The organism is Microbacterium sp. C23T (assembly GCF_053345975.1).
In genome coordinates this window covers 114,245-170,209 of sequence record NZ_JBKFBD010000004.1, presented here as the reverse complement: position 1 = coordinate 170,209, position 55,965 = coordinate 114,245, and the positions used below count along the sequence as shown (strand labels likewise).

The window sequence follows — 55,965 nt, the reverse complement described above, 5'->3', positions numbered from 1 at the left end:
CACGGCCAGCGCCCGGCGTTCGTATGGCCCGGCGATAGGGATCTCCCAGGTCGGCCTGGGAACGTGGAGGCATCGCGGTGAAGGGGAATCCCGGTCCCCTCCGCGAAACCCCTGCAGGCGATGCGTCGCCCGGGACCACCCCTCGTGCCCGACGCCCGGAGGGCACGAGGGGTGGTCTCACCGACCCGCCCGGAGCCGGCGATCCGCGACACCCCCCCGGACGCGATCGCCGGCTTCTTCGCGTGCACTGTGGATAACTCGGTCGGAGCGTCGACGCCGGCGGCTACCGTGGGGGCGTGCGGACTCGGGTGACGGCGGCGGTGCTCAGCGGTCTGCTCGTCCTCGGGCTTGCGGGGTGCACCACGCCTGGCCCTGCGGAGCCCACACCGACTCCGGCGTTCTCTAGCGACGAAGAGGCGTTCGCTGCGGCCGAGGAGACGTACCGCGCTTATGTGGACGCGTTGAACCAGGTCGATCTGAGCGACCCGGAGACGTTCGAGGCCGTGTACGGCTGGACGACTGGGGAAGCGAACGCAGGTGCGCGGAAGACATTCTCCCAAATGCACGCGGATGGTTGGGCTGTTGACGGTCCGACAACGGTTGCCTTACTGCTCCCGACAGAAGTGCAACCGACCCGGGATGAAGTCGCGCTGGACGTGTGCCTCGACGTCTCAGCAGTGACGGTAGTCGATTCGCAGGGCGCGTCCGTGGTCGCTGACGATCGTCGCGATGTCCAATCAATGCGAATCACAGTCGAGCCAACCAAGACCAGCTCAACTGGCTTCCTGATTGCGCTGATCGACGGGCGCACCGACGGGCCCGAATGCGCAAACTAGCACTGACTGGTGCCGTGATCGTGGGTCTGGTGATCGCAATGATCAGCGGCTCCTCGAGCATCGCCGCTGAGTGTGACGCTGGAGGTTGGACAGGCAACTGCGACGTGTCAAACCAAGAGACTCATGTCGATGTTTCGTTGCGCGATGGGGCGTCAGGCTCGTCTGGGAAGGGTTTTGATCTAGCCGATGGCCAGGAGCGACCGAAGCCAGTAGCCACCGGCGAGCCCGAGGACTGCGGTCCGCTCAACCGGTGCGAGAACTACGTCGTCGCGGGCCCGCCGGACGTGACCCTGGCGGACCTCGCCTCCTTCCGGCCCGCACAGCCGACGCTCGGCGGCGAGCCCGCGGGGTTCGGCGTGGTCGGCATGCCGACGAACCTGCTGGCCTCGGCGTCCGAGCAGCGCATTCCGGGCACGGTGCTCGGCTGGGACGTGACCGTGCGCTTCGTCCCGGTCGCCTACGTGTTCGACAACGGCGACGGCACGACCACGCGGGCGAGCACGGGCGGCGCGTCGTGGACGGCGCTCGGGCAGGGGCAGTTCACCCCGACCGCGACCAGCCACGCGTACCGGGCCCGCGGAACGTATCCGGTGTCGGTGACGGTCGAGTTCGAAGCATCCGTCGATTTCGGAAGCGGCACGTGGCGGACGGTTCCCGGCGTGGTCCGGGCCGAGGCCGCCGGCTACGGTGTCCGGGTCGTCGAGGTGCGCACCGCGCTCGTGGACCGCACCTGCGTCGAGGATCCGACCGGCCCCGGCTGCTGAACCGCTCCGACGAGCGAGCGGCGGGCGCGCTTCGCGAGTCGCACCACGCCGCGCAGCGGCACGCCGACGACGTAGGCCACCGCACCCGAGGCGGACGTGTCACTGCGGCCGAGAGCGACCTTGCGCTCCCACGCGTCGCGCAGCGCGCCGCCCCGGCGCACCACGGACGCGCGCGCCGGAAGCCGCCGAGCCGCCCGCTGCGCGAGCAGCGCGTCGACGTGTGCGGTCCAGTCGTCGGCCTCAGGGGCGTGGAAGTAGTTCTCGTCGAGCCACTCGGGATCCGGATGCCGGAACCGCCGCGCGACGACGTCCTCTTCGCTCGCGAGCAGGTCGGCGTCGGCCAGCGTCTCGTTGATGAGGCGCGGCGAGACGCCGAACGTGTCCACGGCGATGACGGGGATGCCGCGCGCGATCGCCTCGATCGCCGCGGTGGAGCTGACGGTGACGAGCCCCTCGGCCGTGTCGAGAGCGTCGCCCATCGACCCGGTCGAGGTGACGAGGTTCGCCGGCAGCGGCCCGAGCGAGGCGAGCAACTCGGGGTAGCCGTCGAGTTCGGCGTGGGTCTGGTGCTCGCCCGACGCGGCTCGGAGCTTCACCACGACGCGGCGCGACGGATCCGCCTCGGCCGCCCGCACGAGCATGCGCGCGACGCGCAGCCGGTCCTCCCGCTCGGCGGGGACCTTCGCCTGGGTGGCGAACACGAGATCGGTGCCCTCCGCATCCGGGCGGGTGCCGCCGCCGGCCGTCACGGCACAGCGCGCGAACGGCAGCGTCGCGAGGGCGTAGCGGTGGGCGTAGCCGGTCCGAGCCGACAGCGCGCCGAACTCTCGCACCTCGCGGCGCGAGTGCACGACGAACAGGTCGGACTGCAGCCGGTACACGACGGCCTTGCGCGTCGCGGGGATCGAGATGCCCGGAAGCCCGGTCACCACGACCGGCCGCGGCTCGAGCGCCGCGAGGTCGCGCGCGAGCACGCGCACGAGCGGACCGCGCGCTCCGATCACCACGGCGTCCGCCCGCAGCTCGGCGAGCCGGGCCACCAGGCGGGCGTAGGCGATCCGCTCCACGCGGTCCTCCGCCAGCCCGCTCCCGCTGAGCGCGGAGGCGAGCTGGGCGTCGCTGACGACGAGCGGCGTCTCGAGCACCAGGAGCGAGGCATCCCATCGCTCTGAGACCCCGCCGAGGAGGGCGGCCGCCCACTTCACGTAGGAGTCGGTGTCGGCGATCGCGACGACGCGCGGCCGCCCGCCGTCTGACGTGCCCGGACTCACGCGGGAACGCGACGCAGCTTCGCCATGGGCGCGAGCTCGCCGGGGTACACGCGCTTCACACCGTCGCCGAGGGCCGCCTCGATGACGCGGATGTCGCGCACCAGGTGCTGCAGGCCCGCAGGCTCCAGCGAGGCCGCGTGGTCGGAACCCCACATGGTGCGGTCGAGCGTGATGTGCCGCTCCACCGCGACGGCGCCGAGCGCGACGGCCGCGAGCGAGATCTGCAGGCCGCGCTCGTGGCCCGAGTAGCCGACCGGGACGCCCGGGAAACGGTCGCGCAGCGCCGGGATCATGCGGAGGTTGGCCTCCTCCGGCTCCATCGGGTACGTCGAGGTGGCGTGCAGGAGCACGAGGCGGTCGGTGCCGAGGATGTCGATCGCGGCGTCGATCTGCTCGATCGTCGACATGCCGGTCGACAGGATGATCGGCTTGCCGGTGTCACGCAGCGCCTCGAGCAGCTCGACATCGGTGAGCGATGCGGACGCGACCTTGTGCGCGACGACGCCCAGGTCCTCGAGGAAGGCCACGCTCGGCACGTCCCACGGCGACGCGAACCACTCGAGGCCGCGCAGCAGCGCGTGGTCGGAGATCTCGATGTACTCCTCGCGGTCGAACTCGACGCGGCGACGGTAGTCGAGGTACGTCATGCGGCCCCACGGGGTGTCGCGCGGCATGTCGCGCATGTGCTCGGGCGTCGCGATCTCGGGCGTGCGCTTCTGGAACTTGACCGCGTCCGCGCCGGCGTCGGCGGCCACGTCGATGAGACGCTTCGCGAGGTCGACGTCGCCGTTGTGGTTCAGTCCGATCTCGGCGATGACGTACGCGGGGCGTCCGCCCCCGACGACGCGGGATCCGATGGTGACGGTCATGAGGCCTCCTGTGGTGCTGTGGGGTGATCGGATGCTGAGGCTCGCACCGGCGCGACGGCCGGCCGGAGCGCGTCGGCGACGGCCGTCGCCGACCTGCCGGTGAGCACGCGCTCGGCGAGATCGCGGACGGCGCCGGCGCCGCCGGGGCGGTCGAGCACGACGCGCGCGGTGGAGAGGACGAGGGGGTGCGCCTCGGGGACCGCGACGGGCCAGCCGACGAGTTCGAGGCACCGCAGATCGTTCACGTCGTTCCCGAGGTACGCGATCCGCGACAGCGGGATGCCCTGCTGGTCGGCCCACTCGCGCAGCACCGCCGCCTTATCGGACGCCGCCTGTCGCACGTCCACGCCGAGCTTGCGGGCGCGGGCGCTCACGACGGGGTTCGATTCGGTCGAGAGGATGAGGAACGGGATGCCGGCGGCTCGCAGCATCCCGACGCCCATGCCGTCGGATCGGCTCACGGTGACGGATTCGACGCCGTTCTGGTCGACGTGCACGGTGTCGTCGGTGTGCACGCCGTCGAAGTCGGTCACGACGGCGTCGACGGGGATCGCACCCGCGTGGGCGCCGAACGCGTCGCGGTCGACGAGGGGCGCGAGCGTGCGCGCGAGCTCCAGCTCGTCGAGCGTGTCGATCTCGATCGCGGTCCGCGGCGCGACCTCGGCGATGCCGACGCTGCCGAAGAAGCGGTGGTTCGCCGCGCGGAAGCCCGCCGCCCGCATCACGTAGAAGGCGCCGGTCTCGAGGTAGTGCGGTTCGCGGTCCTGGCGACGCGGGCGCACGTCGATCTCGTGGTTGACCGGCTCGGCCGCGCTGCCGATGCCCTTCTCCCAGAGGAAGCCGTACGTCTCCACGGCCGAGAAGACGCTGTCGCGGCGGCGCGAGCGCACGAGCTGCACGGCCGCGGTGAGCGCGTCGACGTCGATGAAGGGCGAGGTGGCCTGCAGGAACGCGAGGACGCCGACGTCGACCTTGCGGGTCTCCAGGGTCTCGAGGGCGTGGACGAGGGCGCTCTCGCTGCTCGCGAGGTCGCCGGAGAGGTCGGCCGGGCGCTCGACGACCTGGGCACCCCACTCGGCTGCGACGGCCGCGATGTCGGCGTCGTCGGTCGTCACGACGACCCGGTCGATCGCCGGGCAGCGCCGCGCCGCCTCGACCGCGCGAGCGATCAGCGGCACGCCGCCGACGCGCTGCAGGTTCTTGCGCGGGACGCCCTTCGAGCCCCCGCGCGCGGGGATGATGGCGACGGCCTCGCTCATGCCGCCGCCGTCCGGGCCGAGCGCCGGGCGCGTCCGGTGTGCACGGTCGTTCCTGTGCCTGCGAGCACCAGCGGGAGCGTCGTCGTGGTGCTCGACGGCAGCGTGTGCACGTCGAGCGCGCCACGGGCGCCGGCGAGCACGAGCTCGACGGGCAGTCCGGTCTCGTGGATCCGCAGATCAGGCACGGTCGAGACGGCGTCCAGCTGCTCCGCCGACTCGCGACGGTGCGGGAGGTACACCGCGCCGCCGGCTGCGGCTTCCCGCACCCACCGCACATAGTCGAGCAGCAGCATCCGTCCGTCGACCGGGAGTGCGCTGCCGAGCACCACGCGACGGCCGAGTTCCGGCGCCGCGGGCGCGCTCTGACGCGTCCACGAGAAGTCGTGGCGGCGGATGCCGAACCCGTGGTCGGCGAGCGCGTCGAGGCGGTCGGCGCCGAGGTCGAATGCCGTGAACATCTCCGCGCGGCGCGCGAGGGCGCGGCGGTGCACGAGCTCGGCCGCGAAGGGAGCGACGACCGTGGTCAGTCCGCGCTCTTCGATGTTCGGGCGGGTGTACGGGCGGCGACCGAGCAGCGTGTCGGCGTAGGCGATCGCGTGGGCGCCGTCATCGAGGAAGGTGATGCGATGCGGCCGCAGCACCGACGCGGCGAGGCGGAACTGGCCCGAGAAGCCGTCGCCGACGAGCCAGTGGCCGTGTCGGGCGAGCAGGCTCCACGGGATCCCGAGGTAGGGCTCGAGCTCGCCGAAGCGCGCGCCGCGCGACAGCAGCTCGTCGGCGGTGGCCGAGATCTGCGGCGTCAGGCGTCCGGCGACGGGAACGGTCGTGCGGTGGGCGGCCGCCCACTCCGCGGCGCCGACGAGCTGCAGCGGCGACTCGACCCACGCCAGCACATCCTCGCGACCCATGGGGCGCCTCCTCCCGGCCGGCCCTCACGATCGGGCTCAGCGCTATCTCCCCACGGTGGGCGCCGGATGTGAACGCGATGGGTCCTGCCGTGCGACCGTGGCCGGTCCGGCAGGTGAACGGAGGGTGGCGTGGGACGGGCTCGCGGCGACCGCGGGGCACATCATCGGAGGTGTTGCGCGACACGCCGTTGCCGCGGCGAAGCCCGAGGCGTGTCGCACAGGATCTCCGATTCAGTGCACGCAGCGCGCACGTACGGGCGTCGGCGGCACGTGCCAGGATGAACGCGTGACCGACCGCCTCATGCTGCTCGACTCCGCGTCCCTGTACTTCCGCGCGTTCTACGGGGTGCCCGACACCGTGCGCGCTCCGGACGGCACCCCCGTCAACGCCGTCCGCGGGTTCCTCGACATCATCACGCGGCTCGTCACGACGTACCGCCCCACGCACCTCGTCGCGTGCTGGGACGACGACTGGCGACCGCAGTGGCGCGTCGACCTCATCCCGACCTACAAGACGCATCGCGTCGCGGAGGTCGTCGCGGGCGGACCCGACGTCGAAGAGGTTCCCGATCCCCTCGAGGTGCAGGTTCCCGTCATCCGCGAGGCGCTCGACACCCTCGGGATCCGCATCGTCGGCGCCACCGCCCACGAGGCCGACGACGTCATCGGCACCCTCGCCTCCACCGCGACCATGCCGGTCGACATCGTCACCGGCGACCGCGACCTCTTCCAGCTGGTCGACGACGAGCGCGATGTCCGCGTCGTCTACACCGCGCGCGGCATGAGCAACCTCGAGGTGCTCACCGATGCGTCCGTGGTCACCAAGTACGGCGTCCTTCCTTCGCAGTACGCCGACTTCGCCACGCTCCGCGGCGACTCGTCCGACGGTCTGCCCGGCGTCGCGGGCATCGGCGAGAAGACCGCGGCCGGGCTCCTCGCGACCCACGGCGATCTCGCCGGGATCGTGGCCGCGGCCGAGGCCGGCGAGGGCATGTCCGCGGGCGTGCGCTCGAAGGTGCTCGCGGGCCTCCCCTATCTCGCCGTCGCGCCGCAGGTCGTGGCCGTCGTGCGCGACCTCCCGCTGGACGTGCCCGACCCCCGCCTGCGACCGCTCACCGAGCAGGGGAAGACGGATGCCGCATCCCTCGCCGAGCAGTGGGCGCTGGGCGCGTCGATGAACCGCATCATCGACGCCCTCGACACCGTCTGATCCCTTCCCGCGCGGCCGCCCCGTACTCCCGTGGGAGTACGGGCGGGGCTCCCGCGGTCAGATTCCTCACAGAGGGGCGCGGCGTACGATCGTGCGCATGCCCGGGCCCGTGCGTGACGATTCGAGTATGAGCCGTCACCGGCTGCGTGCCCCCGGCGCCGACGAGATCGGCCCGCGCTTCCGCCCGCCGGCGGCCGTCGTGCTCCTCGTACCGGTCTTCGTCTCGCTCCTGGTTCAGGTGCCCGGCACCATCGTGCTGTCGTGGTGGCAGCACGTGCCCGTCGCCGCGGCGGCGACGAGCCTGACGCTGGCCGCAGCATCCGCTCTCGTCCTCCTCGCGGCGCGTCGACTGCCCGGGCCCACCGTCGCGGCCGTGGCCGCGCTGAGCGCCGTCGACCTGCTGATCGCGCCCGTGGGCGGGCCGCCACCCGTCGCCCTGATCTTCGCGATCGTCGGCGCCGTCGTTCGAGGTGCACGCGTGTGGGCACTCGTGTCGGTCGGCGTGGCTTGGCTCGGCGTCGTCGTCGGCGCGGATTTCGTGGGCGTCCAGTGGCATCCCGCGCGCATCGCCTTCGCCACGGTGGGCCTCGCGCTGTGCTTCATCGTCGGCGAAGGCATCCGGGCGCGGATCCGCGGCGCCGAGGAGCGCCGCACGCAGCTCGTCGCTCGCCGTCGCGCGGCCGAGCAGGAGGAGCGCACGCGCATCGCCCGAGAGCTGCACGACGTGCTCGCGCATTCGCTGAGCCAGATCGCCGTGCAGTCCGGCGTGGGGCTGCATCTCTTCGACCGCGAGCCGGAGCGCGCACGGGAGGCGCTCGCGAACATCCGCAGTCTCAGCGCGACGGGCCTCGACGAGGTGCGCGGCGTGCTCGCATTCCTGCGCGGCGACGAGATCGGCGCACCCGACACCGCGCCGCTCACGCCGCAGCCGCAGCTCGCGCAGCTGCCGAGCCTCGTCGCCGGCCGCACCGGGCTGGGCCTCAGCGTCGCCCTCGACGACCGCCTCGCGGGCGACACGCCGCCGAGCGCGGTGCAGACGACGGCCTACCGCATCGCCCAGGAGGCGCTGACGAACGTGGTGCGCCATTCCGCCGCCTCGCACGCCACGGTGACGGTCGAGCACGACTCCGACGACCTCGTCCTCACGGTCGCGGACGACGGCGCCGGCATCCCCGCGACCGCGTCCGAGCGCGGGGGCCTGCGCGGCATGCGTGAGCGGGCCGAGCTCGCGGGCGGCGCCCTGACCGTCGACAGCGGCACGCGGGGCACCGCTGTGGTCGCGCGTCTTCCCTGGCGGGGCGCGGCATGATCCGCGTCGCTCTCGCCGACGACCACCAGCTCGTGCGGGCCGGGTTCCGGGCGCTCCTGGACTCGGAGCCCGATATCGAGGTCGTGGCGGAAGCCTCCGGCGGCCAGGAGCTGCTGCGCGCACTCCGCGCGGCAGACGTCGACGTCGCGCTCGTCGACATCCGCATGCCGGACGGCGACGGACTGTGGGCCGCCGAGCAGATCGCCGCCGACCCCGACCTGGCCGGTGTGCGGGTCGTGATCGTGACCACCTTCGAGCTCGACGAGTACGTGATCCGCGCGGTGCTCGCCGGCGCCAGCGGGTTCCTCGTGAAGGACACCGAGCCCGCCGACCTCATCCGCGCGGTCCGCGCCGTGGCCGCCGGCGACGCGCTCCTGTCCCCCGGCGTCACCCGCACGCTGCTCGATCGGGCCGCGTCGGGCCTGCGTGCGGTGCCCGATCCCCAGCTCCTCGAGACCCTCACCGACCGCGAGGTCGACGTCCTGCGCCTCGTCGCAGAGGGACTCACGAACAACGAGATCGGCGCCCGCCTGCACCTGTCGCCGCTCACCGCGAAGACGCACGTGTCGCGCATCATGCAGAAGCTCTACGCGCGCGATCGCGTGCGACTCGTGATCATCGCGTACGAATCCGGGCTGGTCGGCTCACAGCCCGGGTGACCGCGGCCTGCGGTACTCCGCCGAGAGCAGTCGAGATCACTCCGGCGGTCGGATTCACGGATGCCGCCACCCGCGTTGACTCGAGGCATCCGGCCGCCCTTCCCGGCGCAGCCGGTTCCGAGAGAGGAATCCGCATGTCCACTGCACTCGCCACGGGGATCGTGGCCACTCACTTCGTCGGCCCGTCGGGGTTCGGCTGGTGGTTCCTGCTGATCCCGCTGTTCTGGATCGCCCTGTTCGCGATCCTCTTCGCGATCTTCGGCCGCCGGTGGCGTCGTGCGGCCGCGGAGAACGGCTCCGGGCCGTATGGCCGCAACCCCGCCCGTCAGGCCGAGACGACGCTCGCGGAGCGATTCGCGAAGGGCGACATCGACGAGACCGAGTACCGCGCACGCCTCGAGGTGCTTCGCGCGAACGCGGCGCAGTGATCTCCCGGACGCGACTGCGGCCCTGGATCCGTCACCGGGGAATCAGGCGCCGCGGTCGCGTCCGGTCCACGCGCGCAGCTTGTCCAGCGGCCACGTCGTGACGATGCGCTCAGGCGGCACGCCGATGCGCTCGGCTCGCTCGGCGCCGTAGTCCAGCAGGGAGAGCTGACCGGGCGCATGGGCGTCCGAATCGATCGAGAAGAGGCATCCGATCTTCAGCGCCAGCGCCATCAGCTCGTCCGGAGGGTCCTGCCGCTCCGGACGGGAGTTGATCTCGACCGCGACGCCATGGGCCTCGCAGGCCTCGAACACGGCCCGCGCGTCGAAGGTCGAGGGCGGCCGCGTTCCGCGCGATCCCTCGACGAGGCGCCCCGTGGCATGTCCGAGCACGTCGATGTGCGGGTTCGAGACGGCCGCGACCAGACGCCGGGTCATCGGCCCGCGCTCCATGCGGAGCTTGGAGTGGGCGGACGCGACCACGACGTCGAGTTCGGCGAGGAGGTCGGGCTGCTGATCGAGGGCGCCGTCTTCGAGGATGTCGACCTCGATGCCCGAGAGCAGGGTGAACCCGTCGCTGCTCATGCCCGCGACGACCTCGAGCTGGGAGCGCAGGCGCTCGGGCGACAGCCCGTTCGCGACGCGCAGCCGCGGCGAATGATCCGTGAGGGCGAGGTACTCGTGGCCGAGTGCTCTCGCCGCGTCGACCATGAGGTCGATGGAGGTGAGACCGTCGGACCAATCGCTGTGCGAGTGCAGGTCGCCCCGGAGCAGCGGCCGCAGGGACGACGTGCGCTGCACGCCGGCGCGCTCGCGCAGGTCGACGAGGTATCCCGGCACCTCGTCTGCCAGCGCCTGCTGGATCACGGCGAAGGTGGAGTCGCCGATCCCCTTGCGGCGGCGCAGGGAGGCGGTATCCCGCAGTTCCGGGTCGCTCAGGCCCTCGATCGCGTCGGCCGCCGCACGGAACGCCTTCGACTTGTACCGCGATGAACGCTCACGCTCGAGGAGCGTGGCGATCTCGGTCAGTGCGTCGTAGGGGTTCACGTGCGGCGGGACGAAGGATCAGGCGATGTTCGAGCGCCGGATCACCACCGGAACGCTCGCCAGCCGGTGGATGGCCCAGCCGAACAGGATCGCGAGCACGCCCATGCCGGCCGCGAACAGCGCGACACCGTAGGCGACGACCGAGGTGAAGAGGGAGGCGCGCAGGAACGACGCCTGCATCACGGTGGCCCGCACCGGGTCGTCCTGGTCGAGCTCGGCGTACGTCTTGCCGCCCGACGCCTCGAGGGCGTGGGTGTTGATGATGTCGGCCTGCACGTAGGCCGTGAAGGGGCCGGTGACCTGCTGGCCCTGGAACGCTGCGGCGTCGTCGGGGATGGTGATGTTCTCGGCCGTGAGCTGGGTCGTCACGCCGATCCACGCGATGATGCCGACGACGATCAGCAGGATGCCGCCGATGATCCCGATGATGCCGACCGCCTTCACGAGGCCGACCTTCTTCTCGGGGGGCTCGATCACGTCGGTGGTGCGGGGCTCTTCCTCGCTCATGCGTCCTCCTCGGATGCGGTCGTTGAGCCACACGCTAGCGGCGCCGCACGGCGAGGCGGAAGAGCGCGCGCCGGAGAAAACCGGGCGGGGCGCCGGCTCAGGAGGCGAGTGCGCGCGTCGCCTCGACCCAGCGGTCCAACGTGGCCGTCGCCGCGCCGGTGTCGATCGCGGCGGCGGCGTCGTCACGGGCCTCGGCGAGGCGCTCGAGGATCGGTCGCTGCACCTGCGCGGCGTCGCGGAACAGGCGGTAGGCGACCATGCCCGCGGCCGCGTTGAGCAGCACGATGTCGCGCACCGCGCCCTCCTCGCCGCCGAGCACGCGCCGCACCACGCCGGCGTTGTGGGCCGGATCGCCGCCCAGCAGGTCGTCGATGTCGGCGAGCGGGATGCCGAGGTCGCGCGGGTCCAGGTCGTGCTCGTGGATGTCGCCGCGACTGACCTCCCACAGCCGGCTGTGACCGGTCGTCGTGAGCTCGTCGAGGCCGTCGTCGCCACGGAACACCAGCGCCGTCGCGCCGCGCGTGCGGAACACGCCGGTGATGAGCGGCACCCGGTCGAGATGGGCGACGCCGACGGCGTTCGCCTCGGCACGCGCCGGGTTGCACAGCGGCCCGAGGAAGTTGAAGACGGTGGGGACGCCGAGCTCGCTCCGCGTCGCCGCCGCGTTCTTGAACCCGGGGTGGAACGCGCCCGCGAACGCGAAGGTGATGCCGGTGCGGGAGAGCGTCTCGGCCACGGCGTCCGGCGACAGGGCCAGGTCGACACCGAGAGCGCCCAGCACGTCGGACGAACCCGAGGACGAGCTGGCCGCCTTGTTGCCGTGCTTGACGACGGGGATCCCGGATGCTGCGGCCACGAGCGCCGACATCGTCGACACGTTGACGGTTCCGAAGCGGTCGCCACCGGTTCCCACGATGTCGAGGACCGCGGCGTCGACGGGAAGCGGGAGCGCGGCCTCGAGGATCGCGTCGCGGAAGCCGACGATCTCGTCCACCGTCTCGCCCTTGGCACGCAGCGCGACGAGGAAACCCGCCAGCTGCGAGGGGGTGGCGGTGCCCGACATGATCTGCCGCATCGCCCACGTCGACTCCGAGACGCTGAGGTCGCGCCGCTCGAGCAGCGTGGTGAGGATTCCCGGCCAGGTGTACAGCTCCGCCATAACCGAGAAGCCTAGCCGGGCTCGGGAATCGGAACCGTTTCGTGACACGGCGTCCCGGGCGCGGCGATTCTGCGTCTTCACCACGGGTTCACGGCGAAGTCGCAGGGTCCTCTTAGGCTCCCCTAAGTTCCGGAGCAGGCGAAGACATGCCCTCCGATGCGAAAATCGCGGCTTCGAATCGGCCATAATGGGGAGCGTGACGACCTCCACAGCGACCTACTCCCAGGCCATGCGGTCCGTCAAGCGGCCGGATCCGGTCGCTGTCGGAACCATCGTGTGGCTCGGCAGCGAGGTGATGTTCTTCGCGGGCCTCTTCGCGATCTACTTCACCCTGCGCAACACCTCGCCCGAACTGTGGGCCCAGGAGACGCAGCTGCTGAACATCCCGTACGCGACCGTCAACACGATCATCCTCGTGCTGTCCTCGGTCACGTGCCAGATGGGCGTGTTCGCCGCAGAGCGCTTCCAGCCCTATTCGACGAAGAAGCGTGGCTGGCTCGGCTGGGGCATGGTCGAGTGGTTCTGGCTGACCTTCGCGCTCGGCGCGATCTTCGTTTCGGGCCAGGTGTGGGAGTACGCCCAGCTCGTCGCCGAGGGCATGCCGATCAACGCGAACTCCTACGCGTCGGCCTTCTACCTCACCACCGGCTTCCACGCCCTCCACGTGACGGGCGGCCTCATCGCCTTCCTCCTCGTCATCGGGCGCGCGTACGCCGTCAAGAACTTCGGGCGCAAAGAGATGACGTCCTCGATCGTCGTGTCGTACTACTGGCACTTCGTCGACGTCGTCTGGATCGCCCTCTTCCTCGTCATCTACTTCCTCAAGTGAGAGCGGAGCTGAAACCCGACATGGCACGACAGACCACGCGCCGCTCGAACGGCCGCCGCAGCCCCTGGGCCGCAGCCGCACTGATCGGCATCGGCCTGCTCATCACGGGCGGCGTCTACGCCGGGGCATCTGCCGCGATGGCGGCCACCACCCCGGAGACCGTCACGAACTCGGCGCTCACCGTCGAGGACGGCAAGAAGCTGTTCCAGGCCAACTGCGCCACGTGCCACGGCCTGGACGTGCAGGGCACCGAGGACGGCCCGTCGCTCTACGGCGTCGGCGAGCTCGCCGTGCACTTCCAGATGAGCACCGGCCGTATGCCGCTGCAGATGCAGGGCCCGCAGGCCCCGCAGAAGCCCGCGCAGTTCACCGAGGAGCAGATCACCGCGATCGGCGCCTACATCCAGTCGATCGCGCCCGGCCCGACCTACCCCGAGGAAGAAGTCCTCGACGGCGGCGGCAGCGCGTCCGAGGGTGGCGAGCTCTTCCGCATCAACTGCGCCATGTGCCACAACGTCGCCGGCGCCGGCGGTGCGCTGACCGAGGGCAAGTACGCCCCGAACCTGCACACCACCACCCCGCTGAACATGTATGCGGCGATGGTCACGGGTCCGCAGAACATGCCGGTGTTCAACGACATGACGCTGACCACCGAAGAGAAGCGTGACATCATCACCTACCTGCTGTACCTGCAGGACAACGAGTCTGCGGGCGGATTCACGCTCGGCTCGCTCGGCCCCGTCTCGGAGGGCCTCTTCATCTGGATCTTCGGCATCGGCTCGCTGATCGCCATCACCGTGTGGATCACGGCGAAGTCCAACTGATCGACGAACGACACACGTAAGACTTGACGAGGAGCAGCATGGCCCACGAGGACGACCCGCTAGAGCACGAGAGGGCTTCCTGGAAGCCCTCCCCCGGGCTCGCTGTGGCGGTCACCGACCCGGTGCACAACCCTGGCCTCCCCCCGCACCGCGAGCGGATGACCGACCAGGATCCCGCTTCGATGAAGCGCGCGGTCCGGGGTATCTACACGCTCTTCTACCTGTCGATCGCCGGCAGCATCTGGGCGATCGCCGCCTACATGCTCTTCCCGATCGAGAGCGGGCGGATCGTCGACATCCGCAACAACAACCTCTTCATCGGACTCGGCATCGCCTTCGCGCTGCTGGCCATCGGCGTGGGCGCGATCCACTGGTCGAAGGCCGTCATGTCCGACAGGGAGTTCGTCGAGCCCCGCCACGCGACGCGCGGCCGCGACACGACGCGTGAGGCTGCCATCAAGGCCTTCGCCGACGCCGACGCCGAGTCGGGCTTCGGCCGCCGTGCGATGGTCCGCAACTCGCTGATCGCCGCGCTCGTGGCATCGGTCGTGCCCGGCGTCGTGCTCTTCCGCGGCCTTGCGCCGTTCAACTCGCCGGAGAAGCCGCACGCCGGTGACCCCGTGTACCTCCTCGAGCACACCATGTGGAAGGAGGGCATGCGCCTGGCTCACGACCCGTCGGGCGAGCCCATCAAGGCGGCCGACCTCACCCTCGGCTCCGCGGTGCACGTCATCCCCGAGGCACTCGCCGAGGTCTCGCACAGCGAGGGTTACCTCGATGAGAAGGCCAAGGCGATCGTCCTGCTGGTACGCCTGCTTCCGGAGCAGCTCACCGAGTCGGAAGAGCGCAAGGAGTGGTCGTACAACGGCATCGTCGCGTACTCCAAGGTGTGCACCCACGTCGGCTGCCCCGTCGCACTGTACGAGCAGCAGACCCATCACCTGCTGTGCCCGTGCCACCAGTCGCAGTTCGACGTGACCGACCACGCGAAGGTCATCTTCGGCCCGGCGGCCCGTCCGCTGCCGCAGCTGCCCATCACCGTCGACGACGAGGGCTACCTCGTCGCCCGCAGCGACTTCCTCGAACCCGTCGGCCCGAGCTTCTGGGAGCGTCATTGAGCACCTCAACCGTCACTGAGCAGCCTGCGGCTCCGGCGGCTCCCGTCTCACGGAACGGTGACCGCCCGCTCGGCGGGCGCTTCATCGGCGCCACCGCGAACTACATCGACGAGCGCACGAGCCTGTCGGGCTTCGTCAAGGAGCTCGGCCGCAAGATCTTCCCCGACCACTGGTCGTTCATGCTGGGCGAGATCGCCCTCTGGGCGTTCGTCGTCGTGCTCCTCTCGGGCACGTTCCTGACGTTCTTCTTCCAGGCGTCGATGGTCGAGACCCACTACAACGGCGCCTACCTGCCGATGCGCGGCATCGAGATGTCGGCCGCCATGGCGTCGACGCTCGAGATCTCGTTCGACCTGCGCGGCGGTCTCCTCGTCCGCCAGATGCACCACTGGGCCGCCCTGGTGTTCGTCGCGGGCATCGGCGTGCACATGCTGCGCGTGTTCTTCACCGGCGCGTTCCGCAAGCCGCGCGAGCTCAACTGGGTGATCGGCTTCATCCTGTTCATCCTCGCGATGGCCGAGGGCTTCACCGGCTATTCCCTCCCCGACGACGTGCTGTCGGGCAACGGCCTCCGCATCATCGACGGCCTGGTCAAGGGCATCCCGATCATCGGAACCTGGACCTCGTTCCTGCTGTTCGGCGGCGAGTTCCCGGGTGACGCGATCGTCGGCCGCCTCTACACGCTGCACATCCTGCTGCTGCCCGCGATCCTCGTCGGCCTGCTGGTGCTCCACCTCATGCTGATGGTGATCAACAAGCACACGCAGTTCGCCGGCGCCGGACGCACGAACAGCGTCGTGGTCGGCTACCCGATGATGCCGGTCTACATGTCGAAGATGGGCGGGTTCCTGTTCATCACGTTCGGCGTGATCGTGCTCGTCGCCTCGCTGTTCACGATCAACCCGATCTGGAACTACGGCCCGTACGACCCGTCCCCCGTCTCGGCCGGTACCCAGCCGGACTGGTACATCGGCTTCGCCGACGGCATGCTGCGCCTGATCCCGCCGGGCTGGGAGATCGTGTTCCTCGACCGCACGTGGTCGTTCAACATCATCGTGCCGCTGGTGGTCATCGGCATCTTCATCGTGCTCGTCCTGATCTACCCGTTCATCGAGGCGTGGGTCACCGGCGACAAGCGCGAGCACCACATCGCCCAGCGTCCGCGCAACTCGGCCACCCGCACCGCCATCGGTGCCGCCGGAGTCATGTTCTATGCCGTCATGTGGGCCGCGGCATCCTCCGACATCATCGCCACGCACTTCTGGCTGACGATGGAGGGCGTGATCCACACGCTCCAGGCGCTGCTGATCCTGGGCCCGGTGATCGCGTACTTCGTCACCAAGCGCATCTGCATCGCGCTGCAGAAGAAGGATCGCGAGATCTCGCTGCACGGCTACGAGTCGGGTCGCATCGTCCGCCTCCCCGGTGGCGAGTACATCGAGGTCCACCAGCCCGTCGACGACTACGAGCGCTTCAAGCTGGCCGACTTCGACACCTACGAGCCGCTCGTGGTGCGTCCGAACGCCAAGGGTCAGATCCCGTGGCACGAGAACCTCCGCGCGTCCATCTCGCGCTGGTTCTTCGAGGACCGCCTCACCCCCGTCACGCAGGCCGAGCTCGACGCGGCGCTGGCTCACCAGCACCACGACCTCGACCACATCGCGGCCGAGGAAGATCTCGAGATCCAGGCGGCTCACGAGCGCGCCGGTGTTCCGGACGCCCCGCACAAGCCGCTCGACGACGGCAGGCACGGCGAGGTGCCGGTGCGCCCCTCGAACGTCATCGTTCCCGAGCCCGAGCCCGGCACGAAGGCTCCGCGCAACCGCGAGAAGGAGTCCGACCAGTAAGGTCGCCGCACTTCGCAGACGGATGCCCCGGCACGATCTCCACGATCGTGCCGGGGCATCCGTCGTCCTGTGCAGCGGCACCTGTGCCGCGCGTCACGGATCGGCAGGAATCGGACGACGTCTGACAGCGCTTCCGACGGTCCCGCCACGGATGCTGACTTAGCGTGGACACATGACAGACGCCCTCTCGTACTTCTCCGCCAAACTCGCCCTCGAGACCGACTCCTCCGACGTGTACGCCGCCCAGAAGGCCGGCGAGCGGTTCGTCCTGGTCGATGTCCGCGGCGACGAGGCGTGGGCGCAGGGACGCATCCGGGGCGCGATCCACATGCCGTACCGCGAGATCGCCGATCGCGCACCGCGCGAGATCGACAGCTCGACGCCCGTCGTCGTCTACTGCTGGAGTCCCGGCTGCAACGCCGGCGCGAAGGGCGCCATCGAGTTCGCCAAGCTCGGCTACCCGGTCAAAGAGATGATCGGCGGCTACGAGTACTGGGTGCGCGAAGGCCAGCCGACCGAGAACGACGAGGGACCACTCCCCCGGGTGTTCGACGCGCAGGTGATGGTCGTCCGCGCGCCCGTCGCAGGCTGAGCGCCCGGCTCAGGCCGACTCGAGCCCTTCCATGAACCGTTCGGCGGCCGCCCCGTAGAACGCCGTCTGCGCGGGCGCGCCGCCGATCTCCTCGGCGGCCAGGACGACGTCGCACACGACCACGGTGACGTTGTCGTAGGAACCGGCTTCCAGAGCCACCGCGACACACGCTTCGACCGCCGTTCCCGCGTGTGGGAACTCCAGAAGAAGGTCTCGGATCTCGTCATCCGGGACATAGTCCGTGAGTCCGTCGCTGCACAGCAGCCACCTGTCGCCGGCCTGCGCATCGTGGGCGGTCACCGTCGCGGCATCGCGTTCAGCCCCGCTCAGCGAGGCGGTGATGATGTTGCGACGGGGGTGGGACGCAGCATCCGTGATCGATACGATTCCGCGGTCGACCAGCGCCTGCACGAGCGAATCGTCCCTGCTCGCCTGCATGAGCTCCCCGTCTCGCAGACGGTACGCCCGCGAGTCGCCGGTGTGGGCCAGCAGAAGCCCGCCGTCGCGGGCAGCGAAGAGCCCGGTGAACGTCGTGGCCATGCCGCTCAGCGACGGATCGCGCTCGACATGGGCACGGAGGTCCCAGTTGGCCGACCGGACCGCGTCGGCGAGCTGCACGGGCTCGAGGCCGTCCAGACGGCCCGCGGCCAGCCGGTGGATGAATGCCGCCGAGGCGAAGTCACCCGCGGGTCCTCCCCCGACGCCGTCTGCCACTGCCGCGCCCCAGGAGGCCGTGAACGCCGCGTCCTGATTGGTCTTGCGGTGCGGGCCGATGTCGGAGCACGCAGCCGCACGCAGAAGCGCACGGGGCCCCGTCACAGACGGGTCCCCGTGCGCATCACGCGATATGCCATGCGGGCCGGCGACGCCGGATCAGCGGGCGAAGTAGCCGCGGTAGTACTCGTAGACCCAGCCGACGATCGCGACGACGAAGACGGCGAGACCGATCGGGAACATCCAGGCGCCGACCGCGAGGCCGATCATGCCGAGAGCAGCCGAGAAGGCCAGGACGATGGGCCACCACGACCACGGACTGAACTCGCCCAGCTCGGGGTCACCGTCGTCGATGTCGGAGGTGAGGACGTCCTCGGGCAGCTCGCCGCCCTGGGCGTTGTGCACGCGGCCGATGTAGAACGCGATCAGCGCACCCATGAGCGCGGTGAACAGCAGCGCGACGCTGCCGACCCACTCGATGCCGTGGTACCACGGCACGTCGGGGTGGGCGATGATGTTCCACCCGGTGTAGACGACGGCTACCGCCAGGAAGAAGATCGCCAGCAGCCACCAGAGTCCGGTGTTCGTGCGCACCTTACTTCACCTCTCCATCGGCAAGGTCGGAGACCGGGGCTTCGGGGGCGTCCTTCGCAGGACCGACGCCGACCGGGATGCCCGCCTCGGGGTGGTTCAGGTCGAACGCGGGCCGCTCGCTGCGGATGCGCGGGATCGACGTGAAGTTGTGACGCGGGGGCGGGCACGAGGTCGCCCACTCGAGCGATGCGCCGTAGCCCCACGGGTCGTTGACGGTCACCTTCGGCGCCTTGCGCGACGTGATCCACACGTTGAACAGGAACGGGATCATCGAGGCGCCGAGGATGATGGCGCCGATCGTCGACACCTGGTTCTGCCAGGTCCAGCCGTCTGCCTCGGAGTAGTCCGCGTAGCGACGGACCATGCCGTCGACGCCCAGCCAGTGCTGGATGAGGAAGGTCATGTGGAAGCCGATGAACAGCATCCAGAAGTGGACGTAGCCGAGGCGCTCGTTGAGCATGCGCCCGGTCCACTTCGGCCACCAGAAGTAGAAGCCGGCGAACATCGCGAACACGACCGTGCCGAAGACGACGTAGTGGAAGTGCGCCACGACGAAGTACGAGTCCGACAGGGCGAAGTCGAGCGGCGGCGACGCGAGGATCACGCCGGTGAGACCACCGAACACGAACGACACCAGGAAGCCGAGCGCGAAGACCATCGGGGTCTCGAAGGTCACCGATCCTCGCCAGAGCGTGCCGATCCAGTTGAAGATCTTCACACCCGTCGGAACCGCGATCAGCATCGTCATCAGGGCGAAGAACGGCAGCAGCACCGCACCGGTGACGTACATGTGGTGGGCCCACACCGCGACCGACAGCGCGGCGATCGCGATCGTCGCGTAGACGAGCGTCTTGTAGCCGAAGATCGGCTTGCGGCTGAAGACCGGGAAGATCTCCGACACGATGCCGAAGAACGGCAGCGCGATGATGTAAACCTCGGGGTGACCGAAGAACCAGAACAGGTGCTGCCAGAGGAGCACGCCGCCGTTGGCCGGGTCGTAGATGTGGGCGCCGAGCACGCGGTCGGCGGCGGCGGCGAGGATGGCGGCGGCGAGCACCGGGAACGCCATCAGCACCAGGATGCTGGTGATCAGCGTGTTCCACGAGAAGATCGGCATGCGCCACATGGTCATGCCGGGCGCGCGCATCGTGATGATCGTCGTGATGAAGTTCACGGCACCGAGGATGGTGCCGAAACCGCTCATGCCGAGGCCGAGCATCCAGAGGTTGCCGCCCACCCCGGGCGAGAACGAGGCGTTCGCGAGCGGCTGATACGCGAACCAGCCGAACGCGGCAGCACCCTGCGGGGTGAGGAAGCCGGAGACGGCGATCGTCGAGCCGAAGAGGAACAGCCAGAAGGCGAAGGCGTTCAGACGCGGGAAGGCGACGTCAGGAGCACCGATCTGCAACGGCAGGATCGCGTTCGCGAAGCCCGCGAACAGCGGCGTCGCGAACATCAGCAGCATGATCGTGCCGTGCATCGTGAACAGCTGGTTGTACTGCTCCTTGGTCGGGATGATCTGCATTCCGGGCTCGAAGAGCTCCGCACGGATGATCAGCGCCATCACTCCACCCAGGAGGAAGAAGATGACGGAGGAGATGAGGTACAGGTACCCGATCGTCTTGTGGTCGGTGGAGGTGATCCACTTGACGATGATGTTGCCCTTCTGCTCGACGCGCGATGCGCTGAGCAGTGCGGCCTGACGCGGCGGCAGGGTGGTGGGGCGACCCTGCGTCGTCTCCTGGAGCGGAAGCGTCGTCGCCATGATCAGTTGTCTCCCTCTTCGGATCCCTCGCCCTGAGCGCCCGTCCCGGGCGCGTTCTGCAGACGGTCGTAGGCGTCGTTGATGTCACCGGTCTGGCCCGCCTCGCGCAGCGTGGCGAGGTAGTCCTCGTACTCGGCTGCGCTGACGACCTTGACGTTGAACAGCATCATCGAGTGGTACTCGCCGCAGAGCTCGGCGCACTTGCCGGCGTACTCGCCCTCGCGGGTCGGCGTGAAGGACCAGTAGTTGTCCCGGCCGATGTACATGTCCTTCTTGTAAAGGAAGTCGATGATCCAGAACGAGTGGATGACGTCACGCGACTGCAGCTTGATCTTGACCGACTCGTTGACCGGGAGGACGAGGGTCGGCAGCTCGCTGATGACGTCGCCGCGCTCATCGGTCTGCGCCTGGACGCCCATGGTCCAGACGGTCTCGTCGTCGCTGGCGCCGTCGTACTGGAAGTCCCACGACCACTGCTTGCCGATGGCCGTGATCGACACGTCGGGCTCGTCGTACTGCGTCTCGAGGATCGCCTGGTCGCGCGCGGTGAAGGCGAAGAAGCCGACCACGAGGATGAGCGGGACGATCGTGTAGAAGATCTCGATCGGCATGTTGTAGCGCAGCTGGACGGGAAGACCCATCTGGCCCTTGCGACGCCGGTAGGCGATCGCCGCCCATCCCATCAGGCCCCACGTGATGACGCCGACGACGAGCAGCACGATCCACGAGTTCACCCAGAGACCAGCGACCATGTCGACGTGGTTGGTGGCCGGCTGGCCGTCTTCGGTGAACCCGGGGAGGAAGCCGTGCAGCTCGGTCGGGGTGCATCCGGCGAGGACTGCAGCCGCTGCGATCCCGAGTGGGAGAACGGCCCAGCGGATACGGCGTTTCGAAGGCACGGTGCACCTTTCCGATCACGAACAGGACTCTCGCCAGTCTAGGGCAACCGCCCAGGCGATTCAGGCCATCCGCTCAGGTTGGATCGTGTCGCAGGGACGGAAAAAGGCGGGCCCGGGCGCTAATCGGAGCGCACCGGACCCGCCGGAAAAGTATCGGATCGTTAGCGATCAGTGGAAGCTGTCGCCGCACGCGCACGACCCGGCCGCGTTGGGGTTGTCGATCGTGAAGCCCTGCTCCGAAATGGTGTCCTTGAAGTCGATCGTGGCGCCGTCGAGGTACGGAACGCTCATGTCGTCGACGATCACCTCGACGCCGTCGAAGTCGACAGTCTTGTCGCCGTCCAGGTAGCGCTCGTCGAAGTAGAGCTGGTAGATCAGGCCGCTGCACCCGCCGGGCTGCACGGCAACGCGCAGGCGCAGGTCGTCGCGTCCCTCCTGGTCGAGCAGGTTCTTGACCTTGCCGGCGGCGGCGTCGGTCAGCAGCACACCGTGTTCGCGGGCGGTCTGCTCGGTCGTCAGTGCGGTGTCGGTCATGGCACTCCTCCGGAAGGGCCGCCCCGGATCGATCATCCACTCAGGCGGCGGGATGCGACGATTCTACGCGTGCCCGCTGGCAGAAGGCTCCGGGACCGGCGTATTCGCGCCGATCCCGGAGCCGACGTGTCACCCCTGCGAGGTACGCGCGTCGAGCTTCTCGAGCAGGAGCGCCTCGGAGAGCACGGCGTTGCGGAACGTGTCGAGGTGCAGCGACTCGTTGGGGCTGTGGGCCTTGGCGTGCGGGTCCTCGACGCCGGTCACGAGGATCTGGGCGCCAGGGAACTCCCGCACGAGATCGGCGATGAACGGGATGGACCCGCCCACGCCGATGTCCACGGACTCGACACCGTAGCCCTCGTGGAGCGCCTCTCGGGCGGCCTCCACGGCCCAGCCCGAGGTGTCGACGAGGAAGGCGTCGCCGTAGTCCTGGTCGGTGAAGGTCAGCTGCGCACCGAACGGCGCGTGCTCGCGGAGGTGAGCCTCGATGGCGGCGTAGGCCTCGCGCGCCGGCTGGCCGGGCGCGATGCGCGCGCTGATCACGACGGAGATCTCGGGGCTCAGCGTGTTCGAGGCGTTCACGACGCTCGGCGCGTCGATGCCCGTCACCGTGATCGACGGCTTGTTCCAGATACGGCTGAGGATCGTGCCGCGGCCGACCGGCGAGACGCCGGCCGGAAGCCCGGCCTCGTCGCGCAGCGTCTCCTCGGTGTACTCGGGCGTCTCGGCATCCCGTTCCTCGAGTCCCGCCACGGCGACGGCGCCGTCCCCGTCCCACAGCGTCGCCAGCAACGTGACGGTCGCCATCATCGCGTCGGGCACCGCTCCCCCGAACATGCCGGAGTGCGAGGCGTGCTCGAGGGTGCGGACGCGGAGGGTGAAGCGCGTGTTGCCGCGCAGCGACACCGTGAGCGCGGGGGTCTTGTCGTCCCAGTTGCCGGAGTCGGCGACGACGATCACGTCGGCGCGCAGCGCGTCGGCGTTGTCGGAGAGGAACTGCGCGAACGACCGCGAGCCCGCTTCCTCCTCCCCCTCGAAGAACAGCGCGACGCCGAGGTCGAAGTCGTCGCCGATTCCCTCCTTGAGCGCGCGCAGCGCCGCCAGGTGGGCCATGACGCCCGCCTTGTCATCGGCGGCACCGCGGCCGTAGAGCCGGCCGCCGCGGACGGTGGGCTCGAACGGCGAGGACTCCCAGAGCGACTCGTCGCCGACCGGCTGCACGTCGTGGTGCGCGTAGAGCAGGATCGTCGGGCGGCCGTTGCGGGCGGCGCGCGTGGCGAGGACGGCGGGGTTGCCCCGCTCCCCCGTCTCGGGGATCACCGCGGTGCGGATCTCCACCGTCTCGAACAGCTCCGTCGCGCGCACGAGCTCGGCGACGGCCTCGGCGCTGCGCTGCACCTGAGCGGGGTCGAACCCGGGGAACGCGACGGACGGGATGCGCACGAGATTGCCGAGATCGGCGAGGGCGGAGGGGATGCCGGAAGCCGCGGCTTCGCGCACAGCATCCTGTCGGGAGAGCTCAGTGGTCATGCGGGTAATCTTAAGTGCACCCCTTCTCCGCACTTCGAGGATCACCCGTGGCCAAGAACACCGACCCCGTGCCGAACGACGCCCCCTCCGAGGGCACCGTCCTGAACGGCACCCCCGCCGGCAAGGGCCGCGCCACGCCCTCGCGGGCCGACCAGGAGGCCGCCCGCAAGCGCCCCCTCGTGCCCGACACCAAGGAGGCGAAGGCACGGGCCAAGGCGGATCTCGCCACCCAGCGCGAGAAGGCCCGCATCGGCATGGCCAACGGCGACCAGCGCTACCTCCCGGCCCGCGACCAGGGTGCGCAGCGCAAGTTCGTGCGCGATTGGGTCGACGCCGGCTGGCACCTGGGCGAGGCGGTCATGCCCGCGATGGTGCTCGTCATCCTCGCGACGTTCCTGCCGATCGCGGCCCTGCAATACTACGCGTTCGTCGGCCTCTGGATCTTCATCTTCTTCGTCATCGGCGACATGGTCCTCACGTCGATCACGGTCAAGCGCGCCGTCAAGAAGAAGTTCGGCGAAGGCAAGGTCGAGAAGGGCCTCGGCTGGTACGCCGCCATGCGCACCGTCCAGATGCGCTTCCTGCGCCTGCCGAAGCCGCAGGTCAAGCGCGGCCAGAAGCCGGCCTGAGCTTCACCAGACCACGGTTGATCTGCCGCGCCCACAGCGGGCCGCGGTAGAGGAAGGCCGTGTATCCCTGCACCAGGGTGGCTCCGGCATCCACCCGCTCCTGCACGTCGGCGGCCGTCTCGACGCCGCCGACCGAGATCACGGCGAACTCGGCGGGAACCGTCTGACGCAGCAGTCGCAGCACCTCGAGCGCGCGCGCCTTCAGCGGCGCACCGGACAGCCCGCCGTCCCCCGCGGCGGCCACCGTCGCCGCGTCGGTCACGAGGCCGTCGCGCGAGATCGTGGTGTTCGTCGCGATGATCCCGGAGAGTCCGGCGTCGACCGCGAGCTGCGCGATCGCGACGATCTCGTCGTCGGGGAGGTCGGGGGCGATCTTCACCAGCAACGGCGTCGCGCCCGCGGCGTCGCGCACGGCGTCCAGCAGCGGACGCAGCGTCTCGACGGCCTGCAGGCCGCGCAGCCCGGGCGTGTTCGGCGACGACACGTTCACCACGAGGTAGTCGGCGAGCGGCGCGAGCAGCGTCGCGCTGCGGACGTAGTCGGCGGTCGCATCCGCGACGTCGACGACCCGGCTCTTGCCGATGTTGACCCCGAGCACCGTGCGGCGCGAGCGCTTGCGGAGCGTGCGCAGGCGCGCGGCCGCGGCCTCGGCGCCGTGGTTGTTGAATCCCATGCGGTTCACGACGGCGCGATCCGGGATGAGCCGGAACAGCCGCGGGCGAGGGTTGCCGTCCTGCGGGATCGCCGTGACGGTGCCGACCTCGACGTGGCCGAACCCGAGGGCGTGCAGTCCTGCCGCCCCCTTCACGTCCTTGTCGAACCCTGCCGCGACGCCGAAGGGCGAGTCGAAGGTGAGCCCCAGCGCGGTCGTCCGCAGCTCGGGTGCAGGCCGGGTGATCGCACGCGCGGCCCACGAGAACGGCGGGACCCCCAGCATCCGTATCACGACCATCGCCGAGTGGTGGGCGGACTCGGGGTCCATGCGCGACAGGACGGTGCGGAAGAGGAGGGGATACATCCCTCCTAGGCTATCCGGTCACTCCGCGGCGGTCGGCGCGCTCTCGTCATGCGCGCGGGCGCGGCCGTGGTCGACGCGCAGCTGCTCGATGGCCGCCTCGAAGTCCTCGAGCGAGTCGAACGCCTGGTAGACGCTCGCGAAGCGGAGGTAGGCGACCTCGTCGAGGTCACGCAGTGGGCCGAGGATCGCGAGACCGATCTCGTTCGCGTCGAGCTGGGAGGCGCCCGTCTGGCGGATGCTCTCCTCGACGGTCTGCGCGAGCACCGCGAGGTCGGCATCGGTCACGGGTCGTCCCTGGCACGCCTTGCGCACGCCGGACATGACCTTCTCGCGGCTGAAGGGCTCGATCACGCCCGAGCGCTTGATGACGTTGAGGCTGGCGGTCTCGATCGTGGTGAAACGGCCCCCGCACTGCGGGCACTGACGACGGCGGCGGATGCTGAGGCCGTCGTCGCTCGTGCGCGAGTCGATGACGCGCGAATCGGCGTGGCGGCAGAACGGGCAGTGCATGGCAGAGACAGCCTACGCCGGGAATCCGGACTCAGTCCTCGAAGCGGGCCGTGATGGCCTCGCCGTGAGCAGGGAGCGCCTCGGCCTCGGCCAGCGTCACGATCGCGTCGTGCACGGCGGCGAGGGCGTCGCGGTCGTACTCGATGACCTGCTGCGGGCGCAGGAACGTGGCGGCGGAGAGCCCCGCGGAGTAGCGGGCCTGTCCCCCGGTGGGCAGTACATGGTTGCTGCCGGCGAGGTAATCGCCCAGGCTCACCGGCGAATCCGCGCCGACGAACACGGCGCCCGCGTGCACGAACTCTTCCGGGCGCGGGTCGGCGAGGTGCAGTTCGAGGTGCTCCGGCGCGTACGCGTTGCTGAACGCCGTCGCCCCGGCGAGGTCGTCGACCAGCACGATGGCCGACTGCGGCCCCGCGAGGGCGGCGGCCACGCGCTCGGCGTGGCGCGTCGCGGCGGCGCGGGGTGCGATCGCCTCGACCACGTCGGCCGCGAGCTGCTCCGACGTGGTGACCAGGACGGCGGACGCCTGCTCGTCGTGCTCGGCCTGGCTGATGAGGTCGACGGCGACCAGGCGCGCGTCGGCGCTGTCGTCCGCGACCACGAGGATCTCGGTCGCGCCGGCCTCGGCATCCGTGCCGACGAGGCCTGCCACGGCGCGCTTGGCGGCCGCGACGAAGTTGTTACCGGGACCGGTGACGACGTCGACCGGCTCGAGGCCGAGCGACGCCACGCCGTGGGCGAGCGCACCGATCGCGCCGGCGCCGCCCATCGCGTAGACCTCGGTCACGTCGAGGAGCTTCGCGGCGCCGAGGATCACGGGGTGCACGCGGCCGCCGAACGCGCGCTGCGGTGGGGAGGCGAGAGCGATCTGTGCCACTCCCGCGACCTGCGCCGGCACGACGTTCATGACGACGCTCGACGGGTAGACGGCCTTGCCGCCCGGGACGTACAGGCCGACGCGGCGCACCGGCTGCCACCGCTGCGTCACCCGGGCGCCGGGACCGAGCTCGGTCACCGTCGGCGCGGGGACTTGGGCGGCGGATGCCTCGCGCACGCGCTCGATCGCCTGCTCGAGCGCGGCGCGCACGGCGGGGTCGAGCGTCTCGAGCGCCTCGTCGAGGTGCGCGGCGGGGACGCGGATGTCGTGCTCGACCACGCCGTCGAAGTTCGACGCCTGCTCGCGGAGGGCGATCTCGCCACGCGCGGCGACGTCGTCCACGATGTGCGCGGCCGTCGCGAGGGCCTCTGAGCGCGCCGCCTCGGCACGGGGAACGGTCGCGAGGAGTTCCGCGGGCGTGAGCGCACGCCCGCGCAGGTCGATCGTCCGGAGCATCCTTCTACGGTATCGCGAGGCGGATCGTATCAGCCGCGCGTGACGCCCGAGACGTCGTGCAGGTAGCCGATGCGCCCGTCCTCGTGACGCACCACGAACACCTCGCCGCGGTCCTCGATGACGAGAGCCCACGCGCTCGGGCCGATGCGGAACACGGGGATGCCGATCTCGTCGACGATGTCGCGCTCCTCGGGCACGAGCGCCCAGAAGGCCTGGTGCTGCGGCGCGGTGGCAGCCGCGGGCTCGACGGTCGAGGAGGGGTTCTCGACGTGTTCGAAGGACTCGCGGGCCTGCACGGGCTCGTTCGGGGCGGCCGGGGCCGGCTCCTCAGCGGGAATGGCCTGCTCGTCGATCGGGATGACGGTCGTGGCGAAGTCGTCGTTCGCCGCTGCCTCGGGCGCAGCGGATTCCATCCGCTCGCCCTCGGGCGCCACCGCGGCGGCGGCGGGCGCGTACGACGTGTCCTCCGGCTCGCCTTCGGGCGCCGCCGAGGCGGCGGGTGCGTACGGCGTGTAGTCGGGCTCTGCTTCGGCGGCCGGCTCGGGGCGCACGGGTGCCGGGCGCGCCACCACGGGTAGCACCGGACGGGCACTGCGGTGCGCCGGAACCTCGGGGCGCCCGCGGAAGTCCTGCGCGAACGGGCCGATGAACGGCGCGGCCACGGTGAGCACGACACCGGCGAGCATGAGGAAGAACTCCACCCACACGACCCAGGAGGCGAGGAAGATCTGCCCCACCGACAGGCGGACGAACGAGTTCCACAGGAGGGTCAGCCACAGCACGGTGGCGACGGAGAAGGCGACGGACGCGAACTGGTCGATGCCGAGCGAGCCGACGCGGCGGATGCCCTGCGGTGACAGACGGCGGAGCACGATGAGGAACACCGCGATCGTAGGCACGCCGATCATGAGAACCCAGTCGATGCCGCTGGTCCAGACGGAGGGGGCGGACTCGAACGGGCCGTAGATCGGGAAGAACGACACGACGAACGCGACGATCCAGGTGCCCGCGAGGGCGACTTCGCGGATGGAGAACGGCCCGACACCGTACTGCGGCGGCTCTTCGGTCGCGACCGCCTCGTCGATGCTGGCGTCCTGCTTCTCGTCCGTCACGATGTTTCCTTCCGGCGAGCTCCCGAGGCCCGCGTCGACCTGATATTACCCACGGCGCATGAGACGCCGATGAGACGGCGCGACGCGCGGCGACCTGCGCCGGCGCACGCGCGCCCTGCTGTCATCCCAGGCACTGCGGCCCGAGAAGTCCCTTGAGCTCGCCGTACAGATCCGGGGTGATCCGCACGGTGTGCGGCACCTCGAACACCTTCGCCACCGTGCCGCTGTGGAGCTTGAGCGACACCTCGGTGTCGCCCGCGTGGCGGTTCAGGGTCTGCAGGAGCTCGCCGACGAGCGCCTCGCTCGCGCGCCGCTCGGGCACGATCAGCACCAGGGTGCTGGATTCGTCCATGCTGCCGAGGTCGGGCGAGAACGCGGACTGCGCGTGGAGGTTCATGCCGTCGTCGCGCCGCGACACGCGGCCGCGCACCACGAGGATCGAGTCCGCCTGCAGCATGTGCTGGAACTCGGTGTAGGTCTTGCCCATGAACATGACCGTGATCTCGCCGTCGAAGTCCTCGACGGTGATCATTCCGTAGGGGTTGCCGCTCTGCTTGGCCACGCGGTGCTGGACGCTCGTGACGAGACCGGCGATCGTCACCTGATCGCCGTCGCCCACGTCCTCCGAGGCCAGCAGGTCGTGAATGCTCGTCGAGGCGTGCTTCGCGAGCGGGATCTCGAGGCCGGCCAGCGGGTGGTCCGACACGTAGAGGCCGAGCATCTCGCGCTCGAAGGCGAGCTTGTCCTTCTTGGTCCACTCCGGCCGCTCGGGCACCTTCGCCGACTGCTGGGGCTCGTCGTCGCCCCACAGCGAGTCGAAGTCGAAGCCGACCTCCCCATTGGCCTCGCGTCGCTTGTCGAGTACGGCCGCCTCCGTCGCGTCCTCGTGGATCTCCATGAGTGCGCGCCGCGTCGACCCCATCGTGTCGAACGCGCCGGCCTTGATGAGCGACTCGACCGTCCGCTTGTTCGCCACGTGCACCGGCACTTTGGAGAGGAAGTCGTGGAAGCTCGAGTAGGTCGCCTCCGCCCGCGCGGCGACGATGCCGTCGACGACGTTCGCGCCGACGTTGCGCACGGCACCGAGGCCGAACCTGATGTCTTCGCCGACGGCCGCGAAGTACCGGATCGATTGCCCGACGTCGGGCGGCAGCACCTTGATGCCCATGCGGCGGCACTCGTTGAGGTACACCGCCATCTTGTCCTTCGAGTCGCCGACGCTGGTGAGGAGGGCGGCCATGTACTCGGCGGGATAGTGGGCCTTCAGGTACGCCGTCCAGTACGAGACGAGTCCGTACGCCGCGGAGTGCGCCTTGTTGAAGGCGTAGTCCGAGAAGGGCAGCAGGATGTCCCACAGCGCCTGGATCGCGGCATCGCCGAAGCCGCGCTCCTTCATTCCGCCCGAGAAGCCCTCGTACTGCTTGTCGAGCTCGGACTTCTTCTTCTTACCCATCGCGCGGCGCAGGATGTCTGCTTGGCCGAGCGAGAAGCCGGCGACCTTCTGCGCGATCGCCATGACCTGCTCCTGATAGATGATCAGGCCGTAGCTGATGTCGAGGATGTCTTTCAGCGGCTCCTCGAGCTCCGGATGGATCGGCGTCACCGGCTGCAGGCCGTTCTTGCGCAGCGCGTAGTTCGTGTGCGAGTTCGCGCCCATGGGACCCGGGCGATACAGCGCGATGACGGCCGACACGTCTTCGAAGTTGTCGGGCTTCATGAGGCGCAGGAGCGATCGCATCGGCCCGCCGTCGAGCTGGAACACGCCGAGCGTGTCGCCGCGGGTCAGCAGATCGTACGCGGGTCGGTCGTCGAGCGCGAGGTGCTCGAGGTCGAGCTCCTCGCCGCGGTTCAGACGGATGTTGTCGAGCGCGTCCGAGATGATCGTGAGGTTGCGCAGCCCCAGGAAGTCCATCTTGATGAGGCCGAGGGTCTCGCACGACGGGTAGTCGAACTGCGTGACGATCTGGCCGTCCTGCTCGCGGCGCATGATCGGGATGATGTCGAGCAGCGGCTCGGACGACATAATCACGCCGGCGGCGTGCACGCCCCACTGCCGCTTGAGGCCCTCGAGTCCGAGCGCGCGGTCGAACACCGTCTTCGCCTCGGGGTCGGTCTCGATCAGCGTGCGGAACTCGACGGCTTCCTTGTAACGCGGATGCTGCGGGTCGAACATGCCGTCCAGCGGCATGTCCTTGCCCATCACCGCCGGGGGCATCGCCTTGGTGAGCCGCTCCCCCATGCTGAACGGGAACCCGAGCACACGGCCCGCGTCCTTCAGGGCCTGCTTCGACTTGATGGTGCCGTACGTGACGATCTGCGCGACGCGCTCGGAGCCGTACTTCGCGGTGACGTAGTCGATCACCTCGCCGCGGCGACGGTCGTCGAAGTCGACGTCGAAGTCGGGCATCGAGACGCGGTCGGGGTTGAGGAAGCGCTCGAAGATGAGGCCGTGCTCGAGCGGGTCGAGGTCGGTGATCTTCATCGAGTAGGCGACCATCGAGCCGGCACCCGAGCCGCGGCCGGGACCCACGCGGATCCCGTTGTCCTTGGCCCAGTTGATGAAGTCGGCGACGACGAGGAAGTACCCCGGGAAGCCCATCTGCAGGATGATCCCGGTCTCGTACTCGGCCTGCTTGCGCACCTTGTCGGGGATGCCGCCCGGGTAGCGGTAGTGCAGGCCGCGCTCGACCTCTTTGATGAGCCAGCTGTCTTCGGTCTCCCCGTCGGGTACCGGGAACCGCGGCATGTAGTTCGCCGCGGTGTTGAACTCGACCTTGCAGCGCTCGGCGATCAGCAGCGTGTTGTCGCATGCCTCGGGGTGGTCGCGGAAGAGCTGCCGCATCTCCTGCGCGGTCTTGATGTAGTAGCCGTCACCGTCGAACTTGAAGCGGTTCGGATCGTCGAGCGTCGACCCGGACTGCACGCAGAGCAGGGCGGCGTGCGCGTCGGCCTCGTGCTGGTGCGTGTAGTGGGAGTCGTTGGTGGCCACCAGCGGGATGCTGAGGTCCTTCGCGAGCCGCAGGAGATCCGTCATGATGCGGCGCTCGATCGAGAGGCCGTGGTCCATGATCTCGGCGAAGTAGTTCTCTTTGCCGTAGATGTCCTGGAATTCGGCGGCCGCCGCGCGGGCCGCGTCGTACTGACCCAACCGCAGCCGCGTCTGGACCTCGCCCGACGGGCAGCCGGTCGTCGCGATGAGTCCCTTACCGTACGTCTGCAGGAGCTCGCGGTCCATGCGCGGCTTGAAGTAGTAGCCCTCCATGCTCGACAGCGAGCTCAGCCGGAACAGGTTGTGCATGCCCTCGGTGGTCTCGCTCCACAGCGTGGTGTGCGTGTAGGCACCGGAGCCGGAGACATCGTCGCTCTTCTGCTCGGGCGTGCCCCACGCCACGCGCGACTTGTCGCTGCGGTGGGTGCCGGGCGTGACATACGCCTCGAGTCCGATGATGGGGTTGATGCCGGCGGCCTGAGCCGCGCGGTAGAACTCGAACGCGGCGAACGTGTTGCCGTGGTCGGTGACGGCGATCGCCGGCATGCCGTACTCGGCCGCCGCCTGCGTCATCGCCCCGATCTTGGCCGCTCCGTCGAGCATCGAGTACTCGCTGTGCACGTGCAGATGGACGAAGGAATCGGATGCCACGCATCGAGTCTAGGTTCGGCCGCCGACACCGGCCGCGGCATCCGTCGTGAGTCGCGCACTCCTGCCACGAGGTCCCTTCACCCTCGACTCGAGGGTGAAGGTCGGGGGCCTCAGAAGTCTTCGTCGAGGGCGTACTGGCGCTGCCACGACTCGGGGCGGGCGATCCCGAGGCCGTACAGGTAGCGGATGAGCTGGCCGTGATGCTGCGTCTCGTGTTCGAGCAGCGCCAGCGCGTAGGTGAGGGATGCCTCGTCTTCGGCGTCGAGCCCCGCGATCCAGTCGTCGACATCCGAAGAGGTCTGCACCAGCGCCGCGCGGAGGGCCGCGGCATCCGTCGTCTCGTTCGCCGTGACGGGGCTCGTGAAGCCCTGCCACTCCCCCGCCTTCGCGGCACGCGGGTAGCTCTCGCGCGCCCCGAGGACGCACCAGAGCTGGTGTCCGACCGTGTCGGAGGGGAGGTCGGCGAGGTGCGAGCCCAGCTGCTCCGCCGAGACCGCGTCGACGAAGTCGAGGTAGAGGGTGTTCGCGCGGGAGAAGCGGCGGCGCAGGAGTTCGTTCACGCGTCCACGCTAGAGGTCGAGACGCATCAGCACGCGGGGAAACCCCGACAGCACCGACTCGGTGTCGGCCGCCTTCACGAAGCCGGCCGACTCGAACAAGCGGCGCGTGCCGACGTACGCCATCGTGAGGTCGACCCTTTCGCCGCCGTTGTCGACCGGGTAGCCCTCGATGGCCGGTGCGCCCCGATCCCGCGCGAAGTCGACGGCGCCGTCGATGAGCGCATGCATGACGCCCTTCTTGCGATGCCCCGGCCGCACGCGGAAGCACCAGAGCGACCACACGTCCTGCTCGTCGACGTGCGGGATCTTGCGGAACGTCGCGAAGTGCGTCCGCGTGCGCGGCGCGACCGCCGCCCAGCCGACGACCTCGTCACCGTCGTAGGCGAGCACGCCGATGGGACCCTCCTCGTCGATGAGTCGCCGCACCCGCTCGCCGCGCTCCGGACCCTTGAGTGCGAGGTTCTCCTTCGACGGGATGCGGTAGCTCAGGCAGAAGCACACGTTGGACGCCGGATTCTTCGGACCCACCATGGTCGCGACGTCGTCGTACACGTCGGCGGGTCTCACCTCGATCGTCATGCCCCACACTCTGCCCGCAGCATCCGACATCGTCCGGGCGGTGCCGATCGGGCGACGGCCCGCCGCATAGGGTGTGAGCATGCCCACCCCGGACTTCATCCTCGAGCTGCGTGAGAAGGTCGGCACGCACCCGCTGCCACTGGTCGGCGTGACGGCCGTGGTCGTCCGCGACGGTCGGGTGCTCCTCGGCCGCCGCAGCGACAACGGTCACCTCACGCCCGTCACCGGCATCGTGGATCCCGGCGAGGAGCCGGCCGACGCCGCCGTGCGCGAGACCCTCGAGGAGGCCGGCGTGGTCTGCCGCGCCGAACGGCTCGCGTGGGTGCACCAGATCCCACGGGTCACGTACGAGAACGGCGACCAGAGCGACTATCTCGACCTCACGTTCCGCTGCGTGTGGGTGTCGGGCGACCCCTACCCCGCCGACGGCGAGATGACCGAGGTCGGCTGGTTCGACCTCGCGGACCTTCCCGACGAGGTCGGCCCCGATATGCGTCGGCGTATCGCGGCGGCGCTCGTCGCGGACGGCGACGCACGGTTCGAGGGCGGGCGCTGATTCCCGACCCCGGCTCAGCCGTCGATGTGGACCAGGTCGAAGCCGCGAGCGCGGAGGTCGTCCACGGCGTCGAGCGCCCCGGGAGAGGTGCCGCCCTCGGGGTGGTTCATGTGCGCGAGCACGATGCCTCCCGCTTCCAGACGCCCGAACTCGTGACGGACGCTCGCCGACGAGAACGTCGCGCCGCCGTCGCCGTTGACTGTGAAGCCGATGGGCGTCTCGCCGAGGTCGCGCACGATCTGCGCCGCGATCTCGTCGTAGTGCGCGGTGCCGGCGCGGAAGAACCGCGGTGCCGCACCGGTGAGCGCGGTGAGCCGTTCATGGTTGCCCCACACTTCGTCGGCCGCAGCCTGCGACGAGGCCGTTCCCGGGATGCCGTAGGCCGCCCGCCCGCTCACCGAGAGAGGCACGTGCGCGGTGCCGTGGTTGCCGAGCACGAACAGCGGGTCGGCGGCGAGCTCGGCGGCCAGCTGCGGGTTGGCGTCGATCCACCGGCTGTTCAGGAACAGGGTCGCCTTGGCTTGACGTGATCGCAGCCCGGCGATCAGCTCCGCGTCGAACGCGGCCCCGCCGCCCCCGCCGCAGGCGTCGAAGGTGAGTGCGGCGCGCGGAGCGCCGCTCGGACTCGTCGGCTGCACGAGCGTCGCCCGAACTCCGGAGACATCCGTCCCCCACTGCGTCGGCACAGCGCCGGCGTAGCGCGCGGCGATGGCGACGCGATCAGGCGCGGGTGTCGGTGTCGGTATGGGCGTCGGTGTCGGTGTGGGCGTCGGTGTCGGTGTGAGCGTCGGTGTCGGATGGACGGCCGGAGCGGCGGTCGGCTGCGGGCGCCCCGACGGCGTACGCCGTGCGATCGCGGCCGTTCGTTCCGGCGCGCAGGCGGCGAGGGCGGACACCCCGGCCACCGCGGCGACGAGCAGCACCGCTCTGCGCCCTACGGCGGAGTTCCCATCCACGCGACGACCCCCGGACACTCTTGTCCGCCACCCCCAGTGGCCGCCTCAGCATAGCGGCAGCAGCGCCGGCGGGCGGAAGGGAAGCGCCGCGCTGGCGCCCGCTCAGTCCCCGCGCAGCACGCGGAGCGCGTGCGCGAGGTCGGCCGGATACTCCGACCTGAACGTGACCCAGTCCCCGGTGGCGGGATGCGCGAACGAGAGCTCGTGGGCGTGCAGCCACTGGCGCGTGAGGCCCAGTCGCGCCGACATCGTCGGGTCGGCGCCGTAGAGCGGATCGCCGACGCAAGGGTGCCGGTGCGCGGCCATGTGCACGCGGATCTGGTGGGTGCGCCCGGTCTCGAGGTGGATCTCGAGCAGCGAGGCGCCCGGGAACGCCTCGAGGGTCTCGTAGTGCGTGACGGAGTCCTTGCCCTCGGGGGTCACCGCGAACTTCCACGAGTGCGACGGATGCCGCCCGATCGGCGCGTCGATGGTGCCGGCGAGCGGGTCGGGATGCCCCTGCACGACGGCGTGATAGATCTTCTCCACCTCGCGCTCCTTGAAGGCGCGCTTGAGTGCGACGTACGCCTGCTCGGTCTTGGCGACGACCATGAGGCCGCTCGTGCCGACATCGAGTCGGTGCACGACCCCCTGACGCTCGGCGGCGCCGGTCGTCGCGATGCGGTAGCCGCCGGCGGCGAGGGCGCCGAGCACCGTCGGACCCTCCCACCCGAGGGAGGGATGCGCCGCGACCCCCGATGGCTTGTCGACCACCACGATGTCGTCGTCGTCGTAGACGATGCCGAGGTCGGGCACCTCCACAGGGATGACCCGCGGCTCCTCCTTCGGCGCCCATGACACGTCGAGCCACGCGCCGCCGCGCAGCTTGTCGGACTTCGCGAGCGTGCGCCCGTCCATCGTCACACCGCCGGCCTCGGCGACCTCCGCGGCGAAGGTGCGCGAGAAGCCGAGCATCTTGGCGAGGGCCGCGTCGACGCGGGCGCCGTCGAGGCCGTCGGGAACGGGAAGGCTGCGGGAGTCCACGTCAGAGCTGGGCGCCGGACTCGGGCCGCTTCGGGTCGTGCCCGGCCTCGTGCTCGGCCTCGTACTCCTCCGCTTCGCGCTCTGCCTCTTCCTCGACCTCGTGCTGCTCGGCCTCGCTCAGCGGGGGCAGGCCGCGCTCGGCGGCCGGGATGCCCGCGTCGGGGTCGGCGACGGGGAACTCATTGCCGAAACCCTCCACGGTGCCGCCGGAGGCGAACTGGTCGCCCTCGGCGCCGAGGAGCGTCTCGTCGTTCTCGGCCTCGTCCTCGTTCTTGCGGCCGTGGTCGCGCGTACCGTCCATGTGAACCCCCACGAGTACCAAGAGTGCGATCGCGATCATGTCGCACACGATGAAGATGTCGGCGACGTTGTAGATCGCCGGGGACATGCCGGGGAAGAACCACATCCACGGCGTGTTGATGAAGTCCACGACGTGCCCGACGCCGAAGCCGGGGTCGCGGAAGAGCCGGTCGGTGAGATTGCCCAGGACGCCGCCGAGGAGGAGTCCGAGGGCCACCGCCCAGAGGCGCGAGCGCACGCGCGTCGCGGCGAGCCACCCGATGACGACGGCGACGACGGCCAGCGCGATCGTGAAGATCCACGTGACCTCCTCGCCGAGCGAGAAGGCGGCGCCGGGGTTGCGGGTCAGGTAGAAGCTCAGGAAGTCGCCGAGGACCTCGACCGGCTCCTGGTAGGGCAGGTTCTCGAGTGCAAGGTACTTCGCCAACTGGTCGGCGGCCAGCACCAGCACCGCGAGAACCGCGATGATGGTGCCGGCCGCCGCCTGACGAAGGGGTGGTCGGCGCGACAAGGCCTAGAGGCCCAGCGCGGAGACCGGCTGAGCGCCGGACGCCGTCGCCGTGGTCTCGAGGTCGCGCAGCTTGCCCTCGATGTAGCTGCGCAGCTGTGCGCGGTAGTCGCGCTCGAAGTTGCGGAGCTCGGAGATGCGGCCCTCGAGCGTGGTGCGCTCGCGCTCGAGCTTCGAGAGCTCCTCGCGACCGCGGGTCTCGGCCTCGGACACGATCGACGCGGCCTGCGACTTGGCGTCGGAGATGAGCTGGTCGCGCTGCGCGATGCCCTCGGCGACGTGCTCGTCGTGCAGGCGCTGCGCCAGCTCGATGATGCCGGCACTCGCTGCGGGAGCTGCGCCACCGACGGCGGGGGCGGGCTCGGCGACAGGCGCCGGGGCGGGCGCAGCGGCAGGCGCGGCAGCACCCGACTCGTACGCCGCCAGCTTGGCCTTCAGCTCCTCGTTCTCGGTGAGAGCCTTGCGCCACTCCACGACGATCTCGTCGAGGAAGTCGTCCACCTCATCCGGGTCGAAACCCTCCTTGAAGCGGACGTGCTGGAACTGCTTGGTGACGACGTCATCGGGGGACAATGCCATGGTGATTCCTCTTTCGAGCGTCTGGTCGCTGGCCGATGTCGGGGCGGCCGCCGGCTGGCGGCCGTTCGTATCAGCAAAGCATAGTCATCGGTTCTGAGAGTGTCGAAGCCGGCGACCGGGTCGGAGTGAGTCGGTTCAGCCCGCGATGGTGCGGGTGATGCTGAGCAGGATGAAGCACAGCAGCATCGTCAGCGCGAACCCGAAGTCGATCGCGATCGCCCCCACGCGCAGCGGCGGGATGAAGCGCCGGAACAGCCTGATCGGCGGGTCGGTGACGGTGTAGATGATCTCCGCGGCGACGAGACCCGCGCCCCGCGGGCGCCACTCCCGGTTGAAGAACGGGATCCAGTCCAGGACCAGCCGCGAGAGCAACACGAAGACATAGAGCAGCAGCGCGAGGTTGAGGATCGCTGCGATGAGTTGGACGACTGCCACGTAGCCAGATTACGGCTGCGCGAACGGAACCGACTCCGGATCCGCCTGCGCGACCGCTCCGTCGCCCGACACGGCGACGTTCTCGGGCGAGAGCAGGAACACCTTGCTGGTGACCCGCTCGATGCGTCCGTAGAGGCCGAGCGACAGGCCGCTCGCGAAGTCGATGAGACGCCGCGCGTCGGCGTCGCTCATCTGCGAGAGGTTGATGATGACGGGGATGCCGTCGCGGAAGTTCTCGGCGATGACCTGGGCATCGCGGTACTGCTTTGGGTGCACCGTGAGGATCTCGTTGATCGCCGCGGGCGTCGGCTGGCGCACGACCGCGGGACGGTGGATCGGCGTCACGGGAGCAGCCGGCTTCTCGACGACCTGCTCGGACTTGCGAGCACGCGGCTGAGGGGCCGGCTCTTCGTAGACCTCTTCCTCGTCGGCGAGGCCGAGGTACACCATGGTCTTCTTGAGCGGGTTCGACATCTGATCCTCCGTAGTGCTCATCTGTTCCGAGGTTAACCGCGTTCTGGTCTGGGTCCGGTGATTGCCGAACCGATGCGCAGGTGTGTCGCGCCGGCCGCGATGGCCTCGGCGAAGTCCGCCGTCATGCCGGCGGAGATCCAATCGGCATCGGGGACGACGCCGCGCACGACGGCCGCGAGGCGGTTCAGCCGCTCGAACGCCGGCGCGGGTGGCTCGTCCAGCGGCGCGACCGCCATCACGCCGCGCACACGCAGCGAGGGCAGCGCGGCGGTGTGGGCGGCGAGGGCCTCGAGGTCGGCGGGGGCGACGCCGCCCCGGCCGGGGTCGTCGGTGAGATTGACCTGCAGCAGCACGTCGAGGACGGCGTCCCCCGGCTCGCCCGCGGCGTCGAGCGCGTCGGCGAGACGGGTGCGGTCGAGTGAATGGACGACGGATGCTGCAGCCCGGATCGCGCGCGCCTTGTTGGTCTGCGCCTGCCCGATGAAGTGCCACCGCAGGCCGGCGAGGTCTCCGACCTCGACCGCCTTGCGGCTGAACTCCTGCTGCCGGTTCTCCCCCACGTCGCGCACGCCGAGCCCGTACAGCTCCTCGACGAGGGACGCGGGGTGGAACTTCGTCACGACGATGCGCGTGAGCTCGGACGGATCGCGGCGCGCCGCGCGCGCAGCATCCGCGATCCGCTCATCGATCGCCGCGAGGCGATCGGCGAGGTCGCCCACTTACTTGAGGAAGTCGGGGATGTCGAGGTCGTCGTCGCCGAAAGCGGTGTCGTAGGACGACTCCGTGACGGCGCCGACTGCGACGGGAACTTGGGGCGTCTGCGTCTCGACGACGTCGCGGTCCTTCGCGGCCTCGTCGGCGGGCGTCACGGGCAGCGCGGGCGTCGAGACGACGCGCGTGGCCGTGATCGGCTCGATGCGGGCCTGCGGCTCGCCGCCGTCGAAGCCCGCCGCGATGACGGTGACGCGCACCTCGTCGCCGAGGGTGTCGTCGATGACCGTGCCGAAGATGATGTTCGCCTCGGGGTGCGCGGCCTCCTTGACCAGCTGCGCCGCATCGTTGATCTCGAAGATGCCGAGGTTCGAGCCGCCCTGGATCGACAGCAGCACACCGTGGGCGCCCTCGATCGAGGCCTCGAGCAGGGGCGATTCGACGGCGAGCTCTGCGGCCTTGATGGCGCGATCCGCCCCCCGCGCCGAGCCGATGCCCATGAGGGCCGACCCTGCCCCCTGCATGACCGACTTGACGTCGGCGAAGTCGAGGTTGATGAGACCGGGCGTCGTGATGAGGTCGGTGATGCCCTGCACACCGGCGAGGAGCACCTGGTCGGCGGTGGCGAACGCCTCGATCATCGAGATGCCGCGGTCGCTGATCTCGAGGAGGCGGTCGTTCGGCACCACGATGAGGGTGTCGACCTCTTCCTTCAGACGTGCGACGCCCGACTCGGCCTGCTGCTGGCGGCGACGGCCCTCGAAGGAGAAGGGCTTCGTCACGACACCGATCGTGAGTGCTCCTATCGACTTCGCGATCTTCGCGACCACCGGAGCGCCGCCGGTGCCGGTGCCGCCACCCTCGCCCGCGGTGACGAAGACCATGTCCGCGCCGCGCAGCGCCTCCTCGATCTCCTCCGCGTGATCCTCGGCGGCACGGCGACCCACCTCGGGGTCGGCGCCTGCGCCGAGCCCTCGGGTCAGCTCGCGCCCGACGTCCAGCTTGACGTCGGCGTCGCTCATGAGCAGCGCCTGGGCATCGGTGTTGATGGCGATGAACTCGACGCCCCGCAGGCCGAGCTCGATCATGCGGTTGACCGCGTTCACTCCGCCGCCGCCGACGCCGACCACCTTGATGACGGCGAGGTAGTTCTGGTTCTGGCTCATGCCGGCCTCCGTAGCCCTGGACCTGTCTAAACCTTCAACCTCTAGTAGAGGTATAAAGAATTGCCCGGTATGCAATTCCTTTGTCACGAAAGTAGGCCGATGCTGCGCGCGCGCTCGGACCGAGTCGGCGTGTCGCGCCATCTGGTACTCGAAGTCGCGTCGGAGGCGGTGGGAGGTCAGCGCACCACGACGACGTCGGGCGACGAGACGTCATAGCTGAACACCTCGGCCGGTGGCCTGGCGGCCATCATCTTCGCGAGGTTGCTCGCCTTCACCGCCGAGTCATCGGCGCTCCCCCACACCACCTGTGTGTTCGTCCCACCGAGCTCGAGCGTGACGTCGTCGGGGGTGGAAGCGGTGACCACTGTCACCTGCGCGCGGATGTCGTCCGGCAGCGACCGCATCACCTGACCGGCCGCGGCGAACGCGTCGGAGTCCACGCCGCCCGTGATCGTGAGCACGGGGGTGCCGGCACTCGGGGTCGCCGTCGTCGACAGCGCGACGCCGGCAGCGTCGACGAGGGTGTAGCCGGCACGCGTCTCGATGAGGCCGATCGGCGTGCGCTCGACGATCCGCACTACGAGCTCGTGCGGCGGGCGGGCCTCGAGGGCGTAGGTCTCGATGAGGGGGAAGGCGACGAGCTCGGCCTTGATGGCGCTCTCATCGACCAGTGGCAGCGGCTTGCCGAGCTGACCCGACAGGGCAGCCGCGACATCGCCCGCGGCGAGCTGCTGGGCCCCGACCACGGAGATCTTCTCCACGCCGAAGAGCGGGCTGTACGCGGCGCCGAGCGTGCCGAGAGCGAGGAGGAGGACGGATGCTGCGGCACCGAACCACACGGCGCGCCGGCGTCGCTGGCGCACGGTGAAGCGACGGATCTCGGCGCGCAGCGCCTTGCGCCGGGCACGGGCGGCCCTCCACACCTCGCGGAAGCCCACCTGCGCAGCATCCGCCCCCTCGTCCGCGCTCGTCGGGTCGAGGTCGGGCTTCGCGTCGGGCAGCGGCGTCGGCGACGTCAGCGGGATGACGGGGGCCGTGGGGTTCTCGTCGAGGGTCGGCTCCGCGGGCTCGCGCTCCGGCACCGGCGCCGGGGCCTCGTCGCGGGCGGGGCGTGCAGCGCGCGCCGGCGCGGCCTTCTCCGCCGTGCCGCGCGAGGCGACCGGCGACTGCGGCAACGGCGACGGGCGACGCATGCGGCTGCTACTCCCCCGCGTCCTCGTGGGCGAGGGCCTCGAGCACCTGCGGGATGATGAGGTAGACGTTGCCGCAGCCGAGCGTGATGACGTAGTCGCCGTCGCGGGCGACCGAGGCCGTGTAGTCCGCGGCCTCCTGCCAGTCGGGAACGTAGTGCACGTGCGACGGGTCGGCGAAGGCGCCGCTCACGAGCTCGCCGGTGACTCCGGGCACCGGGTCCTCCCGGGCGCCGTAGACATCGAGCATGACGGTGTGGTCGGCGTAGGTCTCCAGAACCTCGGCGAACTCGCGGTACATCTCCTGCGTGCGCGAGTAGGTGTGCGGCTGCTGGATCGCGATGAGGCGTCCGTCGCCGACGACCGACCGCGCGGCCGCGAGGGCGGCTGCGACCTCGGTCGGGTGGTGCGCGTAGTCGTCGAAGACGCTGACGCCGCGCTCGACGCCGTGCAGCTCGAAGCGACGGACGGTGCCGGCGAAGCCCTCGACCGCACGGACCGCAGGCTCGAGGTCGTGGCCGAGCGTGAGGAGCACGGCGACGGCGCCGGCGGCGTTGATCGCGTTGTGGGCGCCAGGGACCGGCAGCTGCGCGTCGACGGTGACGCCGTCGCGCGTGATGCGGAACGAGACGGGGCCGTCGGTCACGATGTCGCTCACGCGCACCGTCGCGTCTGCGGCCTCGCCGAAGGTGACGACGTGCGGGTGGGTGAGCTGTGCGGCGACGAGCTGCGCACCCTCGTCGTCGGACGAGATGACGACCGCCTCGCGCGCCTCGTTCGCGAACCGGGCGAACGCGGCGTAGAACGCGTCGCGCGTGCCCCAGTGGTCGAGGTGGTCGGGGTCGACGTTGGTGATGAGCGCGATCGACGTGTCGTAGAGCAGGAACGTGCCGTCGGACTCGTCGGCCTCGATGACGAAGAGCTCGTCCGAGCCGCTTCCGCTCGAGACACCGAGCTGGGCGATGACGCCGCCGTTGACGAACGTCGGCTGCACGCCCAGGTCGCGCAGGGCCGTCACGATCATGCCCGTCGACGTGGTCTTGCCGTGGGCCCCGGCGACCGAGACGAGCCGGCGTCCGCCGATGAGCCAGTACAGCGCCTGCGACCGGTGGATGACGTGGAGCCCCCGCTCTTTGGCGAGCAGGAACTCGGGGTTCTCGGGCCAGATCGCGCCCGTGTGCACGACGGTGTCGACGTCGTCGGCGAGGTTGGATGCGTCGTGCCCGACGTGGACGGTGGCGCCGAGCTCGGAGAGCTCGCGCAGCGCCTTGCTGTCGGCGCGGTCGGATCCCGAGACGCGGATCCCGCGCTCGAGATACATGCGGGCGAGCCCCGACATGCCGGATCCGCCGATTCCGATGAAGTGGGCGGCGGTGATGTCGTCGGGAATGGGAAGACTGAGATCGGGTCTGATCATGACCGGTCAAGTCTAAGTTGGGCGATGGATGCCGCGGCCCCGGCGCGCTGGGGCCGCTCGGCGCGGGAAACCTGCTTTGTGTTGACACATTGATACAGATGGCGACACAATCGGGGACATGGCCGGAGAGTTCGAGATGTCGTTCGAAGCGTTCAATGCCGTCCTGCTCGCGGTGTTCGCCGGAGTGCCGATCGTGATGCTGTTCGTCGTCCGCCGCGACTCCTGGGGCACCACTGTGGTCTACCGGATGTCGGTGCGCGCGAAGCTCCCGATCGAGTCGTGGGACATGTGGCGCAGCATCCGCGATCGGTCGCGGGCACTGGTCGGCGCGAACATGTGGGGCCTGCTGGTGAGCGTCGCCCTTATGGCGGCCCTGCTCGCCTGGACGCCCCTCGGGTCGTCGCCGTTCGCCCTGTGGATCCTGACGCTCACGCTCGTCATCGGCGTCCTCGGCGTCGCGTCGGCGATCGTCGGCGTTCGCGAGCGCCTCTTCTCGCCGGCGCCGACGGCCGTGCGTATCGCGCGTCCTTCGGCACTGGCGACCCGCGACTACCTTCCGGCGTGGGCGACACAACTTCCGCGGTGGCTGCTCGCGGCAGGAGCTGTCGGCGGCGCGGTCGTCACCGCGGTCTCGCTCGCCGGTGCGATCTCCCCCACCACCGCCGTGACGACGGTCGTCGCTCTGGCCTTCGCACTGGTCGTCGCCGTCGTCTGCCGCGCGGCCGAGCGGAGCGTGCTGGCGCAGCCCCAGCCGGCGACGAACACGCTCGAGCTCGGCTGGGACGACCTCTTCCGTGCGGACGCGCTGGGCGCGTTGCGGATGAGCGCGGCGATGGCGGCGTGGCTCCCGCTAGGGCTCGCGATGTGCGCCCTGTTCCTCGCCGCACTCGGCTTCGCCGACCCCGGTGTCTCGCGCGTGCTGCAGACGTTCCCCTGGTTCGGCATCCCGTTCATCCAGGTCGCCTACATCCTCGCCTCGGGGAGGCTGCCCGCGCCGCTGTATCCGGAGTATCTTCGCGGTGCGCCCGAACCCGCGCCCGCGTCCACGGGAGGAGCACCCGCATGATCGTCATCGACCCGTCCTCCGCCGTCCCGCCGTTCGAGCAGCTGCGCACCGGCCTCGTCGACGCGGTCGCATCCGGCGAGCTCGCCGCGGGCGCCCGACTGCCCACGGTGCGCCGCCTCGCCGAGGACCTGGGAGTCGCGCCCGGCACGGTCGCCCGCGCGTACCGCGAGCTCGAGGCATCCGGGATCATCGAGACGCGGGGCCGCAACGGCACGTTCGTCGCTTTCGACGCCGACCCCGCCCGCCAGCAGCTGCAGCGCGCCGCCGCGGCGTTCGCCGCACAGGTGCGCGACCTGCATCTCGACGCCGAGGAGGCCCTCGCCATCGTCACCGCCGCGCTGCGGTCCCCCGGTGCGCCCGCGGGAGCCTGATCACAGCTTCGTGCTGTCGCACTCCCCCAGCTGCGTCATCGACAGGGCGTCGGGGCACTCGTCGAGCCACCAGCCTTCGCCGTAGCGATCCTTCGTCATGTCGGTGTAGATCTCCCAGCCGCCGCCCGGAAGGACGCGGTAGTACGCCGTGAACGGGTCGCCCTCCGTGGTCGGTCGGGTCACCGCCAGCTCCGCGCCGGCGAGCGTCGCCTCCTCGAGGCACGCGATGTCGCCGGTCGGGATCTCCTCGCCCTGAGCGAGTTCCACGGCGCCGCACGACGGCAGCTCCTCGCGATCGAGGAACGCTGCCGGGGTCGGGCCGCCCTTCGGCTCGCCCGGACCGAAGGTGACGCAGCCGCTCAGCGCGAGCGCGCTGATGCCCGCCAACAGCACCGCCGTGGCCCACTTCGTCGCACCCGCCATCGGTCCCCCGGTCCCCTGCGGTCGTGAGTGAGATCGTCTCAGGCGCGCAGCGCGTCGTCGATCATCGCGACGACGTTCTCGGTTCCGGTACGGGTGCCGACGGATGCTGCCGCCGCCGCCATCGCCGCGCGGCGGGTCCCGTCGGTCAGGAGCGGCACGACCTCCGACCGCAAGCGGTCACCCGTGAACTCGGCATCCGGGATCAGGATCGCCGCGCCCGCACGGACCGCGGAGGCGGCGTTCAGCGCCTGCTCGCCGTTGCCCACGGCGTAGGGAACGTAGGCGGTCGGGATGCCCAGAGCGCTGATCTCGCTCACGGTGGCCGAGCCGGCGCGCGACACGATGAAGTCGGCCAGGGCGAACGCGAGGTCCATGCGGTCGACGTAGCGGCGCACGGCGTACCCGGGCGCCTCGGGATCGACGAGCTCGGAGCGCTCGCCGGTGACGTGGAGCAGCTGCCACCCGGCGTCGACGACCGCGCGCCAGCCCTCGTCGTGACCTTCGCCGAAGGCGGCGTTCAGGCGCTGGGCGCCGAGCGAGCCGCCGAAGACCAGGAGCACCGGCTTCGCCGGATCGAGCCCGAAGTACGCGGCGGCCTCATCGCGGAGGGCGCCGCGGTCGAGCGCCACGATCTCGCGACGCAGCGGCATTCCCACGACCTGCGAGCGCTTGAGCGGAGTCCCCTCGAACGCCACGCCCACACCGGCCGCCCTGCGGGCGCCGAGCACGTTCGCGAGTCCCGGGCGGGCGTTGGCCTCGTGCACGACGAACGGCACGTTCTCGCGACGCGCCGCGACGTACGCCGGGGCCGACGCGTAGCCGCCGAAGCCGACGAGGACGTCGACGCCGCGCCGCGCGATGTGCGCCCGCACCTGCGAGATCGCCCGCGGGAAGCGCGCCGGGAACGCGGCGGCCGCCTTGTTCGGGCGCCGAGGGAACGGCACCTTGTCGACGAACAGCAGCTCGTAGCCGCGCTCGGGCACGAGCCGCGCTTCGAGGCCTTCACGGGTGCCGAGCACCAGCACCTCGGCCTCGGGGTCGCGGGCGCGCAGTGCGTCGGCGACAGCCAGGAGCGGGTTGACGTGTCCGGCGGTGCCGCCGCCGGCAAGGAGGTACGTCGTCACTCCCCGAGCCTATCCGGCCCCGCGCGACCGCCCCGACTCTCAGCGGACGGCGTGGAGCTTCGCACGCTCGCGCGCCGCGCGTGCCGAGGCGATCGCGGCCTCCCGACGCGCGACGGAGGCCGGCAGCGACCGCGCGAACGCGAGCAGCACGCCGCACGCCAGCAGCACCGACAGCAGCGAGGTGCCGCCCTGCGACATGAACGGCAGCGGCACGCCGAGCACCGGGAACACGCGCAGCACGACGCCGATGTTGATGAGTGCCTGCCCGACGATCCACACGGTGATGCCGCCGGCGGCGATGCGCACGAACGGGTCGTCGGTCTTGCGGATGACGTGGAACGCGCCCACCGCGAACAGGGCGAAGAGCGCCAGCACGACCGCGCAGCCGATGAGGCCGAGCTCCTCGCCGACGATCGCGAAGATGTAGTCGTTCGCGGCGGCGGGGAGCCAGTCGTACTTCTCACGCGAGTTGCCGAGGCCGAGACCGAAGACCCCGCCGCTCGCGAGGCCCCAGATCCCGTGCAGCGGCTGGTAGCAGTCGTTGAAGTAGTCGTCGAGGCAGTTCGGGTTGAGGAAGCTCATGAACCGGCGCATGCGGTCGGGGCTCGTCACGGCGAGGAACGCCACCGCGCCGGCCGCGGCGATCGCGGGCAGGACGAAGATGCGCAGCTTGACGCCCGAGAAGAACAGCGCGCCCAGCACGATGAGCACGAGGATCATCGCCGTGCCGAGGTCGTCGCCGGCGAGCACTGTCGCGATCGCGAGGCCCGCCACGGGAACGAGCGGGATGAACACGTGCTGCCACTTCGTGAGCAGCGTGCGCTTGCGGAAGAGGACGTACGCCACCCACAGCGCCAGACCGAGCTTCAGGAACTCCGACGGCTGCGCCTGGAAACCCGCGATCGTGATCCAGTTGCGGTTTCCGTCGGCTCCGTGGCCCAGGGGCGTGAACACCAGGAGCTGGAACGCGACGCCGAAGATGAGGGCGGGCCACGCCATCTTCTTCCAGAACGTCACCGGCAGGCGGCTCGCGATGAACATCAACGGGATGCCGATCACCGCGAACACGACCTGCTTGAGCACCATCTCCCACGGCGCCTCGCCGGCCGCCGTCGCCGTCGCGGAGGTCGCCGAGAGCACCATGACCAGCCCGAAGACCGTCAGGAGCAGCGTCGTCGAGGCGATGAGCAGGAACTCGCTCGGCACCGGGGCGAACACCCGGCCGAGCGACACGCGCGCGGCGAGGCCGCGTCGTGCGGGCTTGTCAGCCTCGGTCTTCGGCGTCGCCGAGGTCGTCGGGGCGGGGCGCGTCGTCCGGGCCCGCGGCGGCTGCGTCGTGGTCACCCGGGTCCTCCGTTCCGATCCGATCCCTCACCGCCGCAGCGAATCTGCGTCCGCGGTCCGCGTAGGACGCGAACTGGTCGAAGGATGCAGCAGCGGGAGCGAGAAGAACAACGTCCCCGTCACGCGCCACCCCTGCCGCCAGTTCGACGACCTGCGCCATGACCACTTCAGTCTCATCGGCGTCCACCTCGAACACGGGCACCGTCGGCGCGTGTCGCTCGAACGCGGCGACCACGGCGGCGCGGTCGAGGCCGATCACGATCGCGGCCTTCGCGGTCGCTCCGCGTCCGGCGACGAGCTCGGAGATGTCGACGCCCTTGAGCAGTCCCCCGACGACCCACACGGCGCCGGGGTACGCCGCGAGCGACGACGCCGCGGCGTGGGGGTTGGTGGCCTTGGAGTCGTCGACCCACGTGACGCCCTCGTGGCGCGCGACGACCTCGATGCGGTGCGGGTCCAGGCGGAAGCCGCGCAGCGCCTCCCGGATCGCGGTGGGCGCGACGTCCAGCGACCGTGCGAGCGCCGCGGCGGCCAGGATGTTCGCGACGATGTGCGGCGCCGCGAGCCCGAGGGAGGCGAGCTCCTCGACCGTCGTGAGCTCCAGGGCGCTCTTGTGCCGGTCCTCGAGGAACGCGCGGTCGACGACGATCCCCTCGACGACGCCGAGGTCGCTCGGGCCCGGAACGCCCAGGTCGAAGCCGATGGCGCGGGCCCCCTCGACGACCTCGGCATCCTCGACCATCGCCTGGGTCGCGGCATCCGCCTTGTTGTAGACGCAGGCGACGCGGGTGTTGTCGTACACGTGCGCCTTGGCGGCGCGGTACTCGTCGAACGAGCCGTGCCACTCGAGGTGGTCGTCGGCGAGGTTGAGGCACACGGCCGCGTGCGGTGACAGCGGGTCGGGCGAGTCCTGCAGCCCGAGGTACCAGAGCTGATGGCTCGACAGCTCGACCACGAGCGCGTCGAACCCTTCGGGGTCGCGCACCGCGTCGAGCACGGGCGTGCCGATGTTGCCGACCGGCGCGGCGCGCAGACCGCCGGCGACGAGCATCGTCGCCGTGAGTCGCGTGGTCGTGGTCTTGCCGTTGGTGCCGGTGATGAGGATCCAGTCGGCGGGCGTGCCGTCGGCCCTGACCACCTTGTCGCGCACGCGCCACGCGAGCTCGACGTCGCCCCACAGCTCGATGTCGTTCTCCCGCGCCCACGAGATGAGCGGATGCCTCGGCGCGAAGCCCGGCGACGCCACGACGACCTCGGGCGCGAACTCGACGAGGTCGGCGGGAACCGACTCCAGCGACCCGGTCCAGAGGCGTGCGCCGATGACGGGCAGGAGGCGCGCGTACTCCTCGTCGGCCTTCTCGGTCACGACGAGAACGTCCGCGCCGAGCTCGGTGAGGGTGTCGGCGACGGAGAAGCCGGTGACCGACAGGCCGAGCACGGCGACCCGCAGGCCCTTCCAATCGGCGTTCCAGCTGGTGAGGGTGCGCAGGCGTTCCGAGGTCATGAGCGAGAGAGCCATTCGACGTAGAAGAATCCGACGCCCGACACCGCCAGGAGGCCGGCGATGATCCACATGCGCACGACGATCGTGACCTCCGACCAGCCCCGCAGCTCGAGGTGGTGGTGGAACGGGCTCATGAGGAACAGCCGTTTACCGCGCGTGATCTTGAAGTAGAGGCGCTGCAGGATCACCGAGCCGGGGCCGATGATGAAGACGCCGGCGACCAGCACGGCGAGCAGCTCGGTGCGGGTGAGGATCGCCATCGCGGCGATGACGCCGCCGATCGCCATCGATCCCACGTCGCCCATGAAGACCTTGGCCTTGGGGGCGTTCCACCAGAGGAACCCGACGAGCGCGCCGACGAAGGACGCCGAGATGATCGCGAGGTCGAACGGGTCGCGCGTCGGGTAGCACGCGGCCTTCGCCGCCGCCGAGAGGGCGTCGCCGCCCCAGCACGCCTGGTTGAACTGCCAGAACGCGATGAGGCTGTAGGCGCCGACGACGAAGATCGCCGCGCCCGCGGCCATGCCGTCGAGGCCGTCGGTCACGTTCGTGCTGTTGGAGAAGGCGACGCCGATGAACGTGATCCACGCGAGGTACAGGATCCAGCCGATGATGAGCCCGAGGGTCATGAAGCCAAGCGCCGGCACGTCACGGAACACCGAGATGTACGGCGACGCGGGCGTCTGGTCGAACTGGTTGGGGAAGTTCAGCGCGACGATGCCGAACGGCACTGTGACCGCGACCTGACCGGCGACCTTGCGCCAGCCGCTCAGGCCCATGAACTTCTGCTGACGCACCTTCATGTAGTCGTCGATGAAGCCGACCGCGCCGAGGCCGACCATCATCCAGATGACGAGCAGGCCCGAGACGGTCGGCGGGTTGTTGCCGACGTAGCACCCGACCAGGTAGCCGACGATCGTGCCGACGATGAAGATCGTGCCGCCCATCGTGGGCGTGCCGCGCTTGGTCTGGTGGTTGGGGTTGCGGATGTCTTCCGGCGTCCGGATCACCTGGCCCCAGCCCCACTTGCGGAAGAGCCGCAGGAACACAGGGGTGAGGAAGAGGGTGAATGCCAGCGAGATCGCCGCCGCGGTAAGGAGTGATCTCACGAGAACGATTCTCCCAGACGATCGCCGAGGAACCGGAGCCCGGCGGAGTTCGACGACTTCACGAGCACGCGATCGCCGTCGCGCAGCTCGCCCTGCAGGTACTCGAACGCCTCGTCGGCGGTCGAGAAGAAGACCGCCTCGTTGTCCCACGAGCCCTGCGCGACGGCCTCGAGGAACATGCGGCGCGCCGGGTCGCCCACGACGACGATGCGCTGGATGCCGAGCCTCACGGCGAGCAGGCCGACCCGGTCGTGCTCCTCCTCGGCGTACTCGCCGAGCTCGCTCATCGCGCCCAGCACGGCGACGGTGCGCTCATCGGGGCCGGTGATCTGCGCGAGCGTGCGCAGGGCGGCGGCCATCGAGTCGGGGCTCGCGTTGTAGGCGTCGTTGATGATCCGCACGCGATCCGATCCGAGAGGCTGCATGCGCCACCGCTCGGCGATCTCGACGGTCTCCAGGCGCGCGACGGCGTCGGCGAGCGAGACGCCCAGGGTCGTGGCCGCGGCGATCGCGGCCAGCGCGTTCATGACGTGGTGCTCGCCCAGCACCCGCAGGCGCAGCGGCAGCGAGACGCCGTCGGCGGTCACGGTGAACGAGGTGCCGGATGCCGTGACCACGACGTCGTCGGCACGCACTTCGGTGGCGGCAGGCCCGCGGCCGAACCAGCGCACCGAGGCGCCCTGCTCGGCGGCGATCGGCGCCATCGCGGCGACGCGCGCGTCGTCGGCGTTCAGCACCGCCACTCCGCCGGCGCTCAGCGCGCGCACGAGCTCCGACTTCGCGTGGAAGGTCGCCTCGATCCCGCCGAAACCGCCGGCGTGCGCCATGCCGACCATCAGCACGACGCCGACATCGGGGTCGACGAGTCCCGCGAGGCGGGCGATCTCCCCCGGCGCGCTCGCGCCGAACTCGCTGACGAGGTACTTCGTGGTGCCGGTGACGCGCAGCATCGTGAGCGGTGCGCCGACCTCGTTGTTGAACGACGCCTTCGGAGAGACGGTCTCGCCCTCTCCCTCCAGGATGCGGGCGAGCAGGTTCTTCGTCGTGGTCTTGCCGTTGGACCCGGTGATGCCGACGACGCGCAGGTCGCCAGCATCCCGAACCGTCTTCACGACCTCGCGCGCGAGGGCCGCGATGGCCTCGACGACGTCGGCCACGACGATCTGGGACACGGATGCCTCGACCCGCCGCTCGACGAGGGCCAGGGCGGCGCCGTTCTCGACGGCTGCGCCGACGAACAGGTGCCCGTCGGTCTCTTCGCCGGGCTTGGCGACGAAGACGCCGCCGGGCTCGATGAGGCGGGAGTCGGTGTCGACGGCCCCCGACACGACGGTGTCGAGGGTGTCGCCGTTCTCGAGGTGCACTTCGCCCGAAACGGCATGGGCGATCTGGGCGATGTTGAGCGCGATCATGTGGGGAACTCCGGAAGCTCGGGACACTACCCGAACTTGGGCAGCAGCTCCGGCGACGTCGTCGAGGGCATGACGCGGTAGGTCTTGAGAACCTGGGTCATGGCCTTCTGGAACGCGGTCGCGTTGGCCGCAGACGATGTTACCTTCGTCGGCTCGTCGAGCGTGACGACGACCACGTATTCGGGGTCGTCGGCGGGGGCGAATCCGACCATCGTCGTGTAGTACACGCCGGCCTTGTAGTTGCCCTGGCCGTCGCTCTTCTCACCGGTGCCCGTCTTGCCGCCGAGGCGGTAGCCGGGGATGGCGACCGTCTTGGCGTATGGGGCCTGCAGGAACACGTTCTCGAGCATCTCGCGCATCTCGGCGGAAGTGCCCTCGCTGATGACCCGCTCGGGCTCCGCCACCTCGGGCTCGACGACGGTGCCGTCGGCCTTCGTGCACGACTCGATGATCTGCAGCGGCATCTTGACGCCGCCGTTCACGATCGCGCCGTACGCGCGGGCGAGCTCGGGCATGGTCGTCGTGACGCCCTGACCGAACGAGGTGTTGAGGGTGGTCTGCGCGCCCCACTGGTCCGCGGGGTAGATGAGACCCTGCCCCTCGCCGGGATACCCGGAGGCCGTGCTGTCGCCGATCCCGAACCGCTTGAAGTAGTCGTAGCGCGTCTGCTTGTCGACCTTCTGGCTGAACTTCGAGATGCCCGCGTTCGAGGAGTCGATGAGCACGCCGGTGAGGGTGTAGGTGTTCGCCGGGTGCTGGAACGAGTCGCGCACGCGCGCGCCCCCGTCGAAGTTCTCGAGGCTCGAGGCGACGACGGTGGAGTTCGGCGTCTGCCCCCCGGCGTCGATGACCGTCGCCGCTGTCAGGCCCTTGAAGGTGGACCCCGGCTCGAACGTGCCGAGGAAGATGCTGCTCGTGCGGTCCTTCACCTCGGCGGCCTCGAAGTCGTTGGGGTCGACGGTCGGATACTCGGCGGCCGCGCGGACCTTGCCGGTCTTGACCTCGTAGACGAGGATCGCGCCGCGCTGCGCGGCCATCGTCTGCGTCTGCTCGGCGATGAGCTGCTGCATGTACCACTGCAGATCGCGGTCGATCGTCAGCTGCAGCGTGCCGCCGTCCGTCGCGGGTGTCTCCTGCTGGGTGCCCGGGATGACGACGCCGTCCTTGCCTTTCTCGTACGTCCGCGTGCCGTCGGTCGCGGCGAGGCAGGCGTTCTGCGACTGCTCGAGGCTCTCGAGCGGCGTCCCGTCGGAGCCGACGAAGCCGATGAGATTGCCGGCGACCGCACCGTCGGGGTATGTGCGCGCCGGGTGCGAGACGCACGCGATGTAGGGCGTCTTGAGGTCGGCGAGGGCGCGGAACTGCTCGGTCGAGACCCCCTTCTTGAGCACCGCGTACTGCGAGTTCGGGTCCTCCGCGAGAGCGGTGCCGACGATCGCGCGGACCTCTTCCGGCGTCTGGCCCGTGATCTCGGCCACGTCGTTCGACACGTCCGCCCAGAGCCGGTCGTCCGACTTCTTCTCGAGCACCTGCTCGTCGATCTGGGTGATGAGCAGCGGCGACAGCTGGCAGTCGTAGCGGAGGATGCTGCCCGCCAGGGTCTGCCCGTTCGTGTCGACGATCGAACCGCGCGTGCCGTAGAGCGTCTGCTGGCCCGCGAAGGCGACGTCGAGCGAGTCCTTGATGTGGTCGTCGGCGTTCACGACCTGGATGTCGACGAGCCGGACGATGAATCCTGCCAGCACTGCCAGGACGACGGCGAGGGCCACCACGGTGCGGCGGCGGGGGCTTCTCGTGCTTCGTGTCGTCATCTGCGTCTCGTGCTCTGCGCCTCGTGCAGTGGGGCGTCTCGATCGGTTCTCGGCTCGGCGTCGTCGCTTCAGTGTGTGCTCGGGGTGGGCAATCCGTCCGTGAGCGGGGGCGGAGTGTTGCCGACTCCGCCGTCGGGCGTCTCGTCGACCTGGACCGGCAGCCCGTCGATCGTGGCGTCGGGCACGGTCACCAGAGGTGTGTTGGTGATGAGCGCGTTGGGCACGGATCCGCGGCCGATCGCGTCGACCGACGACGTGCCCATGGCGACCTCGGACGGACCGAGGATCGCTCCGTCGCTCAGCCGCAGATAGCTGGGCGCCTCGTTGATGACCATGCCGAGGGCCGCGGCGTTCGCCGCCAGGTACTGCGGCGAGCTGAGCCCCGCGACGTCGTCGTAGAGGATCTGCTTCTCGTACGTGAGGTCGCGCTGCTCCTTCGTCAGGGCGGCGATCTCGTACGTCCCCTGCGTCGTCATGATCGACAGCGACATCTGGGCGGCGCCGATGAGGAATGCCCCCAGCACCGCGACGATGCCGTAGAAGAGCTTCGGGCGACGCCGGCGCGCCGGCGCATCGAGCACCCGCAGGCGGCGGCGCGGGGCATCCGTCCTCTCCGGAGCGACGGTCCTCCCGAGACGAGTGGTCACGGCGTTCGCGATCGTGCTCATGAGGCACCCTCCGCGTGCTCGGGCCTCACGCGCTCAGCGGCTCGGAGGCGCACCGGCGTCGCGCGCGGATTGACCGCGCGCTCCTCGTCGGTGGCGAGCTCGGCACCTTTGACGAGCAGTCGGAACTTGGGCGCGTGCTCCGGCAGCTCGACGGGCAGGCCCTTGGGCGCGGTCGACGCCGAAGCCTCGGCGAACGCGCGCTTGATGAGGCGATCCTCGAGGGACTGGTACGACAGCACGACGATGCGGCCGCCGACCGGCACGATGCCGAGGGCCGAGGGCACGGCGCGCTCGAGCACGGACAGCTCGCGGTTGACCTCGATGCGCAGCGCCTGGAACACGCGCTTGGCAGGGTGTCCCGTGCGCTGCACGGCGGCCGGCGTCGCCGCCTGCAGGATCTCGACCAGCCGGCCGGACCGATCGATCGGCGCCTCGGCACGTGCGGCGATGATCGCGCGGGCATAGCGGCCGGCGAGCTTCTCCTCGCCGTAGCGCTCGAAGATGCGCCGCAGATCGCCTTCGCCGTAGGTGGCGAGGATGTCGGCCGCCGTCGTGCCCGCCGACTGGTCCATGCGCATGTCGAGCGGTGCATCCTGTGCGTACGCGAAGCCGCGGCCTGGGACGTCGAGCTGCAGCGACGAGACGCCCAGATCGAACAGGATGCCGTCAGCTGCCGCGAACCCGCTGGCTGTCACCGCATCCTCGATGCCGTCGTAGACGGTGTGCACGAGGTGCACGCGGTCGCCGAAGGGTGCGAGACGCTCCCCCGCGATGCGGAGGGCGTCGGTGTCGCGGTCGAGGCCGACGAGCTGAAGCTTCGGGAAGCGCTGCAGGAAGGCCTCGGAATGCCCGCCCATGCCGAGCGTGGCATCGACGAAGACGGCGCCGTCGCGCTCGAGCGCGGGAGCCAGCAGCTCGATGCAGCGCTCCAGCATGACCGGGGTGTGGATGTCGCGCAGGTTCATGGTCACCTGGCAGTCCTGGTCCCCAGGCCCTGATCCCCATCCGCTCCGACCTGGCACCGGGGAAGTGGCGACAGGGCACGAGCAGCTGGGAGTCACGGCCGAGGGCTCAGAACAGGCCCGGAATCACCTCCTGCTCCAGCTCGGCGTAGCTCTCTTCGTTGGCCTCGGCGTAGGTGTTCCACGCCGTGGCGTCCCAGATCTCGGCATGAGCGCCTACGCCGGTGACGACGAGGTCGCGCTCCAAGCCGGCGTATGCGCGCAGCGGAGGGGGGATCGTGATGCGGTTCTGACTGTCGGGCTTCTCGGCGCTCGCGCCGGAGAGGAACATGCGCAGGAAGTCGCGCGCCTGCTTGTTCGCAAGAGGCGCCTCGCGGATGCGGTCGTGCACCCGTTCGAACTCCTTCTCGCTGAACACGTACAGGCAGCGATCCTGTCCGCGCGTCACGACGACACCCCCACCAAGGTCGTCGCGGAACTTCGCCGGGAGGATGACGCGCCCTTTGTCATCGAGCTTGGGTGTGTGCGTGCCCAAAAGCATCGGTACATCACACCCCCTTCGTCCGGCCCCCCGGGTTGTGCGCCACTTTACTCCACTCTCCTCCACTTCGCTACCGATTTGTGATCTGGCGCTTCCCCGCTCCCCTCCCGAGGGCATGTAGGGACGGTGCGAGGGCAACAAAAAAGCACCGACCCGAAGGTCGGTGCTTCTCGTGCCGGTTCAGGCGGCGGGGACGCTCAGCGCTCCTCCTGCCGCTTGTCCCAGCGGTCGTTCATGCGGTCCATGAACGAAGAGCTGTTCTGGGGTTTGGCCGGTCGGTCGGGCTCGACGCGCATCTTGCCGGGACCACGGCCCGGCGTGACGGCGAGGAGCACCCCGCCCAGCATCACGACGAATCCGATGACGCCGACGACGATCAACTGCTGCGATACCCCGACGATGAGACCGCCGAGTCCGAGCAGCACGAGGATCGTGCCGTAGACGATGTTGCGATAGCTCAGAGTGCGTCCGTCGCGGGGCGCGCTGACGACATCCGCGTCGTTGCGCATGAGATGGCGTTCCATCTCGTCCAGCAGGCGCTGCTCCTGTTCGGAGAGTGGCATGCTTCCCCCTCTGTACTTCGGTGGCTCGATTGTACGCGTGCCGTTCCTCACTAGGCTAGGCCCGTGTCCGCCCCTGTTGAGCCGATCGAAGCCATTTCCCAGCGAGTGGACATGTTCATCTCGGCTCAACGCGGGAGTGTGGCAGACGCGGGCCCCGAAGCGGCGCGATTCGTCGCCGCAGGGGCGGCTGCCGTCACCGGCGGAAAGCGCCTTCGCGGACGCTTCTGCCTCTCCGGGTGGAGGGCAGTGGAGGAAGCCACGGGTCCCGCCGGCGCGCCGCCCGCCGCGGTCATCGCCGCGGCCGCCGCCCTCGAGGTGTTCCACGCGGCGGCCCTCGTGCACGACGACCTCATCGACAACTCCGACACGCGCCGCGGCCGCCCGTCGGCGCATCGCGCCCTGGAGGCCGGGCACCGCGGCTCGGGCTGGCTCGGCGATGCCGATGCCTTCGGCCGCTCGGGCGCGATCCTGCTCGGCGATCTGCTCGTCGCGTGGAGCGACGACCTCCTCGAGGAGGGCCTCGCCGAGACCTCCGCCGAACGGGCTGCGGCCGCGCGGGGCCAGTACGCGCTGATGCGCCGCGAGGTCACGCTCGGGCAGTTCCTCGACGTCGCCGAGGAGTCCGCGTTCGCGAGCGAGCCCGACGACCGTCACGCCGAGCGGGCGCTGCGCGTGGCGTCCTTCAAATCCGCGCGCTACAGCGTGCAGCAGCCGCTCGCGATCGGCGCGGCGCTCGCGGGAGCGGATGCTGCGCAAGCAGCCGCCCTCGCCGCGTTCGGGCATCCGCTCGGGATGGCGTTCCAGCTGCGCGACGACGTGCTCGGCGTGTTCGGCGACGAGGCCGCCACCGGCAAGCCGTCGGGCGACGACCTGCGCGAGGGCAAGCGCACCGTCCTCATCGC

At 70.1% G+C, this 55,965-nt stretch carries 56 protein-coding genes and 1 pseudogene (1 of these 57 running past the window's edge); 16 read left to right on the top strand and 41 right to left on the bottom strand.

The window, feature by feature from the left end; genetic code table 11:
* The first annotated feature begins 296 nt into the window (after positions 1-296).
* Positions 297-836 (top strand): hypothetical protein, encoded by a 540-nt coding sequence (locus tag ACLBXX_RS03790; RefSeq protein WP_447656886.1) that lies wholly within the window; start codon positions 297-299, stop codon positions 834-836.
* A gap of 284 nt (positions 837-1,120) precedes the next feature.
* A complete protein-coding gene (locus tag ACLBXX_RS03785) occupies positions 1,121-1,600 on the top strand; it encodes a hypothetical protein (protein WP_447656885.1) in 480 nt (159 codons plus the stop codon).
* Here ACLBXX_RS03785 and ACLBXX_RS03780 read toward each other — a convergent pair.
* The 4 genes from ACLBXX_RS03780 to ACLBXX_RS03765 are packed head-to-tail and all read right to left on the bottom strand — an operon-like array spanning position 1,519 to position 5,907.
* Positions 1,519-2,871 (bottom strand): DUF6716 putative glycosyltransferase, encoded by a 1,353-nt coding sequence (locus tag ACLBXX_RS03780; RefSeq protein ID WP_447656884.1) that lies wholly within the window; start codon positions 2,869-2,871, stop codon positions 1,519-1,521. The two genes, ACLBXX_RS03785 and ACLBXX_RS03780, sit on opposite strands and share 82 nt — an antisense overlap.
* Positions 2,868-3,740 (bottom strand): N-acetylneuraminate synthase family protein, encoded by an 873-nt coding sequence (locus tag ACLBXX_RS03775; RefSeq protein WP_447656883.1) that lies wholly within the window; start codon positions 3,738-3,740, stop codon positions 2,868-2,870. Before ACLBXX_RS03775 ends, ACLBXX_RS03780 begins: the two co-directional genes overlap by 4 nt.
* Positions 3,737-4,999, bottom strand: a complete 1,263-nt coding sequence (locus tag ACLBXX_RS03770) for a cytidylyltransferase domain-containing protein (protein WP_447656882.1) — start codon at positions 4,997-4,999, stop codon at positions 3,737-3,739. Before ACLBXX_RS03770 ends, ACLBXX_RS03775 begins: the two co-directional genes overlap by 4 nt.
* Positions 4,996-5,907, bottom strand: coding sequence for a hypothetical protein (locus tag ACLBXX_RS03765; RefSeq protein ID WP_447656881.1), 912 nt, complete (start codon positions 5,905-5,907; stop codon positions 4,996-4,998). Before ACLBXX_RS03765 ends, ACLBXX_RS03770 begins: the two co-directional genes overlap by 4 nt.
* Positions 5,908-6,193: 286 nt before the next feature.
* Between ACLBXX_RS03765 and ACLBXX_RS03760 the strand changes: the two genes are divergently transcribed.
* From ACLBXX_RS03760 to ACLBXX_RS03745, 4 genes are all read left to right on the top strand, one after another.
* The gene (locus tag ACLBXX_RS03760; RefSeq protein ID WP_447656880.1) at positions 6,194-7,117 is read left to right on the top strand and encodes a 5'-3' exonuclease; all 924 of its coding nucleotides are present in this window, start codon (positions 6,194-6,196) and stop codon (positions 7,115-7,117) included.
* A gap of 127 nt (positions 7,118-7,244) precedes the next feature.
* Positions 7,245-8,426, top strand: a complete 1,182-nt coding sequence (locus ACLBXX_RS03755) for a sensor histidine kinase (protein WP_447656879.1) — start codon at positions 7,245-7,247, stop codon at positions 8,424-8,426.
* Complete coding sequence (locus tag ACLBXX_RS03750; protein WP_447656878.1) at positions 8,423-9,085, top strand: response regulator; 663 nt, start codon at positions 8,423-8,425, stop codon at positions 9,083-9,085. Before ACLBXX_RS03755 ends, ACLBXX_RS03750 begins: the two co-directional genes overlap by 4 nt.
* Before the next feature lie 134 nt (positions 9,086-9,219).
* The gene (locus ACLBXX_RS03745; RefSeq protein ID WP_447656877.1) at positions 9,220-9,513 is read left to right on the top strand and encodes an SHOCT domain-containing protein; all 294 of its coding nucleotides are present in this window, start codon (positions 9,220-9,222) and stop codon (positions 9,511-9,513) included.
* A gap of 42 nt (positions 9,514-9,555) precedes the next feature.
* Here the strand turns inward: ACLBXX_RS03745 and ACLBXX_RS03740 are convergent, their stop codons facing one another.
* The 3 genes from ACLBXX_RS03740 to trpD all read right to left on the bottom strand — a co-directional run bounded on the left by ACLBXX_RS03740 (position 9,556) and on the right by trpD (position 12,223).
* Complete coding sequence (locus ACLBXX_RS03740; RefSeq protein ID WP_447656876.1) at positions 9,556-10,557, bottom strand: PHP domain-containing protein; 1,002 nt, start codon at positions 10,555-10,557, stop codon at positions 9,556-9,558.
* 18 nt (positions 10,558-10,575) lie between these two features.
* A complete protein-coding gene (locus tag ACLBXX_RS03735; RefSeq protein ID WP_387138282.1) occupies positions 10,576-11,064 on the bottom strand; it encodes an aromatic ring-opening dioxygenase LigA in 489 nt (162 codons plus the stop codon).
* A gap of 97 nt (positions 11,065-11,161) precedes the next feature.
* Positions 11,162-12,223 (bottom strand): anthranilate phosphoribosyltransferase, encoded by a 1,062-nt coding sequence (gene trpD / locus ACLBXX_RS03730; RefSeq protein WP_387138285.1) that lies wholly within the window; start codon positions 12,221-12,223, stop codon positions 11,162-11,164.
* A gap of 187 nt (positions 12,224-12,410) precedes the next feature.
* On the opposite strand from trpD, the gene ctaE reads away from it, so the two are divergent.
* From ctaE to ACLBXX_RS03705, 5 genes are all read left to right on the top strand, one after another.
* Complete coding sequence (gene ctaE / locus ACLBXX_RS03725) at positions 12,411-13,052, top strand: aa3-type cytochrome oxidase subunit III (protein ID WP_310290379.1); 642 nt, start codon at positions 12,411-12,413, stop codon at positions 13,050-13,052.
* Positions 13,053-13,072: 20 nt separating this feature from the next.
* Positions 13,073-13,876 carry a cytochrome bc1 complex diheme cytochrome c subunit gene (qcrC, locus tag ACLBXX_RS03720; RefSeq protein ID WP_310290377.1) on the top strand — a complete coding sequence of 268 codons (804 nt, stop codon included), beginning with the start codon at positions 13,073-13,075 and terminating at the stop codon, positions 13,874-13,876.
* Between the two features lie 38 nt (positions 13,877-13,914).
* Entirely contained in the window at positions 13,915-14,994 is a 1,080-nt protein-coding gene (qcrA, locus tag ACLBXX_RS03715) for a cytochrome bc1 complex Rieske iron-sulfur subunit (protein WP_447656875.1), read from the top strand.
* Positions 14,991-16,841, top strand: a complete 1,851-nt coding sequence (gene qcrB / locus ACLBXX_RS03710; protein WP_447656874.1) for a cytochrome bc1 complex cytochrome b subunit — start codon at positions 14,991-14,993, stop codon at positions 16,839-16,841. Before qcrA ends, qcrB begins: the two co-directional genes overlap by 4 nt.
* A gap of 172 nt (positions 16,842-17,013) precedes the next feature.
* Positions 17,014-17,433: a rhodanese-like domain-containing protein gene (locus tag ACLBXX_RS03705; RefSeq protein ID WP_447656873.1), complete on the top strand. Its 420-nt coding sequence runs from the start codon at positions 17,014-17,016 to the stop codon at positions 17,431-17,433.
* Between the two features lie 9 nt (positions 17,434-17,442).
* Here the strand turns inward: ACLBXX_RS03705 and ACLBXX_RS03700 are convergent, their stop codons facing one another.
* The 6 genes from ACLBXX_RS03700 to ACLBXX_RS03675 form a co-directional block, all read right to left on the bottom strand.
* On the bottom strand, positions 17,443-18,252 hold the full coding sequence (locus tag ACLBXX_RS03700; protein WP_447656872.1) for a PP2C family protein-serine/threonine phosphatase: 810 nt from the start codon (positions 18,250-18,252) through the stop codon (positions 17,443-17,445).
* 54 nt (positions 18,253-18,306) lie between these two features.
* The gene (locus tag ACLBXX_RS03695; protein ID WP_375872292.1) at positions 18,307-18,741 is read right to left on the bottom strand and encodes a cytochrome c oxidase subunit 4; all 435 of its coding nucleotides are present in this window, start codon (positions 18,739-18,741) and stop codon (positions 18,307-18,309) included.
* Between the two features lies 1 nt (position 18,742).
* Positions 18,743-20,506, bottom strand: coding sequence for an aa3-type cytochrome oxidase subunit I (gene ctaD, locus ACLBXX_RS03690; protein WP_045298929.1), 1,764 nt, complete (start codon positions 20,504-20,506; stop codon positions 18,743-18,745).
* A gap of 2 nt (positions 20,507-20,508) precedes the next feature.
* The gene (gene ctaC, locus ACLBXX_RS03685; protein ID WP_045298931.1) at positions 20,509-21,405 is read right to left on the bottom strand and encodes an aa3-type cytochrome oxidase subunit II; all 897 of its coding nucleotides are present in this window, start codon (positions 21,403-21,405) and stop codon (positions 20,509-20,511) included.
* 168 nt (positions 21,406-21,573) lie between these two features.
* A complete protein-coding gene (gene erpA / locus ACLBXX_RS03680) occupies positions 21,574-21,939 on the bottom strand; it encodes an iron-sulfur cluster insertion protein ErpA (RefSeq protein WP_310290364.1) in 366 nt (121 codons plus the stop codon).
* Between the two features lie 129 nt (positions 21,940-22,068).
* Positions 22,069-23,469, bottom strand: a complete 1,401-nt coding sequence (locus ACLBXX_RS03675; RefSeq protein ID WP_447656871.1) for a M20/M25/M40 family metallo-hydrolase — start codon at positions 23,467-23,469, stop codon at positions 22,069-22,071.
* A gap of 47 nt (positions 23,470-23,516) precedes the next feature.
* Between ACLBXX_RS03675 and ACLBXX_RS03670 the strand changes: the two genes are divergently transcribed.
* Positions 23,517-24,098 (top strand): DUF3043 domain-containing protein, encoded by a 582-nt coding sequence (locus tag ACLBXX_RS03670; protein ID WP_447656870.1) that lies wholly within the window; start codon positions 23,517-23,519, stop codon positions 24,096-24,098.
* Here the strand turns inward: ACLBXX_RS03670 and ACLBXX_RS03665 are convergent.
* The 7 genes from ACLBXX_RS03665 to ACLBXX_RS03635 form a co-directional block, all read right to left on the bottom strand.
* Positions 24,073-25,116, bottom strand: coding sequence for a quinone-dependent dihydroorotate dehydrogenase (locus ACLBXX_RS03665; protein ID WP_447656869.1), 1,044 nt, complete (start codon positions 25,114-25,116; stop codon positions 24,073-24,075). The two genes, ACLBXX_RS03670 and ACLBXX_RS03665, sit on opposite strands and share 26 nt — an antisense overlap.
* Positions 25,117-25,134: 18 nt before the next feature.
* Positions 25,135-25,626, bottom strand: coding sequence for a transcriptional regulator NrdR (gene nrdR, locus ACLBXX_RS03660; RefSeq protein ID WP_447656868.1), 492 nt, complete (start codon positions 25,624-25,626; stop codon positions 25,135-25,137).
* A 31-nt stretch (positions 25,627-25,657) separates the two neighbouring features.
* Entirely contained in the window at positions 25,658-26,959 is a 1,302-nt protein-coding gene (hisD, locus tag ACLBXX_RS03655) for a histidinol dehydrogenase (RefSeq protein WP_447656867.1), read from the bottom strand.
* 29 nt (positions 26,960-26,988) lie between these two features.
* Positions 26,989-28,071: a hypothetical protein gene (locus tag ACLBXX_RS03650; RefSeq protein ID WP_447656866.1), complete on the bottom strand. Its 1,083-nt coding sequence runs from the start codon at positions 28,069-28,071 to the stop codon at positions 26,989-26,991.
* A 121-nt stretch (positions 28,072-28,192) separates the two neighbouring features.
* Positions 28,193-31,663 (bottom strand): DNA polymerase III subunit alpha, encoded by a 3,471-nt coding sequence (dnaE, locus tag ACLBXX_RS03645; protein WP_447656909.1) that lies wholly within the window; start codon positions 31,661-31,663, stop codon positions 28,193-28,195.
* Between the two features lie 158 nt (positions 31,664-31,821).
* A complete protein-coding gene (locus ACLBXX_RS03640; protein ID WP_447656865.1) occupies positions 31,822-32,271 on the bottom strand; it encodes a DinB family protein in 450 nt (149 codons plus the stop codon).
* 9 nt (positions 32,272-32,280) lie between these two features.
* Entirely contained in the window at positions 32,281-32,850 is a 570-nt protein-coding gene (locus ACLBXX_RS03635) for a GNAT family N-acetyltransferase (RefSeq protein ID WP_447656908.1), read from the bottom strand.
* Between the two features lie 79 nt (positions 32,851-32,929).
* On the opposite strand from ACLBXX_RS03635, the gene ACLBXX_RS03630 reads away from it, so the two are divergent.
* Entirely contained in the window at positions 32,930-33,406 is a 477-nt protein-coding gene (locus tag ACLBXX_RS03630) for an NUDIX hydrolase (protein ID WP_447656864.1), read from the top strand.
* A 14-nt stretch (positions 33,407-33,420) separates the two neighbouring features.
* On the opposite strand, the gene ACLBXX_RS03625 is transcribed toward ACLBXX_RS03630, so the two are convergent.
* The 10 genes and pseudogenes from ACLBXX_RS03625 to murC form a co-directional block, all read right to left on the bottom strand.
* Positions 33,421-34,092 (bottom strand): polysaccharide deacetylase family protein, encoded by a 672-nt coding sequence (locus ACLBXX_RS03625; RefSeq protein ID WP_447656863.1) that lies wholly within the window; start codon positions 34,090-34,092, stop codon positions 33,421-33,423.
* A gap of 372 nt (positions 34,093-34,464) precedes the next feature.
* Positions 34,465-35,385, bottom strand: a complete 921-nt coding sequence (locus ACLBXX_RS03620) for an RluA family pseudouridine synthase (protein ID WP_447656862.1) — start codon at positions 35,383-35,385, stop codon at positions 34,465-34,467.
* 226 nt (positions 35,386-35,611) lie between these two features.
* Positions 35,612-36,196 (bottom strand): annotated as a pseudogene (gene lspA, locus ACLBXX_RS03615) (signal peptidase II); the annotation flags it as partial.
* Positions 36,197-36,199: 3 nt separating this feature from the next.
* Entirely contained in the window at positions 36,200-36,772 is a 573-nt protein-coding gene (locus tag ACLBXX_RS03610) for a DivIVA domain-containing protein (RefSeq protein ID WP_387138336.1), read from the bottom strand.
* A gap of 135 nt (positions 36,773-36,907) precedes the next feature.
* Entirely contained in the window at positions 36,908-37,207 is a 300-nt protein-coding gene (locus tag ACLBXX_RS03605) for a YggT family protein (RefSeq protein WP_056367105.1), read from the bottom strand.
* A 9-nt stretch (positions 37,208-37,216) separates the two neighbouring features.
* Positions 37,217-37,681 carry a cell division protein SepF gene (locus ACLBXX_RS03600; protein ID WP_310291761.1) on the bottom strand — a complete coding sequence of 155 codons (465 nt, stop codon included), beginning with the start codon at positions 37,679-37,681 and terminating at the stop codon, positions 37,217-37,219.
* 32 nt (positions 37,682-37,713) lie between these two features.
* Positions 37,714-38,400 (bottom strand): YggS family pyridoxal phosphate-dependent enzyme, encoded by a 687-nt coding sequence (locus tag ACLBXX_RS03595; protein WP_447656861.1) that lies wholly within the window; start codon positions 38,398-38,400, stop codon positions 37,714-37,716.
* On the bottom strand, positions 38,401-39,558 hold the full coding sequence (ftsZ, locus tag ACLBXX_RS03590; protein WP_387138343.1) for a cell division protein FtsZ: 1,158 nt from the start codon (positions 39,556-39,558) through the stop codon (positions 38,401-38,403).
* 176 nt (positions 39,559-39,734) lie between these two features.
* Complete coding sequence (locus ACLBXX_RS03585) at positions 39,735-40,751, bottom strand: FtsQ-type POTRA domain-containing protein (protein WP_447656860.1); 1,017 nt, start codon at positions 40,749-40,751, stop codon at positions 39,735-39,737.
* Between the two features lie 7 nt (positions 40,752-40,758).
* Positions 40,759-42,165, bottom strand: a complete 1,407-nt coding sequence (murC, locus tag ACLBXX_RS03580) for a UDP-N-acetylmuramate--L-alanine ligase (protein WP_447656859.1) — start codon at positions 42,163-42,165, stop codon at positions 40,759-40,761.
* A 118-nt stretch (positions 42,166-42,283) separates the two neighbouring features.
* On the opposite strand from murC, the gene ACLBXX_RS03575 reads away from it, so the two are divergent.
* Positions 42,284-43,231 (top strand): hypothetical protein, encoded by a 948-nt coding sequence (locus tag ACLBXX_RS03575; protein WP_447656858.1) that lies wholly within the window; start codon positions 42,284-42,286, stop codon positions 43,229-43,231.
* Positions 43,228-43,602: a GntR family transcriptional regulator gene (locus ACLBXX_RS03570; RefSeq protein WP_375872307.1), complete on the top strand. Its 375-nt coding sequence runs from the start codon at positions 43,228-43,230 to the stop codon at positions 43,600-43,602. Before ACLBXX_RS03575 ends, ACLBXX_RS03570 begins: the two co-directional genes overlap by 4 nt.
* Here the strand turns inward: ACLBXX_RS03570 and ACLBXX_RS03565 are convergent, their stop codons facing one another.
* The 11 genes from ACLBXX_RS03565 to ACLBXX_RS03515 form a co-directional block, all read right to left on the bottom strand.
* On the bottom strand, positions 43,603-44,025 hold the full coding sequence (locus tag ACLBXX_RS03565; RefSeq protein ID WP_447656857.1) for a hypothetical protein: 423 nt from the start codon (positions 44,023-44,025) through the stop codon (positions 43,603-43,605).
* Between the two features lie 38 nt (positions 44,026-44,063).
* Positions 44,064-45,149: a UDP-N-acetylglucosamine--N-acetylmuramyl-(pentapeptide) pyrophosphoryl-undecaprenol N-acetylglucosamine transferase gene (locus tag ACLBXX_RS03560; protein ID WP_447656856.1), complete on the bottom strand. Its 1,086-nt coding sequence runs from the start codon at positions 45,147-45,149 to the stop codon at positions 44,064-44,066.
* Between the two features lie 39 nt (positions 45,150-45,188).
* Positions 45,189-46,493, bottom strand: coding sequence for a putative lipid II flippase FtsW (ftsW, locus tag ACLBXX_RS03555; RefSeq protein ID WP_447656855.1), 1,305 nt, complete (start codon positions 46,491-46,493; stop codon positions 45,189-45,191).
* A complete protein-coding gene (gene murD / locus ACLBXX_RS03550) occupies positions 46,414-48,012 on the bottom strand; it encodes a UDP-N-acetylmuramoyl-L-alanine--D-glutamate ligase (protein WP_447656854.1) in 1,599 nt (532 codons plus the stop codon). The genes ftsW and murD overlap by 80 nt, the downstream gene beginning before the upstream one ends.
* A complete protein-coding gene (gene mraY / locus ACLBXX_RS03545) occupies positions 47,994-49,106 on the bottom strand; it encodes a phospho-N-acetylmuramoyl-pentapeptide-transferase (RefSeq protein ID WP_447656853.1) in 1,113 nt (370 codons plus the stop codon). The genes murD and mraY overlap by 19 nt, the downstream gene beginning before the upstream one ends.
* Positions 49,103-50,518 (bottom strand): UDP-N-acetylmuramoyl-tripeptide--D-alanyl-D-alanine ligase, encoded by a 1,416-nt coding sequence (locus ACLBXX_RS03540; RefSeq protein WP_447656852.1) that lies wholly within the window; start codon positions 50,516-50,518, stop codon positions 49,103-49,105. The genes mraY and ACLBXX_RS03540 overlap by 4 nt, the downstream gene beginning before the upstream one ends.
* Before the next feature lie 26 nt (positions 50,519-50,544).
* Positions 50,545-52,329, bottom strand: coding sequence for a peptidoglycan D,D-transpeptidase FtsI family protein (locus tag ACLBXX_RS03535; protein ID WP_447656851.1), 1,785 nt, complete (start codon positions 52,327-52,329; stop codon positions 50,545-50,547).
* 68 nt (positions 52,330-52,397) lie between these two features.
* Positions 52,398-52,997, bottom strand: a complete 600-nt coding sequence (locus tag ACLBXX_RS03530) for a hypothetical protein (protein ID WP_447656850.1) — start codon at positions 52,995-52,997, stop codon at positions 52,398-52,400.
* The gene (gene rsmH, locus ACLBXX_RS03525) at positions 52,994-53,962 is read right to left on the bottom strand and encodes a 16S rRNA (cytosine(1402)-N(4))-methyltransferase RsmH (protein ID WP_447656907.1); all 969 of its coding nucleotides are present in this window, start codon (positions 53,960-53,962) and stop codon (positions 52,994-52,996) included. The genes ACLBXX_RS03530 and rsmH overlap by 4 nt, the downstream gene beginning before the upstream one ends.
* A 106-nt stretch (positions 53,963-54,068) precedes the next feature.
* Positions 54,069-54,500, bottom strand: a complete 432-nt coding sequence (mraZ, locus tag ACLBXX_RS03520; RefSeq protein ID WP_056367092.1) for a division/cell wall cluster transcriptional repressor MraZ — start codon at positions 54,498-54,500, stop codon at positions 54,069-54,071.
* A 197-nt stretch (positions 54,501-54,697) separates the two neighbouring features.
* On the bottom strand, positions 54,698-55,063 hold the full coding sequence (locus ACLBXX_RS03515) for a DUF3040 domain-containing protein (RefSeq protein WP_310290296.1): 366 nt from the start codon (positions 55,061-55,063) through the stop codon (positions 54,698-54,700).
* 111 nt (positions 55,064-55,174) lie between these two features.
* Between ACLBXX_RS03515 and ACLBXX_RS03510 the strand changes: the two genes are divergently transcribed.
* Positions 55,175-55,965: the 5' portion of a polyprenyl synthetase family protein gene (locus ACLBXX_RS03510; RefSeq protein ID WP_447656906.1), read on the top strand. 256 nt of this gene lie beyond the right edge of the window; 791 of the gene's 1,047 nt are visible here — the first part of the coding sequence; it begins with the start codon at positions 55,175-55,177; its stop codon lies off the right edge, out of view.

Bases quoted from the DNA above. Each gene is read 5' to 3' on its own strand.
- ACLBXX_RS03775 (WP_447656883.1), bottom strand. From the start codon at position 3,740: ATGACCGTCACCATCGGATCCCGCGTCGTCGGGGGCGGACGCCCCGCG.
- ACLBXX_RS03770 (WP_447656882.1), bottom strand. From the start codon at position 4,999: ATGAGCGAGGCCGTCGCCATCATCCCCGCGCGCGGGGGCTCGAAGGGC.
- ACLBXX_RS03765 (WP_447656881.1), bottom strand. From the start codon at position 5,907: ATGGGTCGCGAGGATGTGCTGGCGTGGGTCGAGTCGCCGCTGCAGCTC.
- ACLBXX_RS03755 (WP_447656879.1), top strand. From the start codon at position 7,245: ATGAGCCGTCACCGGCTGCGTGCCCCCGGCGCCGACGAGATCGGCCCG.
- ACLBXX_RS03750 (WP_447656878.1), top strand. From the start codon at position 8,423: ATGATCCGCGTCGCTCTCGCCGACGACCACCAGCTCGTGCGGGCCGGG.
- ACLBXX_RS03745 (WP_447656877.1), top strand. From the start codon at position 9,220: ATGTCCACTGCACTCGCCACGGGGATCGTGGCCACTCACTTCGTCGGC.
- ACLBXX_RS03735 (WP_387138282.1), bottom strand. From the start codon at position 11,064: ATGAGCGAGGAAGAGCCCCGCACCACCGACGTGATCGAGCCCCCCGAG.
- trpD (WP_387138285.1), bottom strand. From the start codon at position 12,223: ATGGCGGAGCTGTACACCTGGCCGGGAATCCTCACCACGCTGCTCGAG.
- ctaE (WP_310290379.1), top strand. From the start codon at position 12,411: ATGGGGAGCGTGACGACCTCCACAGCGACCTACTCCCAGGCCATGCGG.
- qcrC (WP_310290377.1), top strand. From the start codon at position 13,073: ATGGCACGACAGACCACGCGCCGCTCGAACGGCCGCCGCAGCCCCTGG.
- qcrA (WP_447656875.1), top strand. From the start codon at position 13,915: ATGGCCCACGAGGACGACCCGCTAGAGCACGAGAGGGCTTCCTGGAAG.
- ACLBXX_RS03705 (WP_447656873.1), top strand. From the start codon at position 17,014: ATGACAGACGCCCTCTCGTACTTCTCCGCCAAACTCGCCCTCGAGACC.
- ctaD (WP_045298929.1), bottom strand. From the start codon at position 20,506: ATGGCGACGACGCTTCCGCTCCAGGAGACGACGCAGGGTCGCCCCACC.
- erpA (WP_310290364.1), bottom strand. From the start codon at position 21,939: ATGACCGACACCGCACTGACGACCGAGCAGACCGCCCGCGAACACGGT.
- ACLBXX_RS03675 (WP_447656871.1), bottom strand. From the start codon at position 23,469: ATGACCACTGAGCTCTCCCGACAGGATGCTGTGCGCGAAGCCGCGGCT.
- ACLBXX_RS03665 (WP_447656869.1), bottom strand. From the start codon at position 25,116: ATGTATCCCCTCCTCTTCCGCACCGTCCTGTCGCGCATGGACCCCGAG.
- nrdR (WP_447656868.1), bottom strand. From the start codon at position 25,626: ATGCACTGCCCGTTCTGCCGCCACGCCGATTCGCGCGTCATCGACTCG.
- hisD (WP_447656867.1), bottom strand. From the start codon at position 26,959: ATGCTCCGGACGATCGACCTGCGCGGGCGTGCGCTCACGCCCGCGGAA.
- dnaE (WP_447656909.1), bottom strand. From the start codon at position 31,663: ATGCTCGACGGAGCGGCCAAGATCGGGGCGATGACGCAGGCGGCGGCC.
- ACLBXX_RS03635 (WP_447656908.1), bottom strand. From the start codon at position 32,850: ATGACGATCGAGGTGAGACCCGCCGACGTGTACGACGACGTCGCGACC.
- ACLBXX_RS03630 (WP_447656864.1), top strand. From the start codon at position 32,930: ATGCCCACCCCGGACTTCATCCTCGAGCTGCGTGAGAAGGTCGGCACG.
- ACLBXX_RS03610 (WP_387138336.1), bottom strand. From the start codon at position 36,772: ATGGCATTGTCCCCCGATGACGTCGTCACCAAGCAGTTCCAGCACGTC.
- ACLBXX_RS03600 (WP_310291761.1), bottom strand. From the start codon at position 37,681: ATGTCGAACCCGCTCAAGAAGACCATGGTGTACCTCGGCCTCGCCGAC.
- ftsZ (WP_387138343.1), bottom strand. From the start codon at position 39,558: ATGAGCCAGAACCAGAACTACCTCGCCGTCATCAAGGTGGTCGGCGTC.
- ACLBXX_RS03585 (WP_447656860.1), bottom strand. From the start codon at position 40,751: ATGCGTCGCCCGTCGCCGTTGCCGCAGTCGCCGGTCGCCTCGCGCGGC.
- murC (WP_447656859.1), bottom strand. From the start codon at position 42,165: ATGATCAGACCCGATCTCAGTCTTCCCATTCCCGACGACATCACCGCC.
- ACLBXX_RS03575 (WP_447656858.1), top strand. From the start codon at position 42,284: ATGGCCGGAGAGTTCGAGATGTCGTTCGAAGCGTTCAATGCCGTCCTG.
- ACLBXX_RS03570 (WP_375872307.1), top strand. From the start codon at position 43,228: ATGATCGTCATCGACCCGTCCTCCGCCGTCCCGCCGTTCGAGCAGCTG.
- ACLBXX_RS03565 (WP_447656857.1), bottom strand. From the start codon at position 44,025: ATGGCGGGTGCGACGAAGTGGGCCACGGCGGTGCTGTTGGCGGGCATC.
- murD (WP_447656854.1), bottom strand. From the start codon at position 48,012: ATGGCTCTCTCGCTCATGACCTCGGAACGCCTGCGCACCCTCACCAGC.
- ACLBXX_RS03540 (WP_447656852.1), bottom strand. From the start codon at position 50,518: ATGATCGCGCTCAACATCGCCCAGATCGCCCATGCCGTTTCGGGCGAA.
- ACLBXX_RS03535 (WP_447656851.1), bottom strand. From the start codon at position 52,329: ATGACGACACGAAGCACGAGAAGCCCCCGCCGCCGCACCGTGGTGGCC.
- ACLBXX_RS03530 (WP_447656850.1), bottom strand. From the start codon at position 52,997: ATGAGCACGATCGCGAACGCCGTGACCACTCGTCTCGGGAGGACCGTC.
- rsmH (WP_447656907.1), bottom strand. From the start codon at position 53,962: ATGAACCTGCGCGACATCCACACCCCGGTCATGCTGGAGCGCTGCATC.
- mraZ (WP_056367092.1), bottom strand. From the start codon at position 54,500: ATGCTTTTGGGCACGCACACACCCAAGCTCGATGACAAAGGGCGCGTC.
- ACLBXX_RS03515 (WP_310290296.1), bottom strand. From the start codon at position 55,063: ATGCCACTCTCCGAACAGGAGCAGCGCCTGCTGGACGAGATGGAACGC.